The organism is Quadrisphaera sp. RL12-1S, from assembly GCF_014270065.1.
Lineage (GTDB): Bacteria > Actinomycetota > Actinomycetes > Actinomycetales > Quadrisphaeraceae > Quadrisphaera.
In genome coordinates this window covers 1-56,229 of the sequence record NZ_JACNME010000011.1, presented here as the reverse complement: position 1 = coordinate 56,229, position 56,229 = coordinate 1, and the positions used below count along the sequence as shown (strand labels likewise).

The window sequence follows — 56,229 nt, the reverse complement described above, 5'->3', positions numbered from 1 at the left end:
GCTGGCCCTCGGGCCGCGCTGCGCCGTGCACGACGTGCGCGGCCACCGGATCGTGGCGCTCGACACCTCCGTGCCCGGGGCCGGCTACGGCCACGTGCCCCCAGGGCTGCTCACCTGGCTCGCGGAGGCGCTCGCCCCGCCGGCCCCCGGCGGCGCCGTCGTGGTGCTGCACCACCCGCCGGTTCCTGCTGCCAGCACCCTGCTCCGGGCGCTCGAGCTGGTGGAGCCCGAGCCGCTCCTCGACGTGCTGGAGGCGGCCGGCGTCCGCCTGGTGCTCGCCGGGCACTACCACCACGGGATGGTGCAGCAGGTGCGGGGCATCCCCGTGGTGGTCTCGCCGGGGGTGGCCAACCACTCCGACCCCCTCGCCGCGGCCGGCACGGAGCGGGCCGTGGTCGGTGCGGGCCTGGACCTGGTCGACCTGTCGGACGACGGCGCGGTGCGGGTCACCTTCGTCGAGGCTCCCGGGCCGGACGACGGCGCGGAGGTCTTCGCGCTCGACGCCGCCGCGGTCCGGAGCATCGCCGAGGCCGCCGGTCCCACGGGCCCCGCCGCGGCGGTGGTGTCGTGAAGGACCAGCCGGGGGCGGTCGCCGCCACCATCCGCAGCCTCCTGCCGTCGCTGCTGCCCGCGGAGCGCGCCGTGGCCGCGGTGCTGCTCGAGCGCGCCGCGGAGATCGTCGAGATGAGCTCCCAGCAGGTCGCCGACCTCGCCGGGGCCTCGCGCGCCACCGTGGTGCGGACCTGCCAGAGCCTGGGCTACACCGGCTACCAGCAGCTGCGGGTGCTGCTCGCGCGCGACGCCGCTGCGGCCCCAGCGGTGCTCCCGCACCCCCAGGGCGCAGCGGCCATCGTCGCCGCTGTCTTCACCCAGCTCGCCGCTCGGGTCTCCGACATGCTGGCGCTCCTGGACGCCGACGCCGTCGAGCGCGCCACGGCCCTCATCGCCGGTGCCCGGCGCGTGGTGGTGGTGGGCAACGGCGTCTCGGCGCCGCTCGCGCAGGACGCCGCGGCGCGGCTGACCAGCGTCGGGCGTCCCGCCGAGGTCCTGAGCGACGCCATCGGCCAGCAGATCAGCGCCCGGCTCCTCTCACCCGGTGACCTGCTGCTCGTCATCAGCGGCAGCGGGACGAGCGCGGTGTCGCTGCGGGCCGTGGCCGCGGCCGCCGCGGCGGGGGCCGACGTCGTGGCCGTCACGTCCTTCGGGCGCAGTCCCGTCGCGCAGGCGGCCACGGTGGCGCTGGTGGTGACCATCCCTGAGCTGACCTTCCGCGACGAGGTCACGCTCGCCTCGCGCCTCCCGCAGGCGCTGCTGGTGGAGGGGCTGGTGGCAGCGGTCGCCGACCGCCTCGGAGAGACCACCGCGCGGGCGAGGGCGCTGGTGATGGACGTGATCAGCGCCAACCTGGCCGAGTGACCCCGCGGCGCCCCGGCGTCCCGGGGTCGCCTCCGGCCCTCAGGCGCCCCCTGCCCCCAGCTGCTCCAGGGGCAGCACCAGCTGGGGGCCGTTGACGCGGGGGCTGCCCACGGCGCGCCCCACCTCGTGCGTGGCCAGCTGCGGCGGTGGCACGGCGTCCAGCACCTGGCGGACCAGGTCGAGGTCGGTGAGCGCCGGGTCGAGCCAGTCGCCCTGGAAGTCCGCGGGCAGCACCACGGGGCTGCGGTCGTGGATGCGGCCGGCCTCGTCGCGCGCCTGCGTGGTGATCACCGTGACCGTCCACAGCCACGGGTCCTCACCGTCGGCGACCGCCGGGTCCTTCCAGAGCTCGTACAGGCCCGCGAAGGTCAGCGGGCCGCCGTCGGCGGCGTGCAGGAAGTGCGGCACCTTGACCTCCTTGCCGGAGCCGTCGGGCGCGGGACGGCGCTCCCACTCGAAGTAGCCGTCAGCGGGCACGAGGCAGCGCCTGCGGGCCGCGGCCCGCTTGTAGGCGGGCTTGTCCGTGACGGTCTCCACGCGGGCGTTGATCATGCGGGAGCCCACGGCGGGGTCCTTCGCCCACGAGGGGACCAGGCCCCAGCGCAGCGTGCGGAGCTGGCGCTGCGCGCCGGTGCCGTCCTGGGGCTCGCGCTCCACCACGGCGCGCACCTGCTGGGTGGGCGCGACGTTCCAGGACGGGCCCACCTCGGGCCCGACCACGGCGTCGACGGCGTAGTCCTCGACGAGCTGGGCGTCGGACCTGCTGCTGGCGTAGCGACCGCACACAGCACGGAGTCTGCCCCCGACCGGTGACGGGCGGCAGCCCCACCTGGAGTCGCAGGTCCGTCCCCCGCCCAGCAGACTTGCCGCGACGTCGAGCCCACGGCGCACCACCGCTGGAAGGGCCTGGCGAGACGGCATGAGCTCCGACGTCGACCACGCGAGCACCGCGCAGAAGGCGCGCACCGCGCCCGCACCCGACGACCCCCGCAAGCCGGACGACCCCACCGACCTCACCCGGCGCTCGTGGGTCTACGTGCTGCGCAAGACGGTGCGCGAGTTCACCGGCGACGGCTGCCTCGACCTGGCCGCGGCCCTCGTCCACTACGCCGTCCTGGCGCTGTTCCCGGGCCTGGTGGCCGTCATCTCGCTGGTCGGCGTGCTCGGGCAGGGCCCGCAGACCACGCAGGCGCTGCTCGAGATCATCGGCGGCTTCGCGCCGGCGGACGTCGTGAGCAACCTCGAGCCCGTCATCAGCCAGCTCCAGCAGAGCCGGGGCGCCGGCGTCGGCCTCGTCGTCGGCCTCCTGGGGGCGCTGTGGTCGGCCTCGGGCTACGTCGGTGCCTTCTCCCGCGCCATGAACCGCATCTACGGCATCACCGAGGGCCGCCCCGTCTGGGTCATGCGCCCGACCCAGCTGCTCGTCACCGTCATCGCCGTGGTGCTCGTGGTCGCCGCTCTCATCATCCTCGTGGTCTCCGGTCCCGTGGCGCGGTCCGTGGGTGACGTGATCGGTCTCGGGTCTGCCGCCGTGACCGCCTGGGGCATCGCGAAGTGGCCGGTGCTGGCGCTCATCGTCGTCGTCGTGGTCGCCGTGCTCTACCAGGTGACGCCCAACATCGAGCGCCCGAAGTGGACCTGGACCAGCGTCGGCGCCGTGGTGGCGATCCTCGTGTGGGCCCTCGCCTCGGGCCTGTTCGGCCTCTACGTGGCGAACTTCGGCAGCTACGACAAGACGTACGGCAGCTTCGCCGCGGTGGTCGTCTTCCTGCTCTGGCTGTGGATCACCAACCTCGCGCTGCTGTTCGGGGCCGAGCTCGACGCCGAGCTGGAGCGCGGCCGCGAGCTCCAGGCGGGCATCGAGGCCGAGGAGGAGCTCCAGCTGCCGCCGCGCGACACCCGCAAGAGCGACCAGGCCGCGCGCAAGCGCGCCGAGGACGTCGCCCTGGGCCGCCGGCTCCGGCTCGCCCGCGGCGGGGAGGTCGACGACGAGCGCGGTGGCTCCCCGCGCCACCCCGTGGCGGTCGCGGACCGCCAGGCCGAGCGCGATGCGGCCGTGCGCCGCGCCGGCGGCACCCCCACCTGAGCCGAGCGCCCGGTGCGGGACCACCCGGGCGCGCGGCTGAGGTCGCGGGTGGTCCCACGACGTGCGGCGACACGCCGCAGCGGTGCTGGCTGACTGCCTCAGATTCCTCTAACTTCTCTCAAGTCACACGAGTCACATGAGTCGCAGTCTTAACCTGAGCATCTTTCGCTACACCAGCACCACACACCAGCACCACGCAGTCCCCGGGGTGTCCGGGGCCGGCCCGCCAGCCAGATCGGAGCCAGGAATGTCCGCTGCACCTGCTTCACCGGTGGTCGACCTCGACGTGTGGCGCCAGCGCGCCCGGGTCGTGCGCGGCGCACAGGCCCTCGCTGCTGCTGCGACGTCCGACGAGGCGGCCCCCACCGGTCCCGTGGCCCCGGTGGCCGCGGGGGGCGGCACCGGCTCGGTGCTGCGCCTGCCGTCGCCCGCGGGCCCGGGTCCCCTGAGCGTCTTCGGTCCCGTGATGGCGTTCGGGCTCGTGCGCCGCCCCGCCGCGGGCGAGCTGCCCAGCCGCCCCCGCGCGGTGCACGCGCCGCAGCTGGAGGCGGTGCGCGCCGCCGAGGCCACCGGCGACGGCGGGCCCGACGCCGCGAGACCCCCGGCCCCGGCCGGGCCGCCCGTGCTCCGCGTGGTGCCCGCCCTGTCCAGCGAGCAGGGCGTCACCTCGGCCCCGATGCCCCGCCTGCGCGCCGTGCTCGACAGCCGGGGGACCCCCCGGGGGCCTCGCCGCTGACGCAGCCGCCGGTCCCACCCGCGCTGCAGGGCGCCGGTGTGGGACCGGAGCCTGCGCCGAGCGCCCTCCGTGCCCCAGACTGCTCCCACGCACCGGGCCTTGCGGCGGTCCGGGTGGCTGGTCCAGCACGGGGGCGGCACGGGGGACACCGCGGCCGACGCGAGCCGGTGAGCGGAGGTCGTGGTGGAGGGTGGTCGCGTGGCTGCCTGGGCCGAGCGCTCCGACGACCGCGCCACCGCGGGTGCCCCGGGGCTGGGACGCCTGGCCGACCTCGCCACCCGCCTGACCGGTGCGCCGTGGGCGCAGGTCCACCTCGTGCGCGACGGCGTGCACGAGGTGGCCGCCTCGGCCGGGACGCCGACCGGGGTGGCGCCGTCCGGCGCGGAGCCGGTGGTGGACGCCCTCTGCGACCTGGTCGTGCTCCACGGTCGCGTGGTCGCCGTCGGGGACGTCGCCGCGGACCCGCGGTCCTCGGAGCCCCACGCCGCGTCGGCCGCGGTCGGGGCCTACCTCGGGGTGCCGCTGGCCCAGGAGGGACGCACCCGGGGAGTCCTGTGCGCCTTCGGACCGGTGCCGCGGACCTGGCAGGACCACGAGGTCGAGGCCCTGGGGCACCTCGCGGCCAGCGCCTCCGCCGAGCTCGCCCTGGTGCTCTCCGCTGATGAGGGGGAGCGCAGCCGCCTGCGCGTCCAGCTGGCCGTGGACGCCGCCGGGGTGGGGAGCTTCGACTGGGACCTGGCCACGGGAGAGCTCGAGTGGGACGCCCGCCTGCTCGAGGTCTTCGGGGTGGAGCGCGAGGCCTTCGGCGGCACCATCGAGGCCTTCAGCTCCTACCTGCACCCGGACGACCGCGACCGCGTCTCGGCGGCGCTGCAGCACTCGATCGACACCTGCGGGGAGTACGAGGCCGAGTACCGGGTGGTGCGCCCCGGCGGAGGGGTGCGCTGGGTCCAGGCACGGGGTCGCACCCTGTGCGACCAGGAGGGGCGCCCGGTCCGCGTGGTGGGGGCCGCGTACGACACCACCCAGGTGCACGAGGGCGAGGCCCGGGTGGCCCGCGTCCTGGACAGCATGTCGGCGGCCTTCGCCAGCCTCGATGACTCCTTCCGCTTCACCTACGTCAACGCCGCGGCCGAGCGCCTGCTCGGCCGGACGCGGACCGAGCTGATCGGCGGGTCGCTGTGGGAGCTGGTCCCGGGCGCGGTGGGTGGCGAGCTCGAGCGCCGCTGCCGCGGCGCCCTCGCCAGCGGGAACCCCGCCGCCTTCGAGGCGCACCGCCCCGGGCCCGTGGACGGCTGGTACGAGGTGCGGGTCTGGCCGAGCCCGGGTGGGCTCTCGATCTCCTCCCTCGACATCACCGAGCGCCGCCGCGCCCAGGAGAGCGCCGACGCCGCCGCGGCGCGGCTGGGGCTGCTCGCCCGCACCACCGAGCAGCTGACGGAGGTGCTGGACGGCCGCACCGCCGTCGCGCGCCTCGCCGCGCTCGTGGTGCCGGCGCTGGCCGACTGGTCCGTGGTGTCCCTGGTCGAGGACGGCGGTGCCCTGCGCGACGTGGGCTGGGCCCACCGGGACCCCGGTCGGGTGCCGCTGGTGGAGCGCTACGCCGCCCGGCGGGCGCACGGCCTCACCGGCGCCGCGCCGCTGCTGCGGGCCCTGGCGACCGGTGAGCCGCAGCTGGTCCCGGCTGATGCCACCGCCGTCGTGCAGGCGGCGCTCGGGGACGACCAGGCGCGCCGGCTGGTCGCCGAGCTGGCCCCCGAGGCCTGCTGCGTCCTGCCGCTGACGGCGCACGGGACGACCCTGGGAGCGCTGTCCCTGTTCTGGGGGCAGCAGCGCGGAGCCCCGGGTGCCGAGGACCTCGCCACGGCCCGCGAGGTCGCCTCCCGAGCCGGCACAGCCCTCGAGAACGCACGCCTCTACGAGCGCCAGCGCCAGCTCGCCGAGGAGCTCCAGCGCAGCCTGCTCACCGCGCCGCCCGAGCCGGACCACGTGGAGGTGGCCGTGCGCTACCTGCCCGCCGGCGTGGCCGCCCAGGTGGGCGGTGACTGGTACGACGCGTTCGTCCAGCCCGACGGCGCCACCGTCGTCGTCATCGGTGACGTGGTCGGGCACGACACCGCGGCGGCCGCCGCCATGGGGCAGCTGCGGGGGCTGCTGCGCGGCATCGCCTACACCACGGGGGCCAGGCCGGCCGAGGTGCTCGAGCGCCTCGACGCCGCCATCCCCGGCCTGCTCATCTCCACCACGGCCACCGCGGCCGTGCTGCGCCTGGAGCAGGGCGCGCAGGAGCGAGCGGAGGGCACCACGGCGCTGCGCTGGTCCAGTGCCGGGCACCCACCGCCGCTCGTGCTCCACCCGGACGGCTCCGTGGTCGCGCTCGAGGTCGACGAGCCCGACCTGCTGCTCGGGATCGACCCGTCGGTGGTGCGCCAGGAGGGGGTCGAGCTGGTCGAGCGGGGCAGCACGGTGCTGCTGTGCACCGACGGGCTCGTGGAGCGGCGCGGCCAGTCGATCGACGTGGGGCTGGACCGCCTGCGCCGTCTGCTCGCGGAGCGGGGTCACCTGCCGCTGCAGGACCTCTGCGACCAGCTCCTCAGCGAGCTGGTCAGCACCCAGCCCGAGGACGACGTCGCGCTGGTCGCGGTGCGCCTGCACCCGCAGGACCGTCCCCGCCCGCCGGAGGCGGGCCCGCGGGTGGTGCCCCCCGGCCTCGCCTGAGCAGGGACCGTCAGCTGGTGAGGACCACGCGGAACAGCGAGCGCGGGTCCTGCAGCTGCGCCGGGCGGGCGAGCGCCGCCCGCGGCACCACGCCGACCCAGCGCACCGGACGGCGGTGCGGCACCAGCGCCGCGCTGCCGGCGAAGGAGTACTCCCCGGTGACCCTCCCGAGGAGCAGGGCCCGCCCCTCCTGGACGGGCACGGCGACCTCGTCGTCGACGGACACCTCGGTCACGAGGGCCTCCAGCTGGCGCAGCGCCTTGCCGGGACGGCGCCTCGTCCCCGTCTGCTCGGCGCGCGCGGCGAGCAGGGCGCGCAGGCCGCCGGCTCCCTGCTCGAGGTCGGCTGGGACGTCGATGCCGCTGCCGGTGTCCAGGCCCACCACGCCGCGGTCCACCAGCACGCCGAGCGTGGTGGGGTCTGCTGCCCGCACCACCCACAGCGCCCTGCCCACCGCGGCGGGCCGCTCGGGCAGGTCGTCCGACCCCGGCCAGACGTAGTCGAGGTCGTCGGGCAGCCCGGCCTCGAAGCGCGGGCCGTAGTGGGCGGGGTCCTTGCGGAGGAGGTTGGAGCGGTGCGACCGGTGCAGGGCGCGCCCGCCCAGCCACGACGGCAGCTGGCCCGAGACCGCGAGCTCCTCCTGGGAGGCGTCCGCGGTCTCGGGGGCGAACTCCGCCACCTGGGCGGCCGTCGTGTCCGCGTGGCCGCGCGAGGTCCACTCCCGCACGCACGCCAACCCGTAGCAGACCAGCGCCGGGGTCCGACCGCGCCACATGGCCACCGCCGGATGGCCGGACCAGCCGTACTCGGGCAGCTCGAGGGCACGCAGCACCTGCAGCACCTCCACCCGCTGCTTGCCCAGCCGCGGTCCGTCGAGGGCCTCGGCGCTCCTGGCGAAGCCGGGGAAGGGCAGGAAGGTCTGCACGGGAGCGCCTCGCTGGTGGTGGTGCGGGGGAGCGGTGCACCCGGTGGTGGGTGACCACCGGGCGCGGGGGCTACTGCGCCCGGTGACCTTCCGGCTCCTCCTCGGCGGGCTCGCTCAGGCGCCCCGTCGCGTCCATCACCTGGCCGGTCTCGTCGGCGTCGTCGGAGACCACGCGCACCTCGTCGGGCACCGAGCTGACGCCCATCGCGGCGGCGACGTCCGCCTCGGAGACTTCCGGCAGGCCTGCCGTGGGGTCGTCGTCGGTGCCGGTCCCGAGGGGGGTGGCGGCGCTGCTGGTCCGGTCCTGCTGGCTCATCGGCTCTCCTCGCGGGTCTTCTCGTGGGCGTTGCCGGCCGTCTCCTCCAGCGGTGCGTCGACGCCGAGCTCCCGGTCGACCACCACGTGCCGGCCCTGGCTCACCTCGCCGGCGGTGTCGTCCACCCACTTCTGGGGCTGCTCGGGGAAACCGCGCTCCGCGATGCGCGCGCTGAGCGCCTCGCGGACCACGTCGACGTCCTCGCCGGCGTGCTCGGCGTGGACCTCGGAGACGATCTGCTGCAGCAGCACCTGGCGGTCGTGCTGGGCCTCGGGCGCGGGTTCCGGCATGAGCCCTGCCTACCACCGGCTGGGGGGTTGAACCACTCCTGGCTCGGCTTGCCGGGGGTCCTGGCCGGTGCTGTGCTGGTCCGCGTCCGGGACCCGCGCCCGGCGGTCGCCGTAGCGACCGCCCACCGCGGACGTCCGGCGACCGCGCCTCAGCGGCGAACGACGCGAGAGCACAGGAGCCTTCGATGACCGCGTCCGCCGACGCCCCTGCGGCCCGCACCGAGGGCGCCGGGAGCGCGCGCGAGCAGGCCACGGAAGACCTGCTGCTGCGCGCGTCCACGGCTGGCGCCGCGGAGCGCGCCCGCCTCCTGGACGAGGTCGTCGTCCTCAACCTGCCGGTGGCCCGCGCCCTCGCGGCGCGCTTCCGGGACCGCGGGGAGCAGCTGGACGACCTCGTGCAGGTCGCCTGCCTCGCGCTGGTCAAGGCGGCCCAGGGCTACCAGCCCGGCAAGGGGCGCGGCTTCCTGCCGTACGCCGTGCCCACCATCACCGGGGAGCTGCGGCGCCACTTCCGCGACCGGCAGTGGGGGGTGCGCCCGCCGCGCCGCCTCCAGGAGCTGCGGCTGTCGCTGGGCGCCGCCGCGGCCGAGCTCACCCAGAAGATCGGCCGCGCACCGACCGTCCCGCAGCTGGCCGAGCACCTCGGCGTGGACGCCGAGGAGGTCATCGAGGCGCTGGCCGCCGCGCAGGACTACCACCTGGCCTCCCTGGACGCCCCCCTCGACGGCGAGGCCGACGGCACGCCGCTGGGCGCCACGCTGGGCGGCGACGACGGCGCCATCGACAGGCTGGTGGACCACGTGAGCGTGGCCCCGCTGCTCGCGTCCCTGCCCGAGCGGGACCGCCGGATCCTGTCGCTGCGCTTCTTCCGCGGGTGGACGCAGAGCCAGATCGCCGCGGACATCGGCGTCACCCAGATGCAGGTGTCCCGGCTGCTGGCGCGCACGCTCGAGCGGCTGCGCACGCAGCTCGAGGACGCCGAGGCCGAGGCCGCCTGAGCCTCAGACCACCCCGTAGAGCCTGTCCCCGGCGTCACCCAGACCGGGCACGATGTAGCCGTTCTCGTCCAGGCGCTCGTCGACGGCCGCCGTCACCACGGTGATGGGGGCGTCCGCGCCGAAGGACGACGTCACCACGTCCAGTCCCTCCGGAGCCGCCAGCAGGCACACGGCCGTGACGTCCGTGGCCCCGATCTCGAACAGGTAGCGGATCGCCGCCACCAGCGTGCCGCCGGTGGCGAGCATGGGGTCGAGCACGTAGCACTGCCGGCCCGAGAGGTCGTCCGGGAGGCGGTGCGCGTAGGTGCTGGCCTGCAGCGTCTCCTCGTCGCGCACCATGCCCAGGAAGCCCACCTCGGCGGTCGGCAGCAGGCGGGTCATCCCGTCCAGCATGCCCAGGCCGGCGCGCAGGATCGGCACCACGAGCGGCTTCGGGCTGGCCAGCTTCACGCCCGTGGTGGTCGCCACCGGGGTGGAGATCTCCTGCGGCTCCACCCGCGCCCCGCGCGTCGCCTCGTAGGCGAGCAGCGTGACCAGCTCGTCGGCGAGGCGCCGGAACGTCGGCGACTCCGTCTTCGCGTCCCGCAGGACGGTCAGCTTGTGGGCCACCAGGGGGTGGTCGACGACCTGCACGCGCACGGTCGACGACCCTACCCATCCGAGGAGGTCCGTGGACGCGCCGCCGGGGCCTCGCCTGCCGCGCCCGTCTGCGCCACGATGAGCCCCATGTCGTACTTCACCGCGGTCCTGGCCTCCGACGGGGACGGCTGGCGCTCCGTCGACCTCGACGTCGAGGACGCCGTGGACGTCGAGGAGCTGGCCGACGAGGTGCGCGCCGCCGTCGACGGCACCGGCGACGCCCCCGGCCCCCTGCTCGTCGTGCTCGAGCGCGAGGACGAGTGGTTCGCCCTCGTCAGGGTCGACGGCGAGGAGCCCCGCGCCTTCGTCTCCGACCTCTCCGCCGCCAGCACGAGCCACTACGGGGAGCTGCTCAGCGTCACCGCGGACTCCCCGGCCCCGCAGCCCGCCCCCCAGGAGGACGAGGAGGAGGACAGCGCCGCCCGCGTCGCCGCCCCCACCTGGGCCGGTGACGCCGACCTCCTGGCCGACCTCGACGTGCCGGGCAGCGAGCTCGCTGACACCGCCGAGTCCCGCGACCCCGCCAGCGCGCTCGTGGCGGTCGGGGAGAAGGTCGGGTTCGTGGACCTGCTCGAGGCGCTGCGCTGACGGGTGCCGGACCGGCCAGCCGCCCCGACGACGAGCGGCTGGTCCGGCTGGCCCTGGCCCGGGCGCGCGCGGCGCACCTGGCCGGCGGGGCCGCCGGTGACGTCCCGGTCGGCGCCGTCGTCGTCGACGGCTCCGGGCTCGTCCTCGGTGCGGGCAGCAACGAGCGCGAGGCGACCGCAGACCCGACGGCCCACGCGGAGGTGCTGGCGCTGCGACGGGCCGCCGCCGCCACCGGCTCCTGGCGCCTCGAGGGCGCGACCCTGGCGGTGACGCTGGAGCCGTGCACCATGTGCGCCGGCGCCCTCGTCCTCGCCCGGGTGGCGCGGGTGGTGTTCGGCGCCTGGGACCCCAAGGCGGGGGCCGCCGGGTCGCTGCGTGACGTGCTGCGCGACCCCCGGCTGAACCACCGCCCCGAGGTGGTGGCCGGCGTGCTGGAGGAGCCGTGCGCCACGCTGCTGAGGGGGTTCTTCGAGGACCGGCGCGCGACCGGGTAGTGTCTTCCGCGGTGGCGTGTCCGAGCGGCCTAAGGAGCACGCCTCGAAAGCGTGTGAGGGTGAGAGCTCTCCGTGGGTTCAAATCCCACCGCCACCGCCACGAAGACGGCGGCGCCCGCAGGGGCGCCGCCGTCTCGTCGTCTGGCAGCTCGCTCCGGTCGTCGCGGGTCGGGTCAGCGACCGCGGACGCCGGCCACCAGGCCTCCCACCACGAGCAGGCCGCCCAGCGCCACCAGGGCAACAGCGGCCACGGCGCCCGCGTCCACCCGGACGTCCGCCAGCACGCCCAGACCCACGAGGACCGCCACGAGCAGGGCCGCCAGACCCGTCACGAGGCTCGGGACGTGGGGGCCACCGGGAGCCGGCTCGGTCGGCTGCTCGGTCTGCTGCTCGGTCGGCTGCTCGTCGGAGGGGGCTGGTGCCGGCTGGGGGAGGGTCTGGTCGGGGCTCATGCTGCGCTCCTGACGATCTCGAGCTGGCCGATGGCGGTGCGGGCGTCCACGCGGAGGTGGACCGGCTCGAGGGTGCCGTCCGTCGTCGTCGCCGGCGCCCTCGAGGTGGTGCTGGTGAAGAAGCCGTCGTCGGCGCCGCGGGTGGTCCACCCGGGGCCGCTGGTGACCACCTCGCCGATGACGCCGCTGGTGCGGACCTCCACGTCGGCGCCGGTGGGCACGATCACGCGGGCCTCGCCGACGCCGTGCCGCAGCTCCACGTCCACGGTGGCGCCCGCGGCGGCGGGGTCGTCGGCCAGGGAGCGCAGGTCGAGGGTCGCCTGACCGGCCCAGGAGGCGTAGCCCCGCTCGGCCTGCGCCACCGTCAGCGGCCGCCAGTCGACGTCGCCGACGCCGCGCACGTCGGCGCCGGGGGGCACCGCCAGCGCGAGGAGCGCCGTGGTCGCGCCGGCGAACGCCCAGAACCCGAGGCCGTCCCCGCGCCGCCCCGCCAGCCCTGCCGCCACCAGCGCCAGGGCCACCACGGCGGTGGCTGCTGCCGCTGCGACGGAGACGACCTGCGGTGTCGTGAGGTCCAGCTGCCCACCCGCTGGTGCCGACCACGCGGACCAGCCCTGCCGGTCCAGGCCCAGCGGCGCCAGCTGCTGCGGCCGGACGGCCAGCCACGCCGCAGCCCCCACGAGCAGCGCCGCGCCGAGCACCGCCGTCGTCACCCACGCCGGCACCGCCGGGCGCGACGCGCGCCGCGGTCCTCCGCAGGCGCTGCGCACCGCTGCGCCCACCGGCTGCCCGTCAGGGCGGACACCGCCCGCCGAGGCCGGCACCAGCCGCGGCAGCATCGCCACCCCGACCGCCAGCACCACGCCGACGACGACGAGGGAGACCACGTCGCCACCGCTGACCACCCGGCCGTCCGCCACCCACGACCACGGGCTGGGGACCGCCGAGGCCAGCGCCACCAGGCCGAGCGCCAGCACCGCCGAGGCCGACACCCGCCCGCCGACCAGCGCCCGGGCCTCGATGCGCCCCTCGCGGTCCGGGAGCAGCAGCCACGCCGCGGCGTACAGGACCAGCCCGACGCCGCCCAGGAGCGCGACGACCACCACGACGACCCGCAGCAGCACGGGATCCACGCCCAGGCGCTCGGCGGTGCCGGCGGCGACACCGCCCAGCCACCGCTCGTCGGAGCGGCGCAGGTCCAGGCGCTCCAGCCAGCCCCAGAAGGCGGTGCGCGAGGAGGAGCTGCTCCCGGAGGGGCCTGGGCCGGGTCCTGAGCCGGGTCCTGAGCCGGGCGCGGTGCTGGGGGTGGAGGTCATGGCGTCGAGCGTCCTCCGCAGCCGGGCCGGGAGGATCCGGGACGGACCCTGACCCGACCCTGGTCGTGACGGCCCCGGCTCAGGGGCGGACCGGGGTGCGCCCAGGGTGGCGCACGCGTGACCGGCGGCGCACGCGCCGCGACGATGGACCGGTGAGCACCACGAGCGCCGCCGCTCCCGCCGCCGGGACGCGCCGCCGGCGACCGCAGCGACCGCCGCTGCGCCGCCCGGCCCGGGGCCGCTGGGCCGGCGGGGTGGCAGCGGGCACCGCGCGCCACCTGCACCTGCCCGTCGCCGTGGCCCGGGTGCTGTGGCTGGGCCTGGTCGCCGCGGGCGGAGCGGGGCTCGTCGGGTACGCCCTGCTGTGGGCGCTCGTGCCGGTGGACGGCGAGGACGTCCCGGCCGGGGCCGGGGACGGGCGAGGTGCCGTGGAGCGGCTGGTGCGGTGGAGCCCCTCCGGAGGCGCGGGGGCGCAGCTGGTGGTGGGCGCCGTGCTCCTGGCCACCGGCGTCCAGCTGGTCCTGCAGCGCAGCAGCGCGGACGTCGCCTCCGGCGTCCTCGTGCCCGTCGCTGCCGGGCTCGCCGGAGCGGTGGTCGCGTGGGGGTCGCTGGAGCCCGCCCGGCGCACCGCCCTCCTCGTGCAGGTGGGTGGCGGCACACCGGACGGCACGCGCCGCGCGGTGCTCGGCGCCGCCCTAGCCGTCGGCGGCCTGGTCCTGCTGGCCCTCGGCGGCGCCCAGGCGCAGGCCCTCGGTCCCGGCGCCGTGGCGGCGCTCGCGGTGCTCGGCGGCACCGCGCTGGTCGTGGCCCCGTGGGTCCTCCGGCTGGTGCGGGACCTCGGCGACGAGCGGACCGCCCGGCTGCGGGAGGCCGAGCGGGCCGAGGTGGCAGCCCACCTGCACGACTCCGTGCTCCAGACCCTCGCGCTGCTGCAGCGCCACAGCGACGACCCCGCCACCGTCACCCGCCTCGCCCGCCGCCAGGAGCGCGAGCTGCGCGACTGGCTCTACGGGGGGCGGGCGCGTGCGGGGGACGAGGGGCCGGAGCGGACCCTGGCCGATCGGGTGCGTGCCGAGGCCGCGGACGTCGAGGACGCCGTCGGCGTGCCCGTGCAGGTGGTCGTGGTGGGGGACCGCGAGGTGGGGCGCGTCGAGGAGGCGCTGGTCGCCGCACTGCGGGAGGCGGTGCTCAACGCCGTGCGCCACGGCCGTCCGCCGGTCCAGGTGTACGTGGAGGCCGGGACCGGTGGTGCCGAGGCCTTCGTGCGAGACCACGGGGACGGCTTCGACCCCGACGCGGTGCCCGCGGACCGCCGCGGTGTGCGCCAGTCGGTCCTCGGCAGGATGTCGAGGGCGGGCGGTTCCGCACAGGTCGGTCCCGCCCCGGGCGGAGGCACCGAGGTGGTGCTCCGCACGGGCGCGGGGGGCGCTGCAGCTGCCGGGGCCGCTGGTCCCACCGGGGTGGTCCCGCCGGAGGACGAGCAGGACGGAGCAGGGCTGTGAGCGGGTTGCGGGTGCTCCTCGTCGACGACCACGCGCTGGTGCGCTCAGGTGTGCGGGCCGTGCTCCCGCCGGACCTCGTGGTGGTCGGTGAGGCCGGGGACGTCGGCGCCGCCGTGGAGGCCGTCCAGCGCCACGCGCCCGACGTCGTGCTCCTCGACGTGCACCTGCCGGGCGGTGACGCACCCGGCGGCGCCGGCAGCGGCGGCGCTGAGGTGCTCCGCCGCTGCGCGGGCGCGCAGCGGGCCGACGGGCAGCCGGTGCGCTTCCTCGCCCTCAGCGTCTCCGACGCCGCCGAGGACGTCATCGCCGTGGTGCGCGCCGGCGCGCGCGGCTACGTGACGAAGACCGTGGACGGCGCCTCGCTCGCCGACGCGGTGCGCCGCGTGGCCGAGGGCGACGCCGTGTTCTCCCCGCGCCTGGCCGGCTTCGTGCTGGACGCCTTCGGCGCGGTCGGCGGCATCGCCGAGGTCGCCACCACCGACGCCGAGCTCGACCGGCTCTCCGCCCGCGAGCGCGAGGTGATGCGCCTCATCGCCCGCGGCTACGCCTACAAGGACGTGGCCCGCCAGCTGTTCATCTCGGTGAAGACGGTGGAGACCCACGTCTCGGCGGTGCTGCGCAAGCTGCAGCTGTCGAACCGGCACGAGCTGACGCGCTGGGCCAGCGACCGCCGCCTCCTGTGACGTCCGTGCCGACGTCTGCGCTGCTCCCCGGGCAGCCCCACAGGGCCGGCACGTCATCGGGGTGGAGGGGTTCGCTCACGGCGCTGCCCTGGGCGAGCAGGCAGCGCCCGGGGCCCATCTGCCGCAGCAGGTCGAGGTGCGCCGGGCTGCGGGCCCCCTCGGCGGTCACCGGAACGCCGAGGCCGTGGCCCAGCTCGACGAGGGTGCGCACGACGACGGCCGACCGCACGTCGTCCAGCGCCTGCTCCACGAACCGGCGGTCGATCTTGAGGCCGTCCACGACCAGCTCCGACAGGTGGCTGAGCCCGGCCGACCCGCTGCCGACGTCGTCGAGGGTGATGGCCACGCCGAGCGCCCGCAGCGCACGCAGCGCCGGCTGGGCGGCGCGCAGGTGCGCGGCGGTGGCCACCTCCGGCAGCTCCAGCCGCAGGGCGCGTGACGGCACGTCCCAGTGCGCCAGCTCCCGTGCCACCACCGCGGGCAGCTCCGGGCACAGCAGTCCCGCCACCGAGAGGTTGACGTTGAGGTGGGCGGGCACCGCGTCGCCGTGCTCGGCCACCCACCGCCCCCACTGCGCCAGCGCCGTGCGGAGGACGTGGACGTCGAGGTCAGCGGAGTAGCCGGCCGCGGCGACGTCGTCCAGGAAGTCGCCCGGGGCGAGCAGGCCGCGCTCCGGGTGGCGCCACCGCACCAGCGCCTCGAGGCTGCGCACCGCCCCGTCGGCCACCGCCACGATCGGCTGGTAGTGGACCTCCAGCTGCCCGGCCGCGGCAGCCGCCTCGAAGGCGCGCCGGTCGGGCGACACCGGTGCCGCCGCGCTGCACCACGAGGCGTCCACCACCTCCGAGCGCTGGCCACCGGCCTGCTTGGCGCGGTAGGCGGCGAGGTCGGCCTCGTGCAGCAGCGCGCTGGGCTCGGCCGGCAGGGCCGCGCACACCGCCACACCCGCGCTCGCCCGTCCGGGCAGCACCCTGCCGCCCAGCTCGTGCGGACGCGCCAGCGCTGACTGCAGAGCCGCTGCCAGCCGGTGGCCGTCCGAGGAGCTGGCGTCGGGGAGGAGCACCGCGAACTCGTCGCCGCCGAGGCGGGCCACCACGGCCCGCGGGCCCGCGCAGCCGCGGAGGCGGTCGGCGGTGCAGCGCAGCAGCTGGTCACCGGCGGCGTGCCCGGAGGAGTCGTTGACGGCCTTGAAGCCGTCCAGGTCGACGAAGGCGACGACGGCGCCCCCGGTGCCCGCGCAGACCTCGCCGAGGCGGCGCAGGAAGTGCGCCCGGTTGGCCAGCCCGGTCAGCGGGTCGGTGAGGGCCTCCACCGCGAGCTGCGCCGACAGCGCCCGGAAGACGTGCTCCGCCTCGAGCAGCCGCAGCTCCCCGTCCGGGCGGCGCACCAGCACCTCGGAGAACCGGCGCGACCGCTCGCGGGCCAGGAGCAGCTCCGCGGCCCGCGGCACGCTCGTGCGCGCGTCCAGCACGAGCACGTCGCGGTCGGCGAACTGGCCGACGGGCCGTCGGGCGTGGAGGGAGCGGCCGTAGCCGAAGCGACCGCTCATGGCGTTGAGGAAGTCGGCGCGCGAGAGGAGCCCGGGCGTCCTCGGAGCGCCCGCTGCGCCGCCGTCGTCCTCGCCGTCGCCGGTGACGGCGAGGCACACCAGGTCGGGGTCGGCGCGGAAGGCCTCGTCCACCTGCCAGCACGGGGTGGCCGCCAGCACGGACCTCAGGGGCTGGCCGAGGGCGTCGACGCACACCACCGGATCCGCCTCGAGCAGTGCCTGGGGCACCTCGCTCACGCCGACCTCCGGGGGGACACGAGGGTGGAGTGTGTCAGTGATCCGCCCCGCCGGGAGACCACCACCGCGGAGCGGGGCCGCCCCCGCGGTGGCGCCGGCCACGAGATCACCGGCCATGCATAGGTTAGCCTCACCTCACTGCGAGCCCCTGAGCTCGGCCCCCCGCACGTCCCAGCCCCCCGGAGCAGCAGCCTCGTGCCCATCCGCCCGTCCCCGTCCCGCGCCCGCACCGGTGCGCTCGCCGCCGCCCTCGCCGCCGTCCTCGTCGGCGCGCTCGCGGGCTGCGGCGCCTCAGAGCCCGTCCAGGCGCCCCCGACGGTCGCACCGGCCGGCGAGGGGCGCACCCAGTACCCGCTCGTGCTGGACAACTGCGGCCAGCAGGTGGTGGTCGACGCCCCGCCGCAGCGCGTCGCCTCGCTCGACCAGGGCTCCACCGAGATCCTGCTGTCGCTGGGGCTCGCCGACCGCGTGGTCGGCACCGCCTCCTGGACCGACCCCGTGCTGCCGGAGCTCGCCGAGGCGAACGCCTCCGTGCCGCGCCTGGCGGACGACGCTCCCACCTACGAGGTGCTCCTGGGCGCCGACCCCGACTTCGTCACCGCCTCCTTCGGGCGCCACTTCGCCGAGGGCGGGGTCACCACCCGGGCGCGGCTCGCGGAGACCGGTGTCGACAGCTACCTGTCGCCCACTGACTGCGAGGGCTCCACGAGCATCAACGGCGGCGGCACCCGCACCCGCCCGGTGACCGTGGAGGCGGTGTACCAGGAGGTCCACGAGCTGGCCGAGGTCTTCGACGTCGCCGACCGCGGGGACGCCCTCGTCGACCGGCTCCAGCAGCGCGCGGCCGCCGCCACCGAGGGCCTGGACCTGTCGGGCACGACGGTCGCGTTCTGGTTCGCGGACACCTCGACGCCGTACGTCGCCGGCGGCCTCGGGGCGCCCGCGCTGCTCACCGCACCGACCGGGCTGGAGAACGCCTTCGCGAGCCAGCCCGAGGACTGGGCCGCCACCGGGTGGGAGACCGTCGTGGCCGCCCAGCCCGACGTGCTGGTGCTGGGCGACCTGCAGCGCGACAGGTTCAGCGGCGACCGCCTCGACGACAAGACCGCCTTCCTCGCCGCCGACCCCCTCACCTCGACCTTGGACGCGGTGCAGCACCAGCGGTACATCGCCCTGCACGGAGCCGAGATGAACCCCTCCATCCGCTTCGTCGACGGCCTGGAGAAGGTCCGCGCCTGGTACGACGAGCACCAGGACGAGCTCTGAGCAGGACGACGGCGGCGCCCTCGTCGCCGTCCCGCGCAGCGGCCGTCGGTCGTCTGGGCCGACGGGGGCTGGTCCCGGCGGCTGTCCTGGTCGTGGGCGCCGTCCTGCTGGTCTGGTCGGTCGGGGTGGCCACCACCCTGGGGCCCGCCGACGTCTCGCTGGTCAACGTCCGCGACGTGCTCCTGAACCACCTGACCGGCGCCGGCATCCCCGTGCGCGCCTCCGAGGACGCCATCGTCTGGGAGGAGCGCCTGCCGCGGGCCCTCGTCGCCGCGGCCTGTGGCGCGGGCCTGTCGGTGTGCGGCGTGGTGCTCCAGTCCCTGCTGCGCAACGCCCTGGCCGACCCCTTCGTCCTCGGGATCTCCTCGGGGGCCTCCACCGGCGCCGTCGTCATCGGGGTCATGGGCCTGGGCGGCGGGGTGCTGGGACTGTCCGGCGGGGCGTTCGTCGGGGCGCTGCTGGCCTTCGCCGCGGTGCTGGGGCTGACCCGGCTGGCCGGCGGCGGCACGACCGTGGTGGTGCTGGCCGGGGTGGCCGGCACCCAGCTCTTCTCCGCGCTCACCTCGCTGGTCGTCTTCGCCGTCGCCGACTCCGACCAGGTCCGCGGCGTCATGTTCTGGCTGCTCGGGTCGCTGGAGGGGGTGAGGTGGCCCGACGTCGTGCTGACGGGCTCGGTGGTGCTCGTCGGGGTGGCGGTGTGCGTGGTGGCCGCCCGCTCGCTGGACGCCCTCGCCTTCGGCGACGACCTCGCGTCCTCCCTCGGCGTCCCCGTGGCGCGCCTGCGGGCGGCCCTGCTCGTGCTCACCGCGCTGCTCACCGCCGCCCTGGTCAGCGCGGTCGGAGCCGTGGGCTTCGTCGGGCTGGTGCTGCCGCACGCCGCGCGCCTGCTCGTGGGGCAGTCGCACCTGCGGCTGGTGCCCGTGGCGGCGGTGCTCGGAGCGGTGTTCGTGGTCTGGGTCGACGCGGTGGGCCGGGTGGTCTTCGCGCCGACCCCGCTGCCCGTGGGCGTCGGGACCGCGCTGGTGGGCGTGCCGGTGTTCGCCGCGCTGCTCGTGCACCGTCGCCGTGGCGCCTGAGCGTCAGTCGGGGACCACCAGCACCCGCGCGTGCAGCACGCTGCGCTGCTGCAGCGCCGCTCTCAGGGCCCGGTGGAGCCCGTCCTCGAGGTAGAGCGTGCCGCGCCACTGGACCACGTGGGCGAAGAGGTCTCCGTAGAACGTCGAGTCCTCCGACAGCAGGCTGCCCAGGTCGAGCGTGCGCTTGGTGGTCACCAGCTCGTCCAGGCGCACCTGCCGCGGTGGCACGGCGGCCCACTGGCGGGGCGTGTCGCAGCCGTGCTCGGGATAGGGCCGGGAGTCTCCGACGCGGGCGAAGATCACCCCGTCGACCCTACGCCGAGCCGTCCGGAGGGCCTCAGGCGACGACCGCCAGGTGCCGTCCCCGGGTGCTGGACACCGCGGCGGGACCGGTCGCCGCGAGGGAGGTCCCACCGACCAGCAGGGCCCCCGAGCAGGCGGTGCACACCCGCTCGGGGCACGCCCCTCCGTGTCCCTCGGCGCACGGAGGGACCTCGAACGGCCGCAGCGCCGAGCACCAGGGGCAGTCCAGCTCCTCCAGCACGTCCTGTGGCACGCAGACCTCCTCGCACGGCACCGCGGCGGCGCCTCCTCGTCGACCCCGGCACCGTCCCAGAGGGGTCCGACAGCCCGGTCCGCGCAGGGGTGGAGCAGAAGGGCCCGGACGCTGCTGCGTCCGGGCCCCGAGTGCGGAGGATGCGGGATTTGAACCCGCGAGGGCGTTAACCCAACCCGCGTTCCAGGCGAGCGCCATAGGCCACTAGGCGAATCCTCCGCCGCTGACGATACCGGACGGCCGGGGCGGCCGTCAGCGGTGCCACCCCCGGCGGGGCGCTCGGCCGGCCGGCGGCGGCGCGCTACAGTGTCGGCGGCCCCTCGTGCGGCGCCATCCTGCTGAACCCCCCCAGGGCCGGAAGGCAGCAAGGGCAGGTGGGCTCTGGTGGGTGCGCGAGGGGTCCTTCCCTGTCCGGCCCCGCTGTCCACAGGCGCTGCGCCGGAGCTGTCGGCAGTGTCGTAGGCGGACGGGAGGATGCTGACGTGGCCACCGCCCTGTACCGCCGCTACCGCCCCGACTCCTTCGCGGAGGTCATCGGGCAGGAGCACGTCACCGACCCGCTCCGCGCGGCGCTCCGCTCGGGCCGCATCGGCCAGGCGTACCTGTTCTCCGGTCCGCGCGGCTGCGGCAAGACCACCTCGGCCCGCATCCTCGCCCGCTGCCTCAACTGCGCCCAGGGCCCCACCGACACCCCCTGCGGCACCTGCGACAGCTGCGTCGAGCTCGCCCGGGGCGGACCCGGCAGCCTCGACGTCGTCGAGATCGACGCCGCCAGCCACGGCGGTGTCGACGACGCGCGCGAGCTGCGCGAGCGGGCCACCTTCGCCCCGGCGCGGGACCGCCAGAAGGTCTTCATCATCGACGAGGCGCACATGGTGACGCCCCAGGGCTTCAACGCGCTGCTGAAGATCGTCGAGGAGCCCCCGTCGCACATCGCGTTCATCTTCGCCACCACCGAGCCCGACAAGGTGCTCGGCACCATCCGCTCACGCACCCACCACTACCCGTTCCGGCTGGTCCCGCCGCAGGTCCTGCAGGCGCACCTGCAGCAGGTGTGCGACACCGAGGGGGTGCAGGTGGGCCCCGGCGTGCTGCCGCTGGTGGTCAGGGCGGGTGCCGGCTCGGTGCGCGACTCGCTGTCGGTCCTCGACCAGCTGGCCGCGGGGGCCGGGCCGGGCGGCATCGACTACGAGCACGCGGTGGGACTGCTCGGCTACACCCACGCGACCCTCCTGGACGACGTCACCGCGGCCTTCGCCGCCGGGGACGGCGCCACGGTCTTCCAGGTGGTCGACCGCGTCATCTCCTCCGGGCAGGACCCCCGCCGCTTCGTCGACGACCTGCTCCAGCGACTGCGCGACCTCGTCGTGGTGCAGGCGGTGGGGGAGCGCGCCTCCCAGGTCTTCCCCGGGGTCCCGTCGGACCAGCTGGAGCGGATGGCGCTGCAGGCGGCGGGCTTCGGCGCCGCCCAGCTGTCCCGCGCCGCGGACCTGGCCAACACCGCCTCCACCGAGATGACCGGCGCCACGTCGCCGAGGCTGCACCTCGAGCTGCTGTGCGCCCGCATGCTGCTGCCCGCCGCCGACGACGGCGAGCGCGGCCTGGCGGCCCGCCTCGACCGCGTCGAGCGGCGCCTGTCCGTCCCCGGCGGCGTCCCCGCCTCCGGTGGCGCTCCCGCCGCGGAGCACGAGGGCGCGGCGCGCTCGCTGCACGCCGACCCCAGCGCCGCCGACCTCCGCCCGGAGCCGCCGGCTGAGGACGGCGAGCCGCGCGGTGCGCGCCAGGTGCGCGACCTCATCGCCCGTCGCCGGGACGGGGCGGCACCCGCCCCGTCCGCCGTCCCCGAGCAGGCGCCCGAGCGCGCCGAGCGCGCTGCTGACGACGACCGGCGCGACCGCACCGGCCCCGCGGACCGCGTCCCGGAGGAGCCGCAGCGCGAGGCCCAGCAGGCGCCCGTGCTCCCCGCCGCGGCGGCGGAGGCCGCCCGCGTCGCCCCCGGCACCGGCCCCGACCGGTCCCCGGAGGAGCGCGAGCCCGCATCCGCGCCGGGGGCCGACCCCGAGCAGGCCGGGGCGCCCACCCCGGTGGCGGTCTCGCCCGACCCGGTCGGGGGTGTGCCGACGGGAGGGCCCGCCGACGCCCACTCCACCGAGGCCGTGCGGCGGATGTGGCCCGACGTCCTCGACCACCTGGCCAGCGTCAAGCGCCGCACCTGGACCCGCGTCAGCCAGGACGCCCAGGTGGCCCACGTCGACGAGCAGCGCGTCGTGCTGCAGTTCGCGCGTCCGAACACCCTCCAGGCGTTCAGCATCGGTCCGCACGCCGACTTCGTCCGCGAGGCGCTCATCGCCGTCATCGGCCTCGACCGCCAGGTCGTCGCCGTCAACGCGGGCATCCCCGTGCCCGGTGCCACGGCCCAGCCCCCGTCGAGCCGCCCGCCGGCGGCACCGACCGCACCGACGGCTCCAGCGGCTCCAGCGGCTCGGGCCGGTGGGCCGGAGGCCGGGAGCGAGCCCTCGCCCGAGCGGTCCGCGGACCCGGGTGCTGGCCCACGCCCGGAGCAGCGGCCGACGCACGCCCCGGGGCGCACGGACCCGGAGCGGGAAGCCCCCTCGCAGGACCTTCCGAGGGGCGCGTCGGTCCAGCGGGCGCGGCAGCGCAGCGCGGCGCCGCCCCCCTGGGAGGACGCCCCACCCCCCGAGCCCCCCGACGACGGCGAGCCCCCGCCTCCGGAGCACGACGACCCGTGGGCCGACACCGGCGAGCTGTCCCGGCGCCGTCCTGCGACCGCATCCGGACCGTCGTCGTCCCTGCAGGCCCCCCCGACGGGCGGACCGGCCGGTTCTGGGTCCTCGTCGCCGGGCGCTGCCCCGCCGACCCCGCCGACCCCGCAGCCGGTCGTCCAGCCGGTCGCTCAGCCGGTCCACCGCGGCGCCGCCCCGGGGCGGCCCCTGAGCGGTGCCGACCTCGCGCGCTCCGCCATGCGGTCCGCCGCGGGGGCCGCGGCCGGAGGCGGCGACGCCTCTGCTGGCGGGCAGGCCGCTCGTGCGCAGACCGCTCCCGAGGACGAGCCCAGCCGGGACGACCCCGACGCCGAGGGGTCCGGCCAGGTGGGCCTGCCCGTGGTGCAGCGACTGCTGGGCGGCCGGGTGCTGTCCGTCGACGAGCGCCGCTGAGGCCCCGGCCGGCGGGCCCGCCACCGAGGGCCCGGGGAACGGGCGTCGTGGCCCGGGTGGTCGGCAGCGGCACGTAGGCTCGCCGCGTGTACGAGGGCGCGGTCCAGGACCTCATCGACGAGCTGGGGCGGCTGCCCGGGGTGGGGCCCAAGAGCGCCCAGCGCCTGGCGTTCCACCTGCTCGCGGCTGACGAGGACGAGGTGGCCCGGCTCGTCTCGGCGCTGACGGAGGTCAAGCGCCGGGTGAGGTTCTGCTCGGTCTGCGGGAACGTCGCGCAGGAGGAGCAGTGCCGGATCTGCCTCGACGTGCGTCGCGACCCCACCGTGCTGTGCGTCGTGGAGGAGCCGAAGGACGTCGTCGCGATCGAGCGCACCCGGGAGTTCCGCGGTCGCTACCACGTGCTCGGCGGCGCGATCAGCCCCATCGAGGGCGTCGGCCCCGACGACCTGCGCGTCCGCGAGCTGCTGGCGCGCCTGGCGTCGGGCGAGGTCACCGAGGTGATCCTGGCCACCGACCCCAACCTCGAGGGCGAGGCCACCGCCACCTACCTGGCCCGCATGCTCAAGCCGATGGGGCTGCGGGTCACGCGCCTCGCCTCGGGCCTTCCCGTGGGCGGTGACCTGGAGTACGCCGACGAGGTCACGCTGGGCCGGGCCTTCGAGGGGCGTCGTCTCCTCGACGTGTGACGCGCCGAGGGGCGCCCCGCCGCAGCGGGACGCCCCTCGGGGTGGACCAGGTGGTGCTGAGCTGCTCTGCGAGCGGAGCTCAGTCGCCGATGCGCTGCCCGTCCTTGGACGAGAACAGGTGGATGTGGTTCGACTTGGGGACCACGCGCACCGTGGAGCCGGCCTGGGGAGGACGGCGACCGTCGACGCGGGCGATGATCTGCTGCTCGGAGGAGCCCAGCTTCGCGCGGCCGTACAGGTAGGCGTCGGCGCCGAGCTCCTCGACGACGTCGACCTCGACGGGCAGGCCGTCGTCAGCGAGGTCGAGGTCCTCGGGGCGAACACCCAGGGTCACGGTCGAGCCGGTCTCCTGGAGGGTGTCGCGGGGCACCGGCACGGTGGTGGAGCCGAACTTCACGCCGCCGTCGACGACGTCCAGGTTCAGCAGGTTCATGGCGGGGGAGCCGATGAAGCCGGCGACGAAGACGTTGTTCGGGTGGTCGTACATGCGGCGGGGGCTGTCGACCTGCATGAGCAGGCCGTCCTTGAGGACCGCCACGCGGTCACCCATCGTCATGGCCTCGACCTGGTCGTGGGTCACGTAGACGGTGGTGACGCCGAGGCGGCGCTGCAGCTGGGCGATCTGCGTGCGGGTCTGCACGCGCAGCTTCGCGTCCAGGTTGGACAGCGGCTCGTCCATGAGGAACACCTGCGGCTGGCGCACGATCGCGCGGCCCATGGCGACGCGCTGGCGCTGACCACCGGAGAGGGCCTTCGGCTTGCGCTCGAGGTACTGGGTGAGGTCGAGGATCTTCGCGGCCTCGGCGACGCGCGTCTTGATCTCGTCCTTCTTGACACCGGCGATCTTCAGGGCGAAGCCCATGTTGTCGGCCACCGTCATGTGCGGGTACAGCGCGTAGTTCTGGAACACCATCGCGATGTCCCGGTCCTTGGGCTGCACGTCGGTGACGTCGCGGTCACCGATGAGGATGCGGCCGGAGTTCACGTCCTCCAGGCCGGCGAGCATGCGCAGGGAGGTCGACTTGCCGCAGCCGGACGGGCCGACCAGCACGAGGAACTCGCCGTCGGCGACCTCGAGGTTCAGCTTGTCCACCGCGGGGCGCTCGCCGCCCGGGTACAGGCGCGTCGCGTTGTCGTAGACCACAGAAGCCATGAGAAAGCGTCCTCCCACCGGCAGGAACGTGCCGGACGATCCGAGTGAGGGACTCCGCCCGGCCGTCTGTGGCCGTGCGAAGGGCTACCGGCGACCGAGGTCGGACGCCGGTGTCCGCGGCACATACTGCCCTAGACCGCCCTCCCGCGGAACCCCCGCGGCCCGGGCTCAGCCCCTGAGAACGCTCACAAGGTGCTGGAGCAGGGCTGAGACGTCCTCGGGGGTGCCCACGCGGAACTCCGCCGCCGTCTCGCCCTCGCCCACCTTGACGCCGACGTCACCGGCGGAGCGGTCGAGGGCGCGGAACGCGTCCTCGTCGGTGACGTCGTCACCGGCGTAGAGCACCGCGGGCCGTGCGCCGGAGCGCTCGGCGAGCCGGTCGCGCAGGGCGGTGAGCGCGCTGCCCTTGTCGGCCTCCACCACGCTGAGCTCGACGACCTCCTTGCCGCGCAGGGACCGCACTCCCTCCCAGGACCCGGGGCCCTCCTCGACCTGCCGCGACGCCTCGGCGGCGGCGCGGCGGTCCGCCGACCGCGTGTGCAGCACGGCTCCGGCCGGCTTGAGCTCCAGGGACGTCCCCGGGTGCGCCTCGACCACCGCGTGGACCGCGTCCACCACGCGGCCCAGCAGCGCGCGCTGGTCGTCGTCGAGCTCGCTGGGCACGCCGTCGCCCTCGGCGCCGTGGCTCGCCACCAGCAGCGCCCCCTCGGGGGGCCCGCTGACCTCGCGCAGGGAGTCCATCGCGCGACCGCTGACCAGCGCCACGCGGACGCGGTCCGCGGCGTCCAGCGCCGCCAGCGCCGCCAGCGCCTCGGCGCTGGCGGGCAGCGCCCGGGCGGAGCCGGGCTCCTCGACGATCGGCGCGAGCACCCCGTCGAAGTCGAAGGCCAGCAGCACCGCCGGTGCCGCGGCCAGGCCGCTCACCGCCTCCCGCAGGCCGTCCGGCAGCGCGCTCACGGGGCACCCGCCGCGGCCTGCTCGGCCTCGGGGGTGGCCGACCCGGAGCCGTGCCCGGTCTCCAGGGCTGACAGGAAGGCCTCCGCCCACCGCGTCACGTCGTGGAGGCGGACCCGGCGGCGCAGCTGCCGCATGCGCCGCGTCTGCTCCTTGTCGGGCATGGCGAGGGCCTCCGCCACCGCGCGCTTGAGGCCCGAGATGTCGTGCGGGTTGACCAGCAGCGCACCGCTCAGCTCGTCGGCGGCCCCGGTGAACTCGCTGAGCACCAGCACGCCGCGCTCGTCCAGCCGCGAGGCCGCGTACTCCTTCGCCACGAGGTTCATGCCGTCGCGCAGCGCCGTCACGAGCATCACGTCGGCGGCCTGGTAGAGCGCGGACATCTCCTCGCGGGGCTGGTTGTGGTGGAGGTAGTGCACCGCGGCGCGCCCGATGGAGCCGTGCTCGCCGTTGATGCGCCCCACCGCGAGCTCGATCTCGTCGCGCAGCTGCCGGTAGCTGTCCACGCGCTCCCGGCTCGGGGTCGCCACCTGCACCAGCACCGTGTCCTCGGGGTCCACGGCGCCGTCGTCCAGGAGCTCCCCGTAGGCCTTGAGGCGGTGCATGATCCCCTTGGTGTAGTCGAGCCGGTCGACGCCCAGCAGCAGCTTGCGCGGGGCCCCCAGCTCGAAGCGCACCTCGGTCACCCGCGACTGCACCGCCGGTCGGGCCGCCAGCTCCTCGAAGGCGGGCGTGTCGATGGAGATGGGGAACGCCGCGGCGTGGACCAGCCGCTCGGCGCCCTCCTCGTCGCGCACGGTGAGCCGGTGGCGCCTGCTGTCGATGCCGAGCAGCCGCCGGCAGACCCGCAGGAAGTTGTTGGCGTCCGACTGGCGCTGGAAGCCCACGAGGTCGGCGCCGAGCAGACCCTCGACCACCTGGCGGCGCCACGGCATCTGCGCGAAGAGCTCGTAGGGCGGGAACGGGATGTGGTTGAAGAAGCCGATGCGCAGGTCGGGGCGCAGCTCGCGCAGCACCGCGGGCACCAGCTGCAGCTGGTAGTCCTGGACCCACACCGTCGCCCCGCGGGCGGCCTGGCCGGCGGCGGCCTCGGCGAACCGGCGGTTGACCTTCACGTAGGCGTCCCACCAGGCGCGGTGGTAGGTGGGGACGGCGATGACGTCGTGGTAGAGCGGCCACAGGGTGTCGTTGGAGAAGCCCTCGTAGTAGGTCGCGACCTCCTCCTCGGACAGCGGGACCGGCACGAGCCGCATGTCCTCGCCGTCGAAGGGCTCCGGGGCCTCGCCCGCGTCACCGCTCCACCCGACCCACGCGCCGTCGGCGCGCCGCATCACGGGCTCCAGCGCGGTCACCAGCCCGCCGGGGGAGGTGCGCCAGGTGGTGCTGCCGTCCTCGGCGACCACCCGGTCGACGGGGAGGCGGTTGGCCACCACCACGAAGTCGTACTCGCCCACGCCCTGCGGCACCCGGCGTCAACTCCCCGCTCGTCCGACAGCTGCGCCGACCCCGGGTCGGCTCGGCCCCGACCCTAGGCGGGCGTCGTCCGCCCCGCGACTCCCGCCCCGACGCGCCACGAGGGCGCGCGGCACCGGCTCCGCGTACCGTGGCGGGGTGGACGCCAGGACCTCGGGGCTCGGCGCGCGCGACGGCGCCGGGTCCCGCGCGCCCGGCCCAGCGGCCCAGGGCCCGGCCACGCCGTCCGTCATCGGGCGGCTCGGGCCCTACCGCCTCCTGCAGGTGATCGGCGGCGGCGGCATGGGGGTGGTCCACCTCGGGCTCGACCCCGCCGGCCGCGCCGTCGCCATCAAGGTGCTGCGCCCGCACGTGGCGGCGGACCCCTCGGCCCGCAGCCGGCTGGCCCGCGAGGTCGACGCGCTCCAGCGGGTGCGCTCCCCGCGCGTCGCGGAGGTGCTCGACGCGGACCCGGAGGCCGACCAGCCCTACGTGGTCACCGAGTTCGTCCCCGCGCCGCCGCTCGACGTGCTCGTGGAGCGGGAGGGCCCGCTGGGGCCGGCAGCCCTCGGGCGCCTCGGCCTGGGCCTGGGGGACGCGCTCGCGGCCATCCACCACGCGGGCGTGGTGCACCGCGACCTCAAGCCGGGCAACGTCCTGGTGGCGGACGGGGACCCCGTGGTCATCGACTTCGGCATCGCCCAGGTCGCCGACGACGTCCGCCTGACCAGCGCCGGCCTCGTCATGGGGACCCCCGGCTACCTGGCCCCGGAGGTGCTCGACGGCGCCGCCCCGACCTCCTCCGGCGACTGGTGGGGCTGGGCGGCGACCCTCGCCTTCGCCGCGACGGGGCGACCGCCCTTCGGCACGGGGCCCTCCGAGGCGGTGCTCTCCCGGGTCCGGCGCGGCGTCGCCGACCTCACGGGGACCCCGGCGCCGCTGGTGGACCTCCTGCGGTCGGCCCTCTCGCCCGAGCCCGCCCTCCGGCCGGCCCCGCGCCGCCTGCGCCAGGCCGTGCAGGGGCTCCTGGACCCCGGGGCGGGCACCTGGCCGCCGGTGCGCACCGGCTCCAGCGCGGCGCCCACGGCGGCCGTCGCCGCCGCGCCGCCAGCCCCCGCCGCCCCCGCGGCGGTGGCGTCGACGGTGCTGCCCGAGACCAGCGTCATGCCGGAGTCCGCACCGCCGCTGCGGGGTGCCCCGCCGGAGGCGGCGCCCGTCCCGTGGCCCGAGCCCCCCGCCCGCGGGCTCGCGCCCGCCGCACCGACCGAGGTGGTGGGGGCGCGCCAGCCCGACAGCACGCGCGTGCTGCCGTCGGACGCCTCGCTCGACCAGACCCAGGTCGTCCCGCCGCCGGCCGTGGCGCCCCGCGACCCCGGTCCCGGGTACGACGGCGCCCACCGCGCGGTCCCGGGTGGACCGCACCGCTCCCCGGCCGTCCTCCACGACGACGACGCCGAGCGCGCGGGGGCCCGCCCGCTCCCGACCGAGGCCTACGAGCCGCCGCGGGGGTACGAGCGGCCGGAGCCCGCACCGCCGGAGTCCCCGTACGCGCCCATCGGGGAGGGCGCCGAGCCCGGGCGTCCGGCCACGGGGGCGGTGCTGCTCCTGCTGCTGCTCGTGGCCGCGGCCCTGGGCGCCGTCGCGCCGCTGGTGGCGGCCGTCGCGGTCGCCTGCGCCGTCGTCCTGGCGCGCACCGTGGACCGGGCCGTGGCGGCGACGGTCCGGCGCCGCTACGAGAGGGGCCCGCGCCGCACGGACGGGGCCGTGGTGGCCCTGGCCCTGCCCGGTCAGCTGGTGCTGGCCGTGCTGACCTCGGTCCCCGCGCTCCTGCTGCCCGCCGCGATGGCGGTGAGCACGGCCTTCCTGGTCGGCTGGGCCATCGCCCCGCAGAGCACCCCGGTGCCCGGGCAGGCGCTGCCGCTGGCGGCGGCGGTCGCGGTCGGGACGGTCACCGCCTGGTGGGGGCCGGGCAGCCGCACGGTGCGCCGCGGCTCGCGCACGGCGGTGCGCGGTGCGCTGCCGCGCCGCACGGGCAGCCTGGTGGCCGTCGCGGTGCTCGCGCTGGTGCTCCTGGCCTGCGTGATCGTGGTGGTGAACAGCGGCGGTGCGCCCGACTGGACCCCCCTCACCACCGCGCCGCCCGGACTCGGCTGACGCGTTCCAGGGACCTCCCAGGCGGCGCACGTACCCTGTGGGCTGACCGGACACCCTGGAGGAAGCCCCGTGCCCGACCGGCCCACCACCAAGGACGCCCGCCGCGACGCCGCGCGCGAGAAGGCCCGCCAGATGCGGGAGGCGCAGGCGCGCAAGCAGCGGCGCAACCGCGTGCTGGCCATCTCCGCCGCGGCCGTCGCGCTGGTGCTGGTCATCGGCGCGGTGGCCTTCGGGATCAGCCGCGCCGGCGGCGGAGAGCCGGCTGCCGCCCCGGCCGGGGTCACGTCCGACGGCGGCATCATCGTCGGGAGCGCCTCGGCGCCGCACACCGTGACGCTCTTCGAGGACTACCAGTGCCCGGTCTGCAAGGCGTACGAGCCGACCGTGGGGCCGTGGCTGGACCAGCAGGCCAAGGCCGGGACGCTCAAGATCGAGTACCGGCCGATCTCCTTCCTGGACCAGATGTCCAACGGCAACCGCTACTCCACACGCGCCGCCAACGCGGCCTTCTGCGTGGTGGGGCAGCAGGGCTTCGACTTCTTCGCCTACAACACGGCGATGTACCAGCAGCAGCCGGAGGAGAACGGCAACGGGCTGACCGACAACAAGCTCATCGGCATCGCCGAGCAGGCGGGGGCCAAGAACGTCTCCTCGTGCATCGCCGACGGCACCTACGAGGGCTTCGTCAAGCAGACCACGCAGGCGGCCATGGCCCAGAGCGGTGACGGCCCGAAGGTCAAGGGCACCCCCACGGTCTTCGTCGACGGCAAGCCCCTCACCGGCGCCAGCGGCCAGGGGGCCCCCACCCAGCAGGAGATCGCCACCGCCCTCGGGATCGCTGGCTGATGAGCACGCGCAGCGGTGTGCGGCCGCCCGCCCCCCGGGCGTCGTCACCGTCCTCCCGGGACGACGACGGCGAGGACGTCCGCGCTGCTCAGGGGCACCTCTCGGCGGACCCGGTCTCCCCGCGGCGCCTCGGGCTCCTGCTCACCGCCGGTGGGGCCATCGGCTTCCTCGCCGCCTTCACCCTGACCGTCGAGCGGTTCAAGCTGGCGGCGAACCCCGCCTACAAGCCCTCGTGCGACGTCAACCCCTTCATCTCCTGCGGGTCGGTGATGTCGCAGCCGCAGGCGGCGCTGTTCGGGTTCCCCAACCCGCTGCTCGGCATCGCCGCGTTCGCCATCGCCACCACCCTCGGGGTGCTGCTGCTGTCCGGCGTGGGCCTGCCCCGGTGGGTGCGGGCGGGCTGGCAGGTGGGCATCACGCTGGGGCTGGTCTTCATCAGCTGGCTGATCACGCAGAGCCTGTACGAGATCAAGGCCCTGTGCCCCTACTGCATGGTGGTGTGGGCGGTGGTCATCCCGATGTTCTGGACCACGACGGCGGACAGCCTGGACCGCGGGGTCGTCCCGGTGCCCGCGGGTCTGCGCCGCGCCGCCGCGACGCTGGCCGAGTACCGGCTCGTGGCCGTGGTGCTGAGCTACCTCGCCGTCGTCGTCCTCGTGGCGCAGGCCTTCTGGTCCAGCTGGCTGGCGCTGGTCTGACGGTCCCCGGGGAGCCGGTCGGTCAGCTGCCCAGGGTCGAGGCGCGCAGCACCAGCTGGGCGGGCAGCACGGTGCGCGACGGCACCTCCCGGCCGTCCACGGCGTCGAGCAGCAGCTGGGCGGACCGCCGGCCCACCTCGGCCAGGCGCAGGTCCACCGTGGTCAGGGGCGGGCGCGAGGCCAGCGCCATGACGTCCCAGTCGTCCACGCCCGTGACGGCGACGTCCTCGGGCACCGAGCGGCCGAGCTCGCGCAGCCGGTCGCAGACCCCGCGGGCGATCTGGTCGCTGCCGCAGCTGACGGCGTCGAGGTCGGCGTGGCGGCGCAGCAGGACGTCCACGGCCTGGCGCCCCCACTGCTCGCTCCAGGCGCCGAAGAGCGGCTCGCCGGCGGCTGCGTCTCCGAGCTCCGCCGCCACCGCTTCGGCGCGGGCCCGCGCGCTGTGGTGCTCCTGCCACCCGGTGACGTGGCCCACGCGCCGCCGGCCGAGGTCGAGCAGGTGCCGGGCGGCGTCGGCGGCGCCGGCCGCGTCGTCGACCACCACGCTGGTGTCGCCCGCGCGCGCCGAGGGCTGGAAGGCGTAGACCACGGGCACCGCCCCGGGCGGGGCGCCGCCCAGGTCCACGGGCGGGCGGGGGTCGGTGCGCCGGCCGGTGACGATGATCCCGTCCACCCGGCGGCTCACGAGCATCCGCAGCAGGTGCTTCTCGCGCAGCGCGTCGTCGCGGGTGTCGCACAGGAGCACGGCCATGTCACCGGCGCCGAGGGCGTCCTCCGCGCCCTGGAGCACGGGGATGGTGAACCGCCCGAAGCTGTCGGTGGTGACCAGGCCCACGGTGAAGCTGCGCCCCGACGACAGGGCCCTCCCCACGCCGTCGGGGGTGAAGCCGAGCTGGTCGGCGGCGCGGCGGACCCGCTCCACGGTCCCCGCGCGCAGCTGCCCGGTGCCGTTGAGGGCCTTGGACGCGGTGCCGGGGGAGACTCCGGCCAGCGCGGCGACGTCCACGATGCGCGGCACCGCTCGCCGCGGGACGGCCCTGCCCGTCATCGCGCCCTCCCGTCCGCTCAGCTGCGCCCCACTGCACCCAGCAACAGCGTTCCGGGTTTTCCGTCCCCGGCGCCGCCGGGGGCCGAGAGTACCGCGCAAGGGATCACCGGCGCGGGGTTGTCCTGCCGCGGAGCGGTGACTACGGTTGAGAAAACGTGTTCCGGCTGTTCCGCAACGCTGCGAGAGAAGGATCCGCGTGGCCACCACGACCACTGCCTCGACCACCGCCCCCACCCGCGCGGTGACGACCGCCGGGCCGGCGCGTCCCACCCCGGGCGCCACGCCCCTGCAGCCCGTGGCCCCCGGCGCCGCGCGCATCACCGGCGGCTACTGGGCCGACCGCCAGCGCGCCAACCGCGACAACGCGATCCCCTCCGGCCGTGAGCGGCTGGAGAGCGCCGGCAACCTCACCAACCTGCGGATCGCGGCGGGCACCGCCCCCGAGGGCGCGCGGGTCACCGGTCCGATCTTCATGGACTCCGACGTCTACAAGTGGCTCGAGGCGGCGGCGTGGGAGCACGGGCGCGAGCCCAGCGAGCAGCTGCTCGGCTGGATCCGCGAGCTCACCGCCGTCGTGGCCGCCGCCCAGGCCGAGGACGGCTACCTCGACTCCGTGGTCCAGGAGCAGGACGGCTCGCTCATGAGGCGCGGCCGCTACGCGGAGCTGCCGTGGAGCCACGAGATGTACTGCGCGGGCCACCTGTTCCAGGCCGCCGTCGCCGTCGTCCGCGCCACGGGGGAGCGCGGCCTCCTCGACGTCGCCGTGAAGCTCGCCGACCACCTCGACGCCACCTTCGGGGACGGCGAGGGCCAGGTGCGTGACATAGACGGCCACCCGGTGGTCGAGATGGGCCTGGTGGAGCTCTTCCGCGAGACCGGCGAGCGGCGCTACCTGGAGCTGGCGCGGTGGATGGTCGAGGCGCGGGGCACCGGGATCATCGAGGGGCACGGCAAGGAGAGCACCTACTTCTCCGACCGGGTCCGGGTGCGCGAGGCCACCACGGTGGAGGGCCACGCGGTGCGCGCGGTCTACCTCACGGCCGGGGCTGCGGACGTGGCGGCGGAGACCGGGGACGCCGAGCTGCTCGCGGCCCTGGAGCGCCAGTTCGCCCACATGTGGGCCACGAAGACGTACATCACCGGCGGTCTCGGGTCGCGCTGGGACTGGGAGGCCTTCGGAGACCCGTACGAGCTGCCCAGCGACCGCGCCTACGCCGAGACCTGCGCGGCCATCGGCGGGGTCCAGTGGGCCTGGCGGATGCTCCTGGCCACGGGTGAGGCCCGGTACGCCGACGCCGCCGAGCGGATGCTCCACAACGGGTTCCCGGCGGGCGTCTCCCTGTCCGGCGACGAGTACTTCTACGTCAACCCGCTGCAGTTCCGGGACTCCTCGCACCCGTTCGAGAACCGCAGCCCCGCCCACGGCCGTCGCGGCTGGTTCGACTGCGCCTGCTGCCCGCCCAACATCATGCGGACGCTCTCCAGCCTCGACGGGTACCTCGCCACCACGGGCGCCGTCGACGGCACCGCGGGCGTCCAGCTGCACCTGTTCGCCCCGAGCTCGCTGACCGCGGAGGTCGACGGCGTGGGAGCTGTGCGCCTCGCCGTGGAGACGGGGTACCCGTGGGACGGCGGCGTCCGCGTGCGCGTGGAGGAGGTCGGCCAGGGCGAGCCCGCTGACGGCGCTGAGTGGACCCTGTCGGTCCGCGTCCCCGCGTGGGCCGCCGGCGCCACCGCCCGCGTCGGGGACGACGAGCTCGCCCCGCAGCCCGGCAGCTACCTGCGCGTGACCCGGGCCTGGGCCGCGGGCGACGTCCTCCAGCTCGACCTGCCGCTCGACGTGCGGCTCTCCCGCGCCGACCGCCGCGTGGACGACGCCCGCGGCGCCGTCGCCCTGGAGCGCGGTCCGCTCGTCTACGCCCTCGAGCAGGTCGACCAGCCCGACGGGGTCCTCGTGGACGACGTCGTGGTCGACGCGAGCGCGCCGGTGGGCGCGGAGCGCCGCGACGACCTCCTCGGCGGGGTCGTCGTCCTCCACCCCCGCGGGCGCTCGGCGGGCCACGAGGGGGCGGCCGCCACCTGGCTGCCCGCCACCGCCCCCGAGCCGGACCAGGGCGAGGACGTCGAGCTCACCGCCATCCCCTACGCGGTGTGGGCCAACCGCGGGGTGGGCCCCATGCGGGTCTGGCTGCCCGTGCGCTGACTCCGCCCGAACTCCCGCCGGGGCCGCTCGCCCGCCCGTCCAGCCGGGTGCGCGAGCGGCCCCGACGGGCGTCCTCGACCGGTTCTCGGCCCCCCTGGCGACGGATCGGGTGGCGCAGAACGGTGCCGACCGGCGATCCGCCACGCGGGTGGCCCTGCGCGGTGGGGAATCAGCGGCGCCGGTCTGGCATTGTCGACACTGCGGGTCCGCGTCACGGGCCGGCCCACCGCCGGGGTGCTGACCCGGCCGCTGCGCCCGTCGGCGCTGGTACCTGAACGGATCGTCGTTGTCGCTCGCTGTCTACCGCCGCGTCCTCGCGCGCCGCGGCGTCCCCGCCGTCATCCTCATCGGGCTCTTCGCCCGGATCCCCATCGCCGCCGCCCCGGTGGTCCTCACCCTCCACGTGGTGCTCGACCTCGGGCGCGGCTACGGGCTCGCCGGCCTGCTCGGCGCCGCCTTCGCGGTGGGCGCCGCGGTGGGCGCGCCGCTGGTCGGCCGCACCGTCGACAGGGTGGGACTGCGTCCCGTGGTGGCCGTCACCACCGTCGCGTCCACGGCCTTCTGGACCGTGGCGCCGCACCTGGAGTACGCCGTCCTGCTGCCCGCCGCGCTGCTCGCGGGCGTGCTGTCCCTGCCGGTGTTCTCCGTGACCCGCCAGGCGCTGGCGGCGATGCTCGCGCCCGAGCAGCGCCGCCCCGGCTTCTCGCTCGACTCCATGGCGGTGGAGGTCAGCTTCGCGGTCGGACCAGCTGCCGGCATCGCCCTCTACACGGCCACCACGGCCACCACGACGCTGGCGGCGGTCGCCGGCCTGGTGCTCGTGGCCGGTGCCGCCCTCTACGCGCTCGACCCGCCCGTGCGCGACGCCGAGCTCACCCGGGAGCTCGCGCGCACCCTCGCCGACGGCGAGCGCGCGGCGCGGCCCCGCCTGCGCAGCTGGCTGAGCCGGCCCGTGGTGGCGCTGCTGCTCGTGACGTCGGCGGCCACCGTCACCGTGAGCGGCACCGACACCGCCCTCTCGGCGGTCATGACGTCGTGGGACGCCGTGCCGCACCTCGGCCTGGTCTTCGCCGTCTGGTGCCTGGCGTCGCTGGCGGGCGGGTTCGTCTTCGGCGCCCTGCAGCACCGGCCGTCACCGCTCGTGGTGCTCCTGCTGCTGGCGGGCACGGCGCTGCCGGTCTCGCTCGCGGGCAGCTGGCCGGTGCTCGCGCTGCTCGTCGTGCCGACCGGGCTGTTCTGCGCCCCGCTCATGGCCGGCACCGCCGAGGCCCTCACCCACGCCACCCCCGCCACGGTGCGGGGCCTGGCGCTGGGCGTGCACGCGTCCGCGCTCACCCTGGGCGACGCCTTCGGCGCACCGCTGACGGGCGTGGCCGTGGACCGGTTCGGCGCCCAGTGGGGCTTCGCCGCCGTCGGGGCCGCCGGTCTGGTCCTGGCCGGGCTCGCCGTGCTGGTGGGCGGCTGGCGCGCCCCGGAGGTCGCCGACGCTGCCGCGTCCGACCTCCCGGCGCCCCGCGGCGAGCGGGCGGGACAGGCCGACGTCCTCAGCCGCTGAGGCGCCGGCACCCGCTCAGAAGCGGCGCGGCGGGTTGGTGCAGCCCAGCTGCTCCTCGCTGAGGCGCTCCACCTCCGGCCGGTGCGCCCAGACCACCGCGTTGGCGATGACGCGGCGCACGTCGGGGTGCTGGTAGACCGGGTACTCCTGGTCCCCGGGGGAGAAGTAGAAGACCCGGCCCTGCCCGCGCTGGTAGGTCACCCCCGAGCGGAAGACCTCGCCGCCGGCGAAGGTGGACAGGAACACCACCTCGTCGGGGTGGGGGATGCCGAACGGCTCCCCGTACATCTCCTGCTTCTCGATGACGATCGGGTTGGGCACGCCCCGCGCGATGGGGTGGGAGGGGTCGGTGGTCCACACCAGCTCCCGCTCGCCCTCGTTGCGCCACGCCAGCGAGCACGTGGTGCCCAGCAGGCGCGTGAAGATCTTGGAGTAGTGCGCCGAGTGCAGTCCGACGAAGCCCATCCCGGCCAGCACGTGCCGGTGCACGCGCGCCACCACCTCGTCGCTGACCTGCTCGTGCGCCGCGTGGCCCCACCACAGCAGCACGTCGGTGCCGGCGAGCACCTCCTCGGTGAGGCCGTGGTCGGGCTCGGAGGCCAGCGTCGCCGTGCGCACCGCGGCGCGCTCGCCCAGGTGCTCGGTGATGCCCGCCGCGATGGCCCCGTGCATGCCGTCGGGGTAGATCTCCCCGATCCACTCCGGGTGCTGGCGCGCCTCGTGCACGCCCTCGTTCCAGACCGTGACCCTGATCCGGCCCTCTCCCGACCCAGCGCTCACAGCGCGACCTCCCTGTTCTCGCGCGCCGAGCGGTAGCACGCGTCGATGATCCGGGCGCGCTCCAGCGCCAGCGACCCGTCGTGGTCACCCCAGGCGGAGGCGTCACCGCGCACCACCTCGACGAAGGCGTCCACGACGGCCGCGTGCCCGCGCCCCGGCTGCACCTCCACGGTCCGGTCGGCGGCCTCGCCGTCCGCCGTGAGCGGGCTGTCGGTGAACACCCTCAGCTCGCCGACCGGGTCGGGGTTCCCCTCGACGACGAGCTCGGCGCCGCCGTCGGTGCCCCGCACGGTCATGCCCATCTGGTCGGCGGCCTCGCGGAACACCGCCCAGGAGGTCTCCACCTGCAGCAGGCCGCCGCCCTCCAGGCGCAGGAAGGCGTGCGCGAGGTCCTCGACCTCGTAGGCCGACGCCTCACCCGACAGCGTCTTGCTGCCCCCGCGGCTGCCGCCCAGCCCGCGCGGACCGAGCTCGGAGTGCGTCACCGCGCTCGCGGCCACCACCCGGGGCTCGCCGAGCACGTGCAGCGCCCAGTCGAGGCAGTGAACGCCGATGTCCACCAGCGGCCCGCCGCCGGAGGCCTCGGCGTTGGTGAACCAGCTGCCGAGCATGGGGATGCCGCGGCGGCGCAGCCACCAGGAGCGGGCCGCGTACGGCCGGCCGAGCTCCCCGGAGGCCACCAGCTGCCGCAGGGCCCGCACGTCCCCGCGCTGGCGGTGGTTGAAGACCACCTCCAGCACGCGCCCCGCGGCGCGCGCCGCCTCGACCATGGTGGCGGCCTCCGGGGCGTCCCGGGCGATCGGCTTCTCGCACAGCACGTGCAGGCCGCGCTCCAGGGCGGCGACGGCGATGGGCGCGTGCAGCGCGGTGGGCACCGCGATGCTCACCGCCTGCAGCCCCTCGACCTCGAGGAGGTCCTGCCAGCGCGCCAGGCGGTGCGGCACGCCGTGGGCCTCGCCGAGGGAGGCCAGCAGGTCGGCCTCCATGCCCGCGAGCGCCACCACCTGCACGTCGGGCCGCGCGGCGTACGCGTCCAGGTGCTGCTGGCCCGCCCACCCGAGCCCCACGACGCCGACCTTCAGGACTCCTTCGTCTGGCACGCACCCCGGTCTACCAGCAGGCGCCGCGGTCCGACCGGCCGGGGGACGCCGTGCGGGCGCGCTAGCGTCGGCGCCTCCGGCCCGACGGTGGTGTCCGGTGCGCACGACGCCGGAGGTCACCGTGTCCGCTCCGCTGACGGCAGGGTCCACCGTGGCTGCCTGGCTCGACCACCCGAGCGGCGGGCCGCTGCTGCGCGAGCTGCTCGCCGCCGGCGGGCAGGACGAGACCGCGCTGGCGCCGGTCCGGCTCCTGCCGCTGGAGCGGCTGGTGGCCCTCAGCGGCGGGCGGCTGCCGGCCGAGGCCGTCGCCGACCTGGTGCGCCGCGCCGCACCCGACCCGGGCGGGGACGACGACGCCGGCGCCATCCCGCCGGGGGTGGTGGCCGGTGCCGGCCCGGTCCGGCCGCCCTGGCGGGAGCGGACCGTGCCCGGCCGCTTCGCGGGGCAGACGGTGGTGGTGACGGGGGCCGGGTCCGGCATCGGCCGCGCCACCGCGTCCAGGGCGGCCCGCGAGGGCGGCCGGGTGGTGGCCGTCGACGTCGTCGCCGAGCGCCTCGACGCGCTCGCCGCCGACCTCGGGCCCAGGGCGCAGCAGGCCGGCGGCGAGCTCGTCGTCGTCGTCGCCGACATCACCGCGGCGGACGGGGTCGCGCGCGTCGTCGAGGCGGCCGGGCCCGACGTGGCCGGTCTGGCGAACGTCGCCGGCGTCATGGACGACATGACGCCGGTCCACGAGGTCACCGACGCGGTCTGGGAGCGCGTCATGCGGGTCAACGTCGACGGGATGATGCGGCTCACGCGGGCCGTGGTGCCGCTGATGCTCGCGCGCGGCGGCGGCTCGGTGGTCAACGTGGCCTCCGAGGCGGCGCTGCGGGGGTCCGCGGCGGGTGCTGCCTACACCACGTCCAAGCACGCCGTCGTGGGCCTGACGCGCAGCTCGGCGGTGATGTACGCCCGCCTCGGGATCCGCGTCAACGCCGTCGCCCCCGGGCCCGTCATCACCGGCATCGAGGCGCGCTTCGCCTCGGCCCTGGGCGCTGAGCGGGTCGGAGGGCTGCTCGCCACCCTCCCCGAGCCGGCGCAGCCCGAGCACCTGGCGGCCTCGATCACGTTCCTGCTGTCCGACGACGGCGTCAACGTCAGCGGGGCCGTGCTCGCCTCCGACGGCGGGTGGTCGGCGCAGTGAGGCCCGGGCGGCGCTCGAGCGGCCTAGTCTGGGGGTGGCGCACCCGGTGCGGGTGCGCAGGCCAGCATGGCGCAACTGGTAGCGCACTCGTCTTGTAAACGAGGGGTTGCGGGTTCGAGTCCCGCTGCTGGCCCCAGCACGGGCTCACCGGCCGCGTCTCAGCGCGCGGGGCTCCCCGCGGAGGCGCGGGCGGTGCCGAAGCGGGCGTCCAGGGCCGTGCCGTCGCCAGGGCTCCCGAAGAGGAAGCCCTGGGCCCGGTCGCAGCCCAGCTCGCGCAGCACCTCCGCCTGCGAGCGGCGCTCCACGCCCTCGGCCACCACGGCCACCCCCAGGGCGTGGGCCATCGCCACCACGGCCCCGACGACCGATACCGCCGCGGCGGCGGTGTCCACGTCGGCGACGAGGGAGCCGTCCACCTTGAGCGTCCGCGCGCCGCTGCGCCCCAGGTGGGCCAGCGACGTGCTCCCGGTCCCGAAGTCGTCGACGGCCAGGCCGACCCCGAGGCCGGCGAGCCGCTCCAGCGTGCGGCTCGCGGCCGTCGAGCACCGCCCCAGGCCCGCTTCGCCGACCTCCAGCTCCACGGCGCGCGCCGGGACGTCCCACCGGTGCAGGGCGGTGCTGAGCTCGTCCACCAGGACGGTGCTCTCCAGGGTGCGCGGCGAGACGTTGACGGACAGGGTCCGCCCGCCCCGGCACCAGGTGGCGGCGCGTCGGACCGCCTCGCCCACCACCCAGCGGTCGACCTCCACCACGAGCGCCCCCTCCGCGGCGGCGGGCACGAAGGAGCTGGCGGTCAGCAGCCCGTGGCCGGGCCGCTCCCAGCGCACCAGCGCCTCGGCGCCGGTCAGGCGCTCGTCGGCGAGGGTGACCTGCGGCTGGAAGGCCAGCCGCAGCTCGCCGCGCCGCACGCCCTCGCTGAGCGCGCTGCGCACCGAGACCCGCGAGTCGACGTCGGACTGCATGCTCGCGTCGAACACCGAGGTGCGGGCCTTGCCGGCCACCTTGGCGTCGTACATGGCCAGGTCGGCGCACCGCAGCAGCTGCTCCGCGTCGGCCCCCGGCCCCTCCGCGGTCGCGAGGCCGATGCTGGCGCTCACCACCGCGTCGTGGCCGTCCACCCGGAACGGGGTGCACAGCTGCGCGCTGACGCGGGACGCCACGGCCGCGGCGGCCTCCGCGTCGGCGCCCTCGCAGACCACCACGAACTCGTCGCCCCCCAGGCGCGCCACGATGTCGGTGGGCCGCAGGCAGGACCGGATGCGCTCGGCGGCCCGCACGAGCAGCTCGTCCCCGGCGGCGTGCCCGAGGCTGTCGTTGACCTGCTTGAAGCCGTCCAGGTCCACGAACAGGGCGGTGGCGCCCCGTCCGGAGCGCCCGGCGCCCAGCAGCCCCTGCAGGTGCGCGAGCAGAGCCGCGCGGTTGGGCAGCCCGGTCAGGGCGTCCTGCAGGGCCCGCTGGCTGAGCGCGTCGTGCAGGCCGCGCATCTCGCGGGTGGAGACCTCCAGGGAGCGCTCCAGGGTGTAGCGCTCCTCGTCGGCCTCGGTGTAGGTCCGGCTCACGACGGCGAGGAGCTCGGTCCAGCCGTCGCCGGCGGGGGCCGCCGCGGGGTCGACGCCGAGGCGGCGCAGCTGCCGCTCCAGGGTCCGGTGCATCTCGGTCACGAGGCGGCCTCCCGCAGCAGGGTCAGCGTCATGGTCTGGTTGTGCAGGTCGCACCCGGTGGAGCCGGCGGGCGACAGCTCTCCGTAGGAGTAGAAGCCGACCACCTGGTCGTCGCCGCCGAGCCGGTCCACCACGGCGTCGAGCTCGTCCTCGGTGCGCCGTCCCAGGAGGAGGCGGCGGCCCACGCAGCTCACGGCCAGGGCCAGCACCGGCGGGCCCGCGGGCAGCGCGGCCGCCGCTGCGGCGTCTCCGGCGGCGTCGACGAGGTCCCCGGTGGTGGTGCGCATGAGCTGGGCCACGGAGCCCTCGGGGACGTCGCCGGCGAAGGTCATGCTGCGCGCGGCGTCGTCCACCCCGAGCACGGTGCGCACCAGGTCGCGGTCGGGCCGCTGGGGCGTGCGCACCTGCAGCGGGAAGAGCAGCGCCGTGCCGGGCAGGCCCTGCGCGCGGTCACCGAGGTACTCGCGGTACAGGTCCAGCGCCGGACGGCCGTCCAGCTCCAGCAGCAGAGAGCCCTCGGCGCGCGTCACCGAGCGCTGGGGGCCGAGCGGCGACCAGCCGCCGCGCGAGCTCGCCCGGACCTGCACGTCGGCGCCGTACACGCCGACGGCGGTCGCGCTGGCGGCCACCGGCCTGCCGTCCACGAGCACCCAGGTCCGCTCGAACCTGTCCCCGTCCCCGGCCAGGCCTCCCGTCACGAGCACGCCGTCACCCGCGCCCCCGGCGAGACCGCCCGCCAGAGCGCTGCCGTTGACGTCCAGGCCGTCGGCCAGCACCAGCACCCAGGCGAGGTCGTCACCGCGGCTGCGCAGGCGCTGCCCGAGCTCGCGGCCGACCTCGGCGGAGCCTGCCGCGGTGACCGCGGAGGCCTCCAGCGCGAGGCGCGAGGTGGCGAAGCGGACCACGCAGGCGGTGAGTCCGCCGTCGGCGACCTCGGCGCCCACCACCTGGCCGGCGGTCGAGCAGCCGACCACCACCGAGCGGGGGTGGGCGTCCACCACCTCCCGCAGGGCGGCGGAGGCGTCCCCGGTCCCGTCCAGCAGGTCGGAGTCGCCCAGCACCAGCAGCAGGGTGCTCAGTCCGTCCCAGTCGGGCAGCCGGGGGCTCCAGCCGTTGCGCGCCGTCCAGCGCGCGGTCACCACGTCCACGCTTCTCTCCTCGTGCGCCGGCTCCGGCGCGCAACCCTCTTCCTCGGCGGTCGGGGGCCTCGTGTGGAGCCCTCCGCGCCGGACGTGCCCCGTTCGGCGCAACCGCTCGTCACGCCTAGGGTGGTCACGCCGGTCGCACCGGACGCCGACGTCCTGAGGGGAGCTCCGATGATCTTCATCGCCGTGAAGTGGCGCATCAAGCCCGAGCACGCGGACAGCTGGCTGGAGGCGGTGGCCGACTTCACCGAGGCGACCCGCGCCGAGCCCGGCAACCTCTTCTTCGACTGGTCCCGCAGCGTCGAGGACCCGACCGAGTACGTCCTGCTCGAGGCCTTCACGGACGATGGCGCCGGTCCCCACGTCAGCAGCGACCACTTCGCCCACGCCATGAGGACGCTCGGCGAGAAGGTGGCCGAGCGCCCGCGGATCGTGAACTTCCAGCTCCCGCAGGACGACTGGTCGCGCCTGGGCGAGCTCCAGCTGGACGACTGAGGGCCGGCGCGGCGCCTAGGCTGACGGCTGTGGGCAGGGTGGTCGTGCTGGGGTCCGTCAACGTCGACCTGCACCTGCAGGTGGAGCGGCACCCCCGGGGCGGTGAGACGCTGCTCGCGGGCGGCCTGGAGCGCCGCTTCGGCGGCAAGGGCGGCAACCAGGCCGTCGCAGCGGCCGCCGCCGGTGCCGGCACGGTGCTGGTGGGCGCCGTCGGGGACGACGACGCCGGGCGCGAGTACCTGCGTCGGCTGGAGGCCTTCGGCGTCGACGTCTCAGCGGCCCGCGCCGTGGACGGCACCCCCACGGGGACCGCGGTCATCTGCGTGGACGCCGGCGGCGAGAACACCATCGTCGTCGCACCCGGCGCCAACCACCGGGTCGGCGCGGAGGACCTGGCGGCGCTGGACGCCGCCGCGGCGCTCGGGCCGGGGGACGTCCTGCTGGCGCAGCTGGAGCTGCCCCTGGAGGTCGTCGCCGAGGGCGCGCGGCGGGCAGCAGCGCGGGGAGCGCGCGTGGTGCTCAACCTCGCCCCCTACGCCGCGCTGCCCGCCGACGTGCTCGAGCTGGCCGACCCGGTGGTCGTCAACGAGCACGAGGCGGCCCTGCTGGAGGCCGACGGCCAGCACCCGTGGTCGCTGCTCGTCACGCTGGGCGCCGACGGCTCGCGGTGGGGCGACCTGGTCGTCCCCGGACGCCGGGTGGAGCACGTCGTCGACACGACCGGCGCCGGTGACTCCTTCTGCGGGGTCCTGGCGGCCCGGCTGGCCGCCGGAGACGACCGCCGCGCCGCCGTCGAGGCCGCCACCGCCGCCGCGGCGGTCACCGTGCAGCACGAGGGGGCGCAGCCGCCCCGGCCGCGACCCTCCTGAGGCGGCGTCCGGGGCGTGGCTAGGCTCGCCGCCGTGTCGACGCCGGAGACGACCGCGCGGACCCCCGGGACCACGGGCCACACGCGCCGCGAGCACGACCTGCTGGGAGACCGCGAGGTCGACGCGGCCGCCTACTACGGCGTCCACACCCTGCGGGCGCTGGAGAACTTCCCCATCTCGGGCAGCCCCATCAGCACCCACCCCGACCTCGTGGTGGCGCTGGCCTGCGTGAAGCAGGCCGCGGCGCGCGCCAACGCCGAGCTGGGCCTGCTGACCCCGGAGGTGGCTGCGGCGATCGAGGCGGCCTGCGAGGAGGTCCGCGGCGGGCGGCTGCACGAGCACTTCGTCGTCGACGTCATCCAGGGCGGCGCCGGCACGTCCACCAACATGAACGCCAACGAGGTCATCGCCAACCGCGCCATCGAGCTGCTCGGCGGCACCAAGGGCGACTACTCCGTGGTCCACCCGCTCGACCAGGTCAACCGCAGCCAGTCCACCAACGACGTCTACCCGACGGCGGTGAAGGTGGCGGTGCACGTCGCCATCGACAGGCTCCACGCGGTCATGAAGAGCCTGTCGCAGGCCTTCGCGCTCAAGGCCGACGAGTTCGCCGGCGTCCTCAAGATGGGCCGCACCCAGCTGCAGGACGCCGTGCCCATGACGCTCGGGCAGGAGTTCGCCACCTACGCCGTCATGGTCGCCGAGGACGCTGACCGCCTCGGCGAGGCGGCTGCGCTCATCCGGGAGATCAACCTCGGGGGGACGGCGATCGGCACCGGCCTCAACGCCCCGAGCCGCTACACGGAGCTCGCCGTCGCCGCCCTGCGCGAGATCAGCGGCGTCCCCGTGGTGAGCGCCACCGACCTCGTGGAGGCCACCCAGGACGTCGGCTCCTTCGTGCAGCTCTCGGGCGTGCTCAAGCGCACCGCGGTGAAGCTGTCGAAGATCTGCAACGACCTGCGGCTGCTGTCCTCCGGACCGCGCAGCGGCTTCTCGGAGATCAACCTGCCCCCGGTCCAGGCGGGGTCCTCGATCATGCCGGGCAAGGTGAACCCGGTGATCCCCGAGGTGGTCAACCAGGTGGCCTTCGAGGTGGTCGGCAACGACGTCGCGATCTCCTTCGCCGCCGAGGGCGGGCAGCTGCAGCTCAACGCCTTCGAGCCGATCATCGCCCACAACCTCTTCGAGTCCGTGACGCACCTGACGGCCGCCTGCCGCGTGCTGGAGACCCGGTGCGTGATGGGCATCACCGCCAACACCGAGCACCTGCGCGGGGTGGTGGAGCGCTCCATCGGCATCGTCACGGCGCTCAACCCGCACATCGGCTACGCCGCGGCCACCGAGGTCGCGGCCGAGGCGCTGGCCTCGGGGCGCAGCGTCACCGAGCTGGTGGTCGAGCGCGGCCTCATGACCCCGGAGCAGGTCGACGCCGTGATGCGCCCGGAGGTGCTCATCCCCACCCTGCAGCGCCGCGCCGCCACCGTCCGAGACGTCTGACCCCCCGCTCCGGACCTACCACCCGGTAGGTCCATGCTGGGGCACCACCACCGCTGACGAGCAGGAGCTTCGACGATGACGCGACCGATCACGCTGTTCACCGGCCAGTGGGCCGACCTGCCCTTCACCGAGGTGGCCCGGCTGGCCGGCGAGTGGGGCTTCGACGGCCTCGAGATCGCCTGCTGGGGCGACCACCTCGACCCGTACCGCGTGGTGGAGGAGGACGGCTACCTCGAGGAGAAGCAGAGGGTCCTGGCCGAGAACGGCCTGCAGGTCTTCGCCATCTCCAACCACCTCACCGGCCAGGCCGTCTGCGACGACCCGATCGACGAGCGCCACGAGGACATGCTCTCCCCGCGCGTGTGGGGCGACGGCGAGCCCGAGGGCGTGCGCCAGCGCGCGGCCGACGCGCTGAAGATGACCGCCCGCGCCGCCGCCAAGATGGGCGTGAAGACCGTCACGGGCTTCACCGGCTCCTCCATCTGGAAGTGCGTGGCCATGTTCCCGCCGCCGCCCGCCGGGATGATCGAGCGCGGGTACGAGGACTTCGCCCGTCGCTGGAACCCGATCATCGACGTCTTCGACGAGGTCGGGGTGCGCTTCGCGCTCGAGGTGCACCCCAGCGAGATCGCCTACGACTACTGGACCGCCAAGAAGACCCTCGAGGTGCTCGACCGCCCCGGCTTCGGGCTGAACTTCGACCCGTCGCACTTCATCTGGCAGGACCTCGACCCGGTGATGTTCCTGCAGGACTTCGCCGAGAAGATCTACCACGTCCACGTCAAGGAGTCGGTCCGCCACCTCGACGGCCGCAACGGCCGGCTGGGCTCGCACCTGCCCTGGGCCGACCCGCGCCGCGGCTGGGACTTCGTCACCGCCGGCCACGGCCACGTGGACTGGGAGCCGATCTTCCGCACCCTCAACGCCATCGGCTACGCCGGTCCTACCAGCGTGGAGTGGGAGGACGCCGGCATGGACCGCCTCGTCGGCGCTCCGCAGGCGCTGGCGATGGTGAGGGAGCTCGCGAGGATCTCCCCGCCGGCCGCCGCCTTCGACGCCGCCTTCTCCACCAGGCGCTGACTCACCTCTGCCGCCCCTGACCCGCCGCCCGCCGCTCGTCGGCCGGCGCCCCGGGTCAGGGGCGGCGCTGCACCACGACGTCGTCGAACTCCGGGTGCGCGGCCACCCAGCGGCTGACGAAGGGGCAGATGGCCGCCGCCCGCCGGCCGTCGGTGCGGGTCTGCTCGAGGGCGTGCCGCACGACCGCGCTGGCCAGGCCGCGACCGCTGAACGCCTGGCCGACCTCGGTGTGGACGAACACCCGCCGCCCCTCGGACTCGAAGTACTCGGTGAAACCGGCGCGCCTCCCGCCGACGTGCACCTCGTAGCGCCGCTTCTCCGGCACGTGCAGGACCACCTGCCGCGCCTCGGGCAGCACCGCGCCGGGCCTCGTGCTCGGGGGTGCGGCGGGGGGCGCGCTCGGCGTGGGGAGCGTCACGGCGGGCGGGTCGGTGACGGCCATGGACCATGGTCGCGCCCGTCCCGGGCGCGCGGGCGGTGCGAAACGCACTCGTCACACGGCGGCGGGGACCGCGGTCGCTTAGCGTCTCCGGGTGGGCTCCGACGCGCGCCGCGGCGAACCCCCGGTGACGCCGGACGGCCGCTACCTCGTGGTGCGCGGCCGCCTGTGGCGTCGCAGCGACCCGCGCCTGGAGGGCGCCGAGCGCGAGCGCCTGGTGGCCGAGCTCATGGCCGCGCGCCGCGCCAAGGGCGCGGCCCTGCGCTCCGGCGACGACGACGCGCGTGCCGCCGCCCGCTCCCGCGTGCAGGCGGCCAAGGAGGCCCTCGGCGAGCGCGGCCCCGTGTGGTGGGACGACGGCGCCCCCGACCTCACCCGCCACCTCGCCCGCACGACGCCCTACGCGGACTGGTTCTCCGCGCTGGACGACGGCGGCGACGACGACGAGGGTGGCCGGGGCCGGCGCGTCACAGGCGCGCCAGCGTCGTGATGTCCTCGGCGAACTCGGCGGCCGCTTCCGCGGAGACGGTGGCGCGGGTGCTGGCCACGGCCCGCAGGTAGTCCTGCGTGGTCGGCCCCAGCGGGCCGCCGTCGGCACCGACCTCCCCGCCGTCGCCGGCGCTGGCGAGGGCGTGCTCCATGGCGGCCTGGGAGGCGCGCCGAGCGGCGAACTCGATGTCGGCGGGGGAGAAGCCCTCGCTGTGCGCGACCACCTCGGCCAGGTCCACACCTCCCGGCCGGCTGGCCGCACCGGCGGGCAGGTACGCCCGCCAGATCGCGTGGCGGGCGGCGGCGTCGGGCAGCCCGATGGGCAGCACGTAGTCGAAGCGCCCGTGGCGCAGGAACGCCCCGTCGATGGCGCGGATGAAGTTGGTGGCGCACACCAGCAACCGCCCGGGCTGCTCCCGGAACGCCGGGATGAGCTTGAGCAGCTCGTTGGTGACGCCCTGCAGCGGGCTGGGCGGCTCACCCCCTCGCCTGCCGGCGATCTCCTCGACCTCGTCGATGAACACCACCACGTGCTCCAGCGCGGCGATCTTGGTGAAGGTGTCGCGCAGCGCGCCGGCCAGCCCGGCGGGGTCGGCGGCCAGGCGGGAGGGGAAGACCTCCACGAAGGGCCACTCCAGCCGGGAGGCGATGGCCTTGGCGAAGGTGGTCTTGCCGGTGCCGGGCGGGCCGAACAGGACCACGGCGCGCGGCGGGGCCACCCCGAACCTGTCGGCGACGTCGGGGTGGGCCAGGGGGATCACCAGGCGGCGCTCCAGCAGGCCCTTCTCCTCGGTCATGCCGCCGATGGCGTCCCAGCGGTCACGGGGCAGCATCCGCCCGCCGAGCTCGGCGAGCAGGGCGACCTCGGCGCGCTGCAGGGGCAGGTCGCGCTCGAGGTAGTGCAGGTCCTTGAGGGTGCGGAAGCCCTGGCGGTGGAAGGCGCCCAGGGCGGTGGGGTCGTCGGTGAGCAGGGCTGACAGCTTGGTGAGGCCGGACCCCGTCATCTCCCGCTCCAGGGCGGCCAGCAGGCGCGGTCCCAGGTCCTCGTGCCCGGGCGCGGTCCCGAGGAAGACCACCCACCCCTGGGCGTGGGCGGCGCGCCCGACGACGGCGCCGACCAGGCGTCCGGCCTCGTGGGCGAGGACGGCGTGGTCCTTCTCGCAGGAGGCGAGCACCTCGGCCAGCCCGTACACCGGCTGACCGGCCGTGCGGGCCGAGGCCTCCCACAGCGCGAGCACCCCCTCGACGTCGTCGGCGTGGAAGGGACGCATCGTCACGCGGCTCACCCGCGTGATCCTGGCGGCTGCGGCGCCGCAGCCGCCAGGGGCGGGCTCAGCCGTTGGTGAGCCGCGCCATGTGCTCCGGGTAGCGCTCGCCCTGGACCTCGACGCGCGCGTGCGCGGCGTCGATGGCCGCGACGTCCTCGGCGGTGAGGTCCAGCTCGACGGCCCCGAGGTTCTCCTCGAGCCTGCTGAGGCGTCGCGTGCCGGGGATCGGCACCACCCACGGGCGCTGCGCGAGCAGCCAGGCCAGCGCGATCTGCCCGGTGGTGGCCCCCTTCGCGGCGGCGACCTCGCCCAGGAGGTCGAGCAGGGCCTGGTTGGCGGCCAGCGCCTCGGGCGTGAACCGGGGCAGCCCGGCGCGGATGTCGTCGTCCCCGAACGTGCTGGCCGCGCTGACGCCGCCGGTGAGGAAGCCGCGTCCCAGCGGGCTGAAGGGCACCAGCCCGATGCCGAGCTCCTCCAGGGTCGGCAGCACCTCGGCCTCGACGTCCCGGAACCAGATCGAGTACTCGCTCTGCAGCGCCGTCACCGGGTGCACGGCGTGCGCGCGGCGGATGGTGGCGGCGCTGGCCTCCGACAGGCCGAAGTGCTTGACCTTGCCCTCGGCGACCAGCTCGCCGACCACCCCCGCCACGTCCTCGACCGGCACGTCGGGATCCACGCGGTGCTGGTAGAGCAGGTCGATGACGTCGGTGCGCAGGCGCCGCAGGCTGGCCTCCACCACCTCGCGCACGTGCTCGGGGCGGCTGTCCGTGCCGTTCGGGCCACCGTGCCGCTTCGAGGCCTCGTCGATGGCGAAGCCGAACTTGGTGGCGATGACCACCTGGTCGCGGACGGGCTCCAGGGCCTCGCCCACCAGCTCCTCGTTGACGAAGGGCCCGTAGACCTCGGCGGTGTCGAAGAGCGTCACGCCCCGCTCCACCGCGCCGCGGATGACGGCCACCATCTCCTCGCGGGTGCCGGGGTTCGGGCCGAACGACTGGCTGAAGCCCATGCAGCCGAGGCCCAGGGCGGAGACCTCCAGGGCGGTGCCGTTCCGCGGGGAGCCGAGGGTGCGGGTCCCGGTGGTGTCTGCGGTGCTCACGACGACGACGCTAGGCGCCGCCGCGGGGGCCCGCCAGGGCGCGGGGCCGCCCCGCCGGGCCACCCCGGCGTCCTCCCCGGCGGGGGACGCGGCCCCGGGGCCCCGCGTGTCGGTCTCACCACCGCGGTGCCGTCGGTGGAACCCTCGTCGTGTGGGTGAGCAGCGGGGCGGGACCGAGGACCGCCGGGCAGCGGCGAGGGCCTGGCGGGCCCTGCCGCGAGCGCGCCGGCGCGCCGTGGTGCAGGCCGCGCAGCGCGGGGTGCGCTCCCACGACGAGCAGGCGCTGGCGCTGGCCGTCGCGCTGGCGCGGACGGCCCGCCGCTCTCCGGGAGACGTGTGGGCGCCCGGGGGGCACCGGGTGGTGAGCTCCTGGTCGGTGGCCGGGGCCGCTGGCGTGCTGGCCGCGGAGGCCGGGCTCTTCGCGGCGCTCGACGCCGTCCCGGTGGTCGTCGCGGTGGCCGTCGCCGCGGTCGCCGTCGTCCTCGCCCTCGTGGCCACCGTCCGGGTCCGCGGAGCGCGCCGCACGCGGGCGCTGCTGCTGCAGGCCCCGACGGGGCGGGTCCCGGGCGTCCTGCGGCTGCCCGCCTCGGCGCCCCGCACGCTGCCGCTGCCCCGCGTGCCCGCCGAGGACGTCCTGTCCCTGCGCCCCTGAGGCGCCGCGTCCGCGTCGGTCGGGGCGGGTTGGCACAGTACGGGGGTGGACCAGACCGGGGCGGGTGGCGCGCAGAGCGCGGCGGAGCACCACGACCGCGGCGTCGACGCCGCCGAGGCGGGTCACCACGAGGAGGCTGCGGAGGCGTTCGCGCGCGCCGTGCAGCTGGGAGACCGGGACGCCCTGCTCGGCCTCGGCAACGCCCTGCTCGACCTCGGGCGCGACGCGGAGGCGGAGGCCGCCTTCGCGCGGGCCGTGGAGCAGGGCGACCCGATGGCGGGCCTGAACCTGGGCATCGCCCGCGAGCGCCTCGAGGACTGGGCGGGGGCCGAGTCCGCCTACCAGGGGGCGCGCGCCGCCGGGGACCCGCGGGCGCTGGTGTTCCTGGCCGACGTGTGGCGCTGGCACGCCGGCGCCCCGGGGGTCCGCGGCGGTGAGGACGACGCCCGGGACCTGCTGCGCGCCGCCGCTGCCGCGGGGGACGCGGAGGCGAGCGCGGTGCTGGGCACCTGGCTGTTCAGCGAGGCCTCCGGCCCGGCGGCGGGGGGCGAGGACGGGCTGGCCGCGCTGCCGCCGGGCGGTGAGGTGGAGCGGTTGCTGCGGTCCGGGGCGGACGTCGACGCCGACGCGCGCGGGGACCTGGCGTGGCTGCTCCGCACACGAGGCGTCCGGCGCCCGGACGCGGCGGCGCTCGCGGAGGCCGAGTCGCTGCTGCGCGCCGGTGCCGCCGAGGGGGACCCGACCAGCGCCATCCGCCTCGCTCTGCTGCTCGAGGAGGACCGCGGAGACCTCGACGGCGCCGAGCGGGTGCTGCGCTCGCTGGCGGAGGGCGGGGAGCCGCGCGCGTGGAACAACCTGGGGCTGCTGCTGGAGCGGCGCGGGCGGGTGGTGGAGGCGCGGCGGGTGCTCTCCCGGGGCGTGCGGGCCGGGGACGTCCTGGCCGCCAAGAACCTGCGCTCGTTCCTCGTGCGACACCACCCGGCGCAGGTCGCGGAGGGCACCGCTCCGCTGTGAGCACCGCCCCGGGGCGCGAGCGGCCCGGTCCCGGCGCTTGAGCGACCGGCGCCTCGTGCCGATGCCCGGAGGGTGACCACCACGGCCGTCCCGATGACGACTCCGGCGCCCCCGGCCGCCGCACCGCTGCCCGTCGCGGCCGAGGCCCCCGAGGACGCCGCGCGCGAGCCGCGCGGCGTCCAGTTCGGCGCCACGCGCCGCGGTCTGCGCGTGGCGTGGCTGCCGGCGCCGGGACCGGTGCGCGCGCGGCTCGCCTTCCGCGTCGGCGCGGTCGACGAGCGGCTGCCCGAGCGGGGCCTCACCCACCTCGTGGCCCACCTGGCGCACCGCTTCACGGACGTCGGGCTCGAGGCGGACGGGGAGCGTCCCGCCGAGCCCTGGCACCGGCCGTGCACCTCGCCGCTGGAGGTCGTCTTCACGGCCACCGGCTCCGAGAGCGACGTCCGCGACCGGCTGGTCGCGCTCTGCGAGGGCCTGGCGTCCCTCGGCGAGGTCCTGCCCGAGGAGGTCGCCCACGAGGTCGGCCACCTGCAGGCCGAGGCGGACCTGCGCCTGCCCAGCAGCTGGGACCTGCTCCGCACCGCCCGCCACGGGATGCGCGGCTGGGGCCAGCTCGCCACCTCCGAGCTCGCCGCTCCCACCGCAGACGGGGCAGCGCTCACCCGCTGGGTGGAGCGCTGGTTCTCCGCGTCCAACGCCGTCCTGTCGGTGACCGGGCCGCGGGCCCCCGGCTGGGTCCTGCCGCTGCTCTCCGGCGAGGCGTCGCCGGCGTCCGCGCCGCAGGCGCCCCAGCTCTCCCTGCCCGCCCGCGTGGAGGGGCCCTCGGGGTCCGTGGCGGTCACCGCGCTCGCGCAGGACGGCGCCGCCGCGCACGCCGGGTGGTGGTGGCTGCACCGCCTCGCGCTCGAGGAGCTGAGGCTGCGCGGTGCGGCGGCCACCGACGTCGAGGTGGAGGTCACGCCCGTCGGCGGCGGCGTGCTCGAGCTCGGCCTGGCGGTCCACGCCGCGGCGGACCCGGCGCAGGACGCCCTGCACGCCGTGCAGGACGCCACCGCCCGCGCCTGCAGCGAACCGCTCCCGGACGCGGAGCTGTCCCGGTGGGTGTCCGACCTGTCCGCCACCGGCCCCCTGGACGAGCTCGACGAGCTGGACGAGCTGGCGCGGGCGTGGCTGCTGTCGGGCCTGGCCGAGCCGCCGGCGGTCGCGCCGCACGCCCGCCTGCTCGAGCAGGCGCGCACCCTGAGCCCCGCCGACGTGCTCGAGGCGCTGCGGACCGCGCTCGGCGCCGGCCTGCTGCAGGTCCCCCACGACGTCAGCGCCCCCGCGGGGCTGCCGCTCGCCCGCGCTGACGAGCGCGGCCCCCTCACCGGTCGCACCTGGGTGCCCGCCGACGGCGGCACGGCGCGCCTGGTCCTCGGTGAGGACGGCGTGCAGGTGCGGCACGCGGACGGCTCGGCCAGCACGGCGCTGTGGGACGGCGCCGTCGCCGTCCTGCACCGCCCGGGCGGGGCCCGCGTCGTCGTCAGCGCCACCGGCACGGACGTCGAGGTGGACCCGGCGGCCTGGGCCGACGGACCAGCCGCCGTCGAGGTGGTCGACGGCCTCGCCCCCGCCGACCTCGTGGTCGCGCTGCCCGCCCCGGCCGTGGAGCCGCAGCAGGCGGGGCCCGCCGGCCGCCGCGGCCGGGTGCTCGCGTCGCTGCGGGCGCTCGCGGCCACGCCGGTCGGTCGCCCCCGGCCCCCGCGGTCGCCCTCGGAGGGCTGAGGGCCGGCAGGGGCCCCGCCCTCGCCGGCTCCGCGGGAGTGGACCAGGCTCGGTGCATGCGACTGGTGCACATCGGGCTCGGCGGGTGGGGCAGGGACTGGGAGCGGACCGTGCTGCCGCGGGTCCCCGAGGTCGACCGCGTCGCCGTGGTCGAGCCCGACACCGCCGGGCTGGCGGCCTTCCAGCACGCCCACGACCTGCCCGACCGCGCCTGCGCCACCTCTCTGGAGCAGGCGCTGCGACAGGTCGAGGCCGACGGCGTCCTCATCACCGCTCCCGTCGGCGCGCACGTCCCGCTCGCCCTGGAGGCGCTCGAGGCGGGGCTGCACGTGCTCGTCGAGAAGCCCTTCGCGCCCACGGCCGCCGAGGCCGCGACCGCCGTGGTCAGGGCGGAGCAGCTCGGGCTGGTGCTGCAGGTCAGCCAGAACTACCGCGCCTACCCCGCACCGCGGGCCGCGCGCCGGCTGCTGCGCGAGGGCGCGCTCGGGGAGCTCTCGGCCGTCGCGGTCGACTTCCGGAAGTGGTCCAACGACGCGCCCGCCGCGACCAACCCCCACTACCGCTTCCCCCAGCCGCTCCTGGTGGACATGGCGATCCACCACGTCGACCTCCTGCGGTTCGTCACCGGGCGGGAGGTCCAGCGCGTGCACGCCGTGACCTCGTCCCCGCCGTGGAGCCGCTTCGTCGAGCCCGCCGTCGCCTCGGTGCTGCTCGAGATGACCGGCGGTCTGGTGGCGAGCTACCGCGGGAGCTGGCTGTCGCGCGGTCGTCCCACGCCGTGGGCGGGGGAGTGGAGCATCACCGGCGAGCTCGGCGAGCTGCAGCTGGCGAGCCGCCACGGCGGCGAGGCGCCTCCGGCGGACGACGCCCTCGTCCTGCGGGGTCCCGACGGGGACGAGACCCCCGTCGAGCTGGAGGTGTCGGCGCTGTGGGGACGCGCGGCGGGGCTGCAGCAGTTCGCCCGTGCGGCCGCGGGCGGTCCTCCGCCGGAGGTCACCGGCCGCGACAACCTGGCCAGCCTCGCGGTCGTGGAGGCGACGGTCCGGTCGTCGCAGACCGGCGCTGTGGAGGACGTCGTCGTCCCGCGGTGACGGGACCGCGCCGGCCCGTCACAGATACCCCCCGGGGGTACCATGGACGGGTGGCTGAGCACGAGCACGCGTCCACGAGCACCGCCGCGCGGTCCGTCGACCCGGTGTGCGGCATGTCCGTGGACCCCGACGGGCCCCTCACGGCCGAGCGGGACGGGCACCGCTACGCGTTCTGCTCCGAGCACTGCCGCTCCCGCTTCCTGGCCGGCGACGAGCGCAGTCCCGGCCACGAGGGCCACCGGCCCGCGAGCGACCACGGCGGAGCGGACGCCACCTACACGTGCCCCATGCACCCCGAGGTGCGTCACCGCGGACCCGGCAGCTGCCCGGAGTGCGGGATGGCCCTCGAGCCTCTGGAGGTCACCGCTGGGGCGGGACCCAACCCCGAGCTGGCCGACATGACCCGCCGCCTGCGGGTCGCCGCCGTGCTCGCGGCGCTCGTCGTCGTCCTCGAGATGGGGAGCCACCTCGTGCCCGGGCTCGACCGGGCCGTGACTCCCGCGGCGTCCGGCTGGGCGCAGCTGGTCCTGGCCACCCCCGTGGTGCTGTGGGCGGGGTGGCCCTTCCTCCGGCGCGGCTGGACGTCGGTGCGCACGGGCCGGCTGAACATGTTCACCCTGATCGCCCTGGGCGTGGGCGTCGCCTACGCCTACAGCCTGGTCGCCACGGTCCTCCCGGGCGCCTTCCCGCTGGAGCTGAGGGGGCAGGACGGACGCCCCGCCGCGTACTTCGAGCCGGCCGCCGTCATCGTGGCGCTCGTGCTCGTCGGGCAGGTCCTCGAGCTGCGGGCGCGCGAGCGCACCTCCGGCGCCGTCCGCGCCCTGCTGGACCTCGCCCCTCCGACGGCCGTGCGCGTCAGCGCCGGCAGCTCCTGCGGCAGCTCCCCGTCCCCGGGGGAGGAGACCGAGGTGCCGCTCGAGGAGGTGGTCGTCGGCGACGTCCTGCGGGTGCGCCCCGGCGAACGCGTCCCCGTGGACGGCGTCGTGGTCGACGGCCGGTCCACCGTCGACGAGTCGCTGGTGACCGGTGAGCCCATGCCGGTCACCAAGGGCGTCGGCGACCGCGTGGTGGGCGGCACCACCGCGTCAGGCGGCGGCTTCCTCCTGCGGGCCGAGGGGGTCGGGCGGGACACCGTGCTGGCCCGCATCGTCGCGTCCGTCCAGGAGGCCCAGCGCTCGCGGGCTCCCGTCCAGCGGGTGGCCGACCGGGTGTCGGCGGTGTTCGTGCCCGTGGTGGTGGGCGTCGCGCTGGCGGCCTTCCTCGTGTGGGCCCTGGCCGGGCCCGAGCCCCGTCTCCCGCACGCCCTCGTCGTCGGCGTGTCGGTGCTGATCATCGCCTGCCCCTGCGCGCTGGGGCTGGCGACGCCGGTGTCCGTCGGTGTCGGGGTGGGCCGGGGCGCCCAGCTCGGCGTGCTCGTGCGGGACGCCTCCGCGCTCGAGCGGCTGCAGCGGGTCGACGTCGTCGTGCTCGACAAGACGGGGACCCTCACCGAGGGCCGCCCGTCGGCCCGGCTGGCGGCCACCAGCGGCCCCGATGACGACGACGACGACGTGCTGCGCTGGGCCGCCGCGGCCGAGCGAGGCAGCGAGCACCCCCTCGCCCGGGCGGTGCTGGAGGCCGCGCGTGACCGGGGGCTGGAGGTCCCGGCGGCCGAGGGGTTCGAGGCACCTGCCGGCCGCGGTGTCCGCGCCGTGGTGCAGGGCCGCGCGGTGCTGGTCGGCAGCCCGGCGTTCCTCGAGGAGGAGGGGGCCGACGGGGTCGGCTCCTTGGCCGGGCCCGCGTCGCAGGTGCGCGCCAGCGGGGGCACGGCGGTGCTCATCGCGGTGGACGGGCGCGCCGTCGGGCTCCTGGCGATCACCGACCGCGTCCGCGAGAGCACTCCCGCCGCCCTGGCGGCGCTGCGGTCGCAGGGGCTCGAGGTGGTCGTGCTCACCGGTGACGCGCGGGGGACCGCCGCAGCCGTGGCCGCTGAGCTCGGCATCGAGCGCGTGGAGGCCGAGGTGCGCCCGGAGGGCAAGGCGCGCTTCGTGGCCGACCTGCGCTCGCAGGGCCGCGTCGTGGCGATGGTGGGGGACGGCGTCAACGACGCGCCCGCCCTCGCTGCCGCCGACGTCGGGGTGGCCATGGGGTCCGGGACGGACGTGGCCGTGGAGGGTGCGGGGGTCGTGCTGCTGCACAGCGACCTCCAGGCCCTGGTGCGGGCGGTGGCGCTCTCCCGGGCCACCATGCGCAACATCCGGCAGAACCTCTGGTTCGCCTTCGCCTACAACGGCCTGGGCATCCCGCTGGCCGCAGGGGTGCTGTACCCCGCGGTCGGCGTGCTGCTGTCCCCCGAGGTGGCCGCCGCGGCCATGGCGCTGAGCTCCGTGAGCGTGATCGGCAACGCCTTGAGGCTGCGCCGGACCCCCTCTGAGGGACGTGGCGGAAGGCCCCGGTCGCATCGCCGCAGGTCAGGGGCGCGATTTGGTGTGGGGGTGGGGTGGGGGTAATGTTTCATCTCGCTTCCGGACGGGAAGAGCGGACCGGGGTCTTGATCCTGGCGCTGGACCTGGTTACTGTAGGGAAGTTGCCCCGTGAACGGCCGTGAGGTCTGGGATCGGTGTGTGTTCGTTTCTTGAGAACTCAACAGCGTGCCGAATGTCGATGCCAACTTTTGTTGGCTCGAGTTGGATGTCAGATGACGTCTTTTTCGTGCCAGATCGTTTTCTCTGGTCTTGATCGGTTTCGGTCTTGATCGGGTGTTGGCCTGCCTGTGCTTTTGGGTGTGGGTGGGTTTATCACATCAACGGAGAGTTTGATCCTGGCTCAGGACGAACGCTGGCGGCGTGCTTA

51 protein-coding genes, 3 tRNA genes and 1 other RNA gene (1 of these 55 only partly in view) are annotated in these 56,229 nt (G+C 76.3%); 33 read left to right on the top strand and 22 right to left on the bottom strand.

The annotated features are described in order from the left end of the window. Positions 1 to 571: the 3' portion of a metallophosphoesterase family protein gene (locus H7K62_RS16995; RefSeq protein WP_186720584.1), read on the top strand. 278 nt of this gene lie to the left of the window's left edge; 571 of the gene's 849 nt are visible here — the last part of the coding sequence; the start codon falls outside the window, past its left edge; the stop codon is at positions 569 to 571. After that, positions 568 to 1,416, top strand: coding sequence for a MurR/RpiR family transcriptional regulator (locus tag H7K62_RS24185; RefSeq protein ID WP_186720582.1), 849 nt, complete (start codon positions 568 to 570; stop codon positions 1,414 to 1,416). The genes H7K62_RS16995 and H7K62_RS24185 overlap by 4 nt, the downstream gene beginning before the upstream one ends. A 39-nt stretch (positions 1,417 to 1,455) precedes the next feature. On the opposite strand, the gene H7K62_RS16985 is transcribed toward H7K62_RS24185, so the two are convergent. Continuing rightward, positions 1,456 to 2,202: an SOS response-associated peptidase gene (locus H7K62_RS16985; RefSeq protein WP_186720580.1), complete on the bottom strand. Its 747-nt coding sequence runs from the start codon at positions 2,200 to 2,202 to the stop codon at positions 1,456 to 1,458. 133 nt (positions 2,203 to 2,335) lie between these two features. On the opposite strand from H7K62_RS16985, the gene H7K62_RS16980 reads away from it, so the two are divergent. The 3 genes from H7K62_RS16980 (at position 2,336) to H7K62_RS16970 (ending at position 6,956) form a co-directional block, all read left to right on the top strand. Continuing rightward, positions 2,336 to 3,502, top strand: a complete 1,167-nt coding sequence (locus tag H7K62_RS16980; protein WP_222437765.1) for a YihY/virulence factor BrkB family protein — start codon at positions 2,336 to 2,338, stop codon at positions 3,500 to 3,502. Between the two features lie 247 nt (positions 3,503 to 3,749). Beyond that, positions 3,750 to 4,238, top strand: coding sequence for a hypothetical protein (locus tag H7K62_RS16975; protein ID WP_186720578.1), 489 nt, complete (start codon positions 3,750 to 3,752; stop codon positions 4,236 to 4,238). A 198-nt stretch (positions 4,239 to 4,436) separates the two neighbouring features. Continuing rightward, complete coding sequence (locus H7K62_RS16970; RefSeq protein ID WP_186720576.1) at positions 4,437 to 6,956, top strand: SpoIIE family protein phosphatase; 2,520 nt, start codon at positions 4,437 to 4,439, stop codon at positions 6,954 to 6,956. 10 nt (positions 6,957 to 6,966) lie between these two features. On the opposite strand, the gene H7K62_RS16965 is transcribed toward H7K62_RS16970, so the two are convergent. From H7K62_RS16965 to H7K62_RS16955, 3 genes are all read right to left on the bottom strand, one after another. Continuing rightward, complete coding sequence (locus H7K62_RS16965) at positions 6,967 to 7,881, bottom strand: MSMEG_6728 family protein (RefSeq protein WP_186720574.1); 915 nt, start codon at positions 7,879 to 7,881, stop codon at positions 6,967 to 6,969. Between the two features lie 70 nt (positions 7,882 to 7,951). Then, positions 7,952 to 8,197 carry a hypothetical protein gene (locus tag H7K62_RS16960; RefSeq protein WP_186720572.1) on the bottom strand — a complete coding sequence of 82 codons (246 nt, stop codon included), beginning with the start codon at positions 8,195 to 8,197 and terminating at the stop codon, positions 7,952 to 7,954. Further along, on the bottom strand, positions 8,194 to 8,487 hold the full coding sequence (locus tag H7K62_RS16955; RefSeq protein ID WP_186720570.1) for a hypothetical protein: 294 nt from the start codon (positions 8,485 to 8,487) through the stop codon (positions 8,194 to 8,196). The genes H7K62_RS16960 and H7K62_RS16955 overlap by 4 nt, the downstream gene beginning before the upstream one ends. Positions 8,488 to 8,672: 185 nt before the next feature. Between H7K62_RS16955 and H7K62_RS16950 the strand changes: the two genes are divergently transcribed. After that, entirely contained in the window at positions 8,673 to 9,485 is an 813-nt protein-coding gene (locus H7K62_RS16950) for a SigB/SigF/SigG family RNA polymerase sigma factor (RefSeq protein WP_186720568.1), read from the top strand. Between the two features lie 3 nt (positions 9,486 to 9,488). Here H7K62_RS16950 and upp read toward each other — a convergent pair whose 3' ends face one another. Further along, positions 9,489 to 10,124 carry a uracil phosphoribosyltransferase gene (upp, locus tag H7K62_RS16945; protein ID WP_147927527.1) on the bottom strand — a complete coding sequence of 212 codons (636 nt, stop codon included), beginning with the start codon at positions 10,122 to 10,124 and terminating at the stop codon, positions 9,489 to 9,491. Between the two features lie 87 nt (positions 10,125 to 10,211). Between upp and H7K62_RS16940 the strand changes: the two genes are divergently transcribed. From H7K62_RS16940 to H7K62_RS16930, 3 genes are all read left to right on the top strand, one after another. Then, entirely contained in the window at positions 10,212 to 10,712 is a 501-nt protein-coding gene (locus tag H7K62_RS16940; RefSeq protein ID WP_186720566.1) for a tRNA adenosine deaminase-associated protein, read from the top strand. A 38-nt stretch (positions 10,713 to 10,750) separates the two neighbouring features. Then, complete coding sequence (tadA, locus tag H7K62_RS16935; RefSeq protein ID WP_222437786.1) at positions 10,751 to 11,206, top strand: tRNA adenosine(34) deaminase TadA; 456 nt, start codon at positions 10,751 to 10,753, stop codon at positions 11,204 to 11,206. A gap of 10 nt (positions 11,207 to 11,216) precedes the next feature. Next, positions 11,217 to 11,306: transfer RNA gene (locus tag H7K62_RS16930), tRNA-Ser, on the top strand. Positions 11,307 to 11,379: 73 nt separating this feature from the next. Here the strand turns inward: H7K62_RS16930 and H7K62_RS16925 are convergent. Further along, the gene (locus H7K62_RS16925) at positions 11,380 to 11,658 is read right to left on the bottom strand and encodes a hypothetical protein (protein WP_186720564.1); all 279 of its coding nucleotides are present in this window, start codon (positions 11,656 to 11,658) and stop codon (positions 11,380 to 11,382) included. Continuing rightward, positions 11,655 to 12,974 carry a PspC domain-containing protein gene (locus tag H7K62_RS16920; protein WP_186720562.1) on the bottom strand — a complete coding sequence of 440 codons (1,320 nt, stop codon included), beginning with the start codon at positions 12,972 to 12,974 and terminating at the stop codon, positions 11,655 to 11,657. The genes H7K62_RS16925 and H7K62_RS16920 overlap by 4 nt, the downstream gene beginning before the upstream one ends. 152 nt (positions 12,975 to 13,126) lie before the next feature. Between H7K62_RS16920 and H7K62_RS16915 the strand changes: the two genes are divergently transcribed. After that, positions 13,127 to 14,476: an ATP-binding protein gene (locus H7K62_RS16915; protein ID WP_186720559.1), complete on the top strand. Its 1,350-nt coding sequence runs from the start codon at positions 13,127 to 13,129 to the stop codon at positions 14,474 to 14,476. Next, positions 14,473 to 15,159 carry a LuxR C-terminal-related transcriptional regulator gene (locus H7K62_RS16910; RefSeq protein ID WP_186720557.1) on the top strand — a complete coding sequence of 229 codons (687 nt, stop codon included), beginning with the start codon at positions 14,473 to 14,475 and terminating at the stop codon, positions 15,157 to 15,159. Before H7K62_RS16915 ends, H7K62_RS16910 begins: the two co-directional genes overlap by 4 nt. Here the strand turns inward: H7K62_RS16910 and H7K62_RS16905 are convergent. Next, a complete protein-coding gene (locus H7K62_RS16905) occupies positions 15,050 to 16,945 on the bottom strand; it encodes a putative bifunctional diguanylate cyclase/phosphodiesterase (RefSeq protein ID WP_186720555.1) in 1,896 nt (631 codons plus the stop codon). The two genes, H7K62_RS16910 and H7K62_RS16905, sit on opposite strands and share 110 nt — an antisense overlap. A gap of 195 nt (positions 16,946 to 17,140) precedes the next feature. Between H7K62_RS16905 and H7K62_RS16900 the strand changes: the two genes are divergently transcribed. After that, positions 17,141 to 18,211 carry an ABC transporter substrate-binding protein gene (locus H7K62_RS16900; RefSeq protein ID WP_370591830.1) on the top strand — a complete coding sequence of 357 codons (1,071 nt, stop codon included), beginning with the start codon at positions 17,141 to 17,143 and terminating at the stop codon, positions 18,209 to 18,211. Positions 18,212 to 18,264: 53 nt separating this feature from the next. After that, positions 18,265 to 19,287, top strand: coding sequence for a FecCD family ABC transporter permease (locus H7K62_RS16895; protein ID WP_458334875.1), 1,023 nt, complete (start codon positions 18,265 to 18,267; stop codon positions 19,285 to 19,287). A 3-nt stretch (positions 19,288 to 19,290) separates the two neighbouring features. Here the strand turns inward: H7K62_RS16895 and H7K62_RS16890 are convergent, their stop codons facing one another. From H7K62_RS16890 to H7K62_RS16880, 3 genes are all read right to left on the bottom strand, one after another. Further along, positions 19,291 to 19,590: a type II toxin-antitoxin system VapB family antitoxin gene (locus tag H7K62_RS16890; protein ID WP_186720553.1), complete on the bottom strand. Its 300-nt coding sequence runs from the start codon at positions 19,588 to 19,590 to the stop codon at positions 19,291 to 19,293. A gap of 34 nt (positions 19,591 to 19,624) precedes the next feature. After that, positions 19,625 to 19,843 (bottom strand): hypothetical protein, encoded by a 219-nt coding sequence (locus H7K62_RS16885; protein WP_186720551.1) that lies wholly within the window; start codon positions 19,841 to 19,843, stop codon positions 19,625 to 19,627. Positions 19,844 to 19,977: 134 nt separating this feature from the next. After that, positions 19,978 to 20,062, bottom strand: a tRNA-Ser gene (locus H7K62_RS16880). 92 nt (positions 20,063 to 20,154) lie between these two features. Between H7K62_RS16880 and ffs the strand changes: the two genes are divergently transcribed. The 3 genes from ffs to recR all read left to right on the top strand — a co-directional run bounded on the left by ffs (position 20,155) and on the right by recR (position 23,705). Further along, positions 20,155 to 20,251, top strand: an RNA gene (gene ffs, locus H7K62_RS16875) — signal recognition particle sRNA small type. A 74-nt stretch (positions 20,252 to 20,325) separates the two neighbouring features. Beyond that, positions 20,326 to 23,019, top strand: coding sequence for a DNA polymerase III subunit gamma and tau (locus tag H7K62_RS16870; protein WP_186720549.1), 2,694 nt, complete (start codon positions 20,326 to 20,328; stop codon positions 23,017 to 23,019). An 86-nt stretch (positions 23,020 to 23,105) separates the two neighbouring features. Continuing rightward, on the top strand, positions 23,106 to 23,705 hold the full coding sequence (gene recR / locus H7K62_RS16865) for a recombination mediator RecR (RefSeq protein ID WP_186720547.1): 600 nt from the start codon (positions 23,106 to 23,108) through the stop codon (positions 23,703 to 23,705). Positions 23,706 to 23,784: 79 nt separating this feature from the next. Here recR and H7K62_RS16860 read toward each other — a convergent pair whose 3' ends face one another. The 3 genes from H7K62_RS16860 to H7K62_RS16850 form a co-directional block, all read right to left on the bottom strand. Beyond that, on the bottom strand, positions 23,785 to 24,858 hold the full coding sequence (locus H7K62_RS16860; protein WP_186720545.1) for an ABC transporter ATP-binding protein: 1,074 nt from the start codon (positions 24,856 to 24,858) through the stop codon (positions 23,785 to 23,787). A gap of 168 nt (positions 24,859 to 25,026) precedes the next feature. Continuing rightward, entirely contained in the window at positions 25,027 to 25,815 is a 789-nt protein-coding gene (gene otsB / locus H7K62_RS16855) for a trehalose-phosphatase (RefSeq protein WP_222437764.1), read from the bottom strand. Continuing rightward, complete coding sequence (locus H7K62_RS16850) at positions 25,812 to 27,278, bottom strand: alpha,alpha-trehalose-phosphate synthase (UDP-forming) (RefSeq protein ID WP_370591828.1); 1,467 nt, start codon at positions 27,276 to 27,278, stop codon at positions 25,812 to 25,814. Before H7K62_RS16850 ends, otsB begins: the two co-directional genes overlap by 4 nt. 145 nt (positions 27,279 to 27,423) lie before the next feature. Here H7K62_RS16850 and H7K62_RS21650 point away from each other — a divergent pair, with 145 nt between their 5' ends. The 3 genes from H7K62_RS21650 to H7K62_RS16835 all read left to right on the top strand — a co-directional run bounded on the left by H7K62_RS21650 (position 27,424) and on the right by H7K62_RS16835 (position 30,962). Then, positions 27,424 to 29,418, top strand: coding sequence for a serine/threonine-protein kinase (locus H7K62_RS21650; protein WP_222437763.1), 1,995 nt, complete (start codon positions 27,424 to 27,426; stop codon positions 29,416 to 29,418). A gap of 69 nt (positions 29,419 to 29,487) precedes the next feature. Then, a complete protein-coding gene (locus H7K62_RS16840) occupies positions 29,488 to 30,264 on the top strand; it encodes a DsbA family protein (RefSeq protein ID WP_186720543.1) in 777 nt (258 codons plus the stop codon). Continuing rightward, on the top strand, positions 30,264 to 30,962 hold the full coding sequence (locus tag H7K62_RS16835) for a vitamin K epoxide reductase family protein (protein ID WP_186720540.1): 699 nt from the start codon (positions 30,264 to 30,266) through the stop codon (positions 30,960 to 30,962). The genes H7K62_RS16840 and H7K62_RS16835 overlap by 1 nt, the downstream gene beginning before the upstream one ends. Before the next feature lie 22 nt (positions 30,963 to 30,984). On the opposite strand, the gene H7K62_RS16830 is transcribed toward H7K62_RS16835, so the two are convergent. After that, the gene (locus H7K62_RS16830) at positions 30,985 to 32,010 is read right to left on the bottom strand and encodes a LacI family DNA-binding transcriptional regulator (RefSeq protein WP_186720538.1); all 1,026 of its coding nucleotides are present in this window, start codon (positions 32,008 to 32,010) and stop codon (positions 30,985 to 30,987) included. Between the two features lie 196 nt (positions 32,011 to 32,206). Here H7K62_RS16830 and H7K62_RS16825 point away from each other — a divergent pair, with 196 nt between their 5' ends. Then, a complete protein-coding gene (locus H7K62_RS16825; protein ID WP_370591827.1) occupies positions 32,207 to 34,213 on the top strand; it encodes a glycoside hydrolase family 127 protein in 2,007 nt (668 codons plus the stop codon). Positions 34,214 to 34,499: 286 nt separating this feature from the next. Beyond that, positions 34,500 to 35,768 carry an MFS transporter gene (locus H7K62_RS16820; RefSeq protein ID WP_186720536.1) on the top strand — a complete coding sequence of 423 codons (1,269 nt, stop codon included), beginning with the start codon at positions 34,500 to 34,502 and terminating at the stop codon, positions 35,766 to 35,768. A 15-nt stretch (positions 35,769 to 35,783) separates the two neighbouring features. Here the strand turns inward: H7K62_RS16820 and H7K62_RS16815 are convergent, their stop codons facing one another. Together H7K62_RS16815 and H7K62_RS16810 are read right to left on the bottom strand one after the other, a co-directional pair. Continuing rightward, positions 35,784 to 36,548, bottom strand: coding sequence for a ThuA domain-containing protein (locus H7K62_RS16815; RefSeq protein ID WP_186720534.1), 765 nt, complete (start codon positions 36,546 to 36,548; stop codon positions 35,784 to 35,786). Further along, positions 36,545 to 37,648 (bottom strand): Gfo/Idh/MocA family protein, encoded by a 1,104-nt coding sequence (locus H7K62_RS16810; protein ID WP_186720532.1) that lies wholly within the window; start codon positions 37,646 to 37,648, stop codon positions 36,545 to 36,547. The genes H7K62_RS16815 and H7K62_RS16810 overlap by 4 nt, the downstream gene beginning before the upstream one ends. Before the next feature lie 151 nt (positions 37,649 to 37,799). Here H7K62_RS16810 and H7K62_RS16805 point away from each other — a divergent pair, with 151 nt between their 5' ends. Both H7K62_RS16805 and H7K62_RS16800 read left to right on the top strand, forming a co-directional pair. After that, the gene (locus tag H7K62_RS16805) at positions 37,800 to 38,834 is read left to right on the top strand and encodes an SDR family NAD(P)-dependent oxidoreductase (RefSeq protein ID WP_222437762.1); all 1,035 of its coding nucleotides are present in this window, start codon (positions 37,800 to 37,802) and stop codon (positions 38,832 to 38,834) included. A 60-nt stretch (positions 38,835 to 38,894) separates the two neighbouring features. Beyond that, positions 38,895 to 38,970 (top strand) — tRNA-Thr (locus H7K62_RS16800). Positions 38,971 to 38,992: 22 nt separating this feature from the next. On the opposite strand, the gene H7K62_RS16795 is transcribed toward H7K62_RS16800, so the two are convergent. Both H7K62_RS16795 and H7K62_RS16790 read right to left on the bottom strand, forming a co-directional pair. Next, positions 38,993 to 40,486, bottom strand: a complete 1,494-nt coding sequence (locus H7K62_RS16795; RefSeq protein ID WP_255480634.1) for a putative bifunctional diguanylate cyclase/phosphodiesterase — start codon at positions 40,484 to 40,486, stop codon at positions 38,993 to 38,995. Positions 40,487 to 40,491: 5 nt separating this feature from the next. Next, positions 40,492 to 41,643, bottom strand: coding sequence for an FIST signal transduction protein (locus H7K62_RS16790; RefSeq protein ID WP_186720527.1), 1,152 nt, complete (start codon positions 41,641 to 41,643; stop codon positions 40,492 to 40,494). A gap of 168 nt (positions 41,644 to 41,811) precedes the next feature. On the opposite strand from H7K62_RS16790, the gene H7K62_RS16785 reads away from it, so the two are divergent. From H7K62_RS16785 to H7K62_RS16770, 4 genes are all read left to right on the top strand, one after another. Then, a complete protein-coding gene (locus H7K62_RS16785) occupies positions 41,812 to 42,135 on the top strand; it encodes a putative quinol monooxygenase (protein WP_186720525.1) in 324 nt (107 codons plus the stop codon). Between the two features lie 29 nt (positions 42,136 to 42,164). Next, positions 42,165 to 43,004 carry a PfkB family carbohydrate kinase gene (locus H7K62_RS16780; protein WP_186720523.1) on the top strand — a complete coding sequence of 280 codons (840 nt, stop codon included), beginning with the start codon at positions 42,165 to 42,167 and terminating at the stop codon, positions 43,002 to 43,004. A gap of 33 nt (positions 43,005 to 43,037) precedes the next feature. Beyond that, positions 43,038 to 44,501 (top strand): aspartate ammonia-lyase, encoded by a 1,464-nt coding sequence (locus H7K62_RS16775; protein ID WP_186720521.1) that lies wholly within the window; start codon positions 43,038 to 43,040, stop codon positions 44,499 to 44,501. A gap of 75 nt (positions 44,502 to 44,576) precedes the next feature. Further along, positions 44,577 to 45,581 carry a sugar phosphate isomerase/epimerase family protein gene (locus tag H7K62_RS16770; protein WP_186720519.1) on the top strand — a complete coding sequence of 335 codons (1,005 nt, stop codon included), beginning with the start codon at positions 44,577 to 44,579 and terminating at the stop codon, positions 45,579 to 45,581. 55 nt (positions 45,582 to 45,636) lie between these two features. Here H7K62_RS16770 and H7K62_RS16765 read toward each other — a convergent pair whose 3' ends face one another. After that, entirely contained in the window at positions 45,637 to 46,023 is a 387-nt protein-coding gene (locus tag H7K62_RS16765; protein WP_186720517.1) for a GNAT family N-acetyltransferase, read from the bottom strand. Positions 46,024 to 46,114: 91 nt separating this feature from the next. On the opposite strand from H7K62_RS16765, the gene H7K62_RS16760 reads away from it, so the two are divergent. Next, positions 46,115 to 46,510 carry a hypothetical protein gene (locus tag H7K62_RS16760; protein WP_222437761.1) on the top strand — a complete coding sequence of 132 codons (396 nt, stop codon included), beginning with the start codon at positions 46,115 to 46,117 and terminating at the stop codon, positions 46,508 to 46,510. On the opposite strand, the gene H7K62_RS24180 is transcribed toward H7K62_RS16760, so the two are convergent. Continuing rightward, positions 46,488 to 47,795: an ATP-binding protein gene (locus H7K62_RS24180; RefSeq protein WP_186720514.1), complete on the bottom strand. Its 1,308-nt coding sequence runs from the start codon at positions 47,793 to 47,795 to the stop codon at positions 46,488 to 46,490. The two genes, H7K62_RS16760 and H7K62_RS24180, sit on opposite strands and share 23 nt — an antisense overlap. A gap of 46 nt (positions 47,796 to 47,841) precedes the next feature. Further along, positions 47,842 to 48,876: an aldo/keto reductase gene (locus H7K62_RS16750; protein ID WP_370591826.1), complete on the bottom strand. Its 1,035-nt coding sequence runs from the start codon at positions 48,874 to 48,876 to the stop codon at positions 47,842 to 47,844. 151 nt (positions 48,877 to 49,027) lie between these two features. On the opposite strand from H7K62_RS16750, the gene H7K62_RS16745 reads away from it, so the two are divergent. From H7K62_RS16745 to H7K62_RS16725, 5 genes are all read left to right on the top strand, one after another. Then, positions 49,028 to 49,528 (top strand): hypothetical protein, encoded by a 501-nt coding sequence (locus H7K62_RS16745; RefSeq protein WP_186720507.1) that lies wholly within the window; start codon positions 49,028 to 49,030, stop codon positions 49,526 to 49,528. 45 nt (positions 49,529 to 49,573) lie between these two features. Next, positions 49,574 to 50,542, top strand: a complete 969-nt coding sequence (locus H7K62_RS16740) for a tetratricopeptide repeat protein (RefSeq protein ID WP_186720505.1) — start codon at positions 49,574 to 49,576, stop codon at positions 50,540 to 50,542. Positions 50,543 to 50,614: 72 nt separating this feature from the next. Next, entirely contained in the window at positions 50,615 to 52,306 is a 1,692-nt protein-coding gene (locus H7K62_RS16735) for a hypothetical protein (protein WP_186720503.1), read from the top strand. A gap of 56 nt (positions 52,307 to 52,362) precedes the next feature. Then, positions 52,363 to 53,397 carry a Gfo/Idh/MocA family protein gene (locus tag H7K62_RS16730; RefSeq protein WP_186720501.1) on the top strand — a complete coding sequence of 345 codons (1,035 nt, stop codon included), beginning with the start codon at positions 52,363 to 52,365 and terminating at the stop codon, positions 53,395 to 53,397. A gap of 50 nt (positions 53,398 to 53,447) precedes the next feature. Beyond that, positions 53,448 to 55,886, top strand: a complete 2,439-nt coding sequence (locus tag H7K62_RS16725; protein WP_222437760.1) for a heavy metal translocating P-type ATPase — start codon at positions 53,448 to 53,450, stop codon at positions 55,884 to 55,886. Positions 55,887 to 56,229 lie beyond the last annotated feature (343 nt).

Bases quoted from the DNA above. Each gene is read 5' to 3' on its own strand.
- H7K62_RS16980 (WP_222437765.1), top strand. From the start codon at position 2,336: ATGAGCTCCGACGTCGACCACGCGAGCACCGCGCAGAAGGCGCGCACC.
- H7K62_RS16975 (WP_186720578.1), top strand. From the start codon at position 3,750: ATGTCCGCTGCACCTGCTTCACCGGTGGTCGACCTCGACGTGTGGCGC.
- H7K62_RS16960 (WP_186720572.1), bottom strand. From the start codon at position 8,197: ATGAGCCAGCAGGACCGGACCAGCAGCGCCGCCACCCCCCTCGGGACC.
- H7K62_RS16955 (WP_186720570.1), bottom strand. From the start codon at position 8,487: ATGCCGGAACCCGCGCCCGAGGCCCAGCACGACCGCCAGGTGCTGCTG.
- H7K62_RS16950 (WP_186720568.1), top strand. From the start codon at position 8,673: ATGACCGCGTCCGCCGACGCCCCTGCGGCCCGCACCGAGGGCGCCGGG.
- H7K62_RS16940 (WP_186720566.1), top strand. From the start codon at position 10,212: ATGTCGTACTTCACCGCGGTCCTGGCCTCCGACGGGGACGGCTGGCGC.
- H7K62_RS16925 (WP_186720564.1), bottom strand. From the start codon at position 11,658: ATGAGCCCCGACCAGACCCTCCCCCAGCCGGCACCAGCCCCCTCCGAC.
- H7K62_RS16920 (WP_186720562.1), bottom strand. From the start codon at position 12,974: ATGACCTCCACCCCCAGCACCGCGCCCGGCTCAGGACCCGGCTCAGGA.
- H7K62_RS16860 (WP_186720545.1), bottom strand. From the start codon at position 24,858: ATGGCTTCTGTGGTCTACGACAACGCGACGCGCCTGTACCCGGGCGGC.
- H7K62_RS16835 (WP_186720540.1), top strand. From the start codon at position 30,264: ATGAGCACGCGCAGCGGTGTGCGGCCGCCCGCCCCCCGGGCGTCGTCA.
- H7K62_RS16830 (WP_186720538.1), bottom strand. From the start codon at position 32,010: ATGACGGGCAGGGCCGTCCCGCGGCGAGCGGTGCCGCGCATCGTGGAC.
- H7K62_RS16795 (WP_255480634.1), bottom strand. From the start codon at position 40,486: ATGCACCGGACCCTGGAGCGGCAGCTGCGCCGCCTCGGCGTCGACCCC.
- H7K62_RS16785 (WP_186720525.1), top strand. From the start codon at position 41,812: ATGATCTTCATCGCCGTGAAGTGGCGCATCAAGCCCGAGCACGCGGAC.
- H7K62_RS16770 (WP_186720519.1), top strand. From the start codon at position 44,577: ATGACGCGACCGATCACGCTGTTCACCGGCCAGTGGGCCGACCTGCCC.
- H7K62_RS16765 (WP_186720517.1), bottom strand. From the start codon at position 46,023: ATGGCCGTCACCGACCCGCCCGCCGTGACGCTCCCCACGCCGAGCGCG.
- H7K62_RS16730 (WP_186720501.1), top strand. From the start codon at position 52,363: ATGCGACTGGTGCACATCGGGCTCGGCGGGTGGGGCAGGGACTGGGAG.